48 protein-coding genes are annotated in these 53,342 nt (G+C 62.3%); 31 read left to right on the top strand and 17 right to left on the bottom strand.

Annotated elements, in window-relative coordinates:
* Window positions 1-188 (top strand): hypothetical protein (locus M6D32_RS24305; protein WP_298261093.1); only part of this gene is annotated, 188 nt, incomplete at its 5' end.
* Window positions 182-1,807 (top strand): L,D-transpeptidase, encoded by a 1,626-nt coding sequence (locus M6D32_RS24300; RefSeq protein ID WP_298261091.1) that lies wholly within the window; start codon window positions 182-184, stop codon window positions 1,805-1,807. The genes M6D32_RS24305 and M6D32_RS24300, both read left to right, overlap by 7 nt.
* Window positions 1,808-1,855: 48 nt before the next feature.
* Here M6D32_RS24300 and M6D32_RS24295 read toward each other — a convergent pair whose 3' ends face one another.
* The 5 genes from M6D32_RS24295 to M6D32_RS24275 all read right to left on the bottom strand — a co-directional run bounded on the left by M6D32_RS24295 (window position 1,856) and on the right by M6D32_RS24275 (window position 7,420).
* Window positions 1,856-2,920, bottom strand: coding sequence for a 2-dehydropantoate 2-reductase N-terminal domain-containing protein (locus tag M6D32_RS24295; protein WP_298261089.1), 1,065 nt, complete (start codon window positions 2,918-2,920; stop codon window positions 1,856-1,858).
* Between the two features lie 298 nt (window positions 2,921-3,218).
* Window positions 3,219-4,211, bottom strand: coding sequence for a lytic transglycosylase domain-containing protein (locus tag M6D32_RS24290; RefSeq protein WP_298261087.1), 993 nt, complete (start codon window positions 4,209-4,211; stop codon window positions 3,219-3,221).
* A 111-nt stretch (window positions 4,212-4,322) separates the two neighbouring features.
* Entirely contained in the window at window positions 4,323-5,741 is a 1,419-nt protein-coding gene (pyk, locus tag M6D32_RS24285; RefSeq protein WP_298261102.1) for a pyruvate kinase, read from the bottom strand.
* A gap of 157 nt (window positions 5,742-5,898) precedes the next feature.
* Window positions 5,899-6,975: a tartrate dehydrogenase gene (locus M6D32_RS24280; RefSeq protein ID WP_298261085.1), complete on the bottom strand. Its 1,077-nt coding sequence runs from the start codon at window positions 6,973-6,975 to the stop codon at window positions 5,899-5,901.
* Window positions 6,976-7,174: 199 nt separating this feature from the next.
* Window positions 7,175-7,420 carry an Lrp/AsnC family transcriptional regulator gene (locus M6D32_RS24275; RefSeq protein WP_298261083.1) on the bottom strand — a complete coding sequence of 82 codons (246 nt, stop codon included), beginning with the start codon at window positions 7,418-7,420 and terminating at the stop codon, window positions 7,175-7,177.
* Between the two features lie 130 nt (window positions 7,421-7,550).
* Here M6D32_RS24275 and thiD point away from each other — a divergent pair, with 130 nt between their 5' ends.
* The gene (gene thiD, locus M6D32_RS24270; protein ID WP_298261082.1) at window positions 7,551-8,351 is read left to right on the top strand and encodes a bifunctional hydroxymethylpyrimidine kinase/phosphomethylpyrimidine kinase; all 801 of its coding nucleotides are present in this window, start codon (window positions 7,551-7,553) and stop codon (window positions 8,349-8,351) included.
* Between the two features lie 15 nt (window positions 8,352-8,366).
* Here the strand turns inward: thiD and M6D32_RS24265 are convergent, their stop codons facing one another.
* Window positions 8,367-9,740 (bottom strand): cytochrome P450, encoded by a 1,374-nt coding sequence (locus tag M6D32_RS24265; protein ID WP_298261080.1) that lies wholly within the window; start codon window positions 9,738-9,740, stop codon window positions 8,367-8,369.
* 260 nt (window positions 9,741-10,000) lie between these two features.
* Between M6D32_RS24265 and M6D32_RS24260 the strand changes: the two genes are divergently transcribed.
* On the top strand, window positions 10,001-10,738 hold the full coding sequence (locus M6D32_RS24260; protein WP_298261078.1) for a hypothetical protein: 738 nt from the start codon (window positions 10,001-10,003) through the stop codon (window positions 10,736-10,738).
* A 23-nt stretch (window positions 10,739-10,761) separates the two neighbouring features.
* Here M6D32_RS24260 and rpsU read toward each other — a convergent pair whose 3' ends face one another.
* On the bottom strand, window positions 10,762-11,067 hold the full coding sequence (gene rpsU / locus M6D32_RS24255; protein WP_298261076.1) for a 30S ribosomal protein S21: 306 nt from the start codon (window positions 11,065-11,067) through the stop codon (window positions 10,762-10,764).
* Window positions 11,068-11,576: 509 nt separating this feature from the next.
* On the opposite strand from rpsU, the gene M6D32_RS24250 reads away from it, so the two are divergent.
* The 4 genes from M6D32_RS24250 to M6D32_RS24235 all read left to right on the top strand — a co-directional run bounded on the left by M6D32_RS24250 (window position 11,577) and on the right by M6D32_RS24235 (window position 13,485).
* Window positions 11,577-11,984 (top strand): response regulator, encoded by a 408-nt coding sequence (locus M6D32_RS24250; RefSeq protein ID WP_298261100.1) that lies wholly within the window; start codon window positions 11,577-11,579, stop codon window positions 11,982-11,984.
* Window positions 11,985-12,178: 194 nt separating this feature from the next.
* Window positions 12,179-12,391: a cold-shock protein gene (locus tag M6D32_RS24245; protein WP_298261074.1), complete on the top strand. Its 213-nt coding sequence runs from the start codon at window positions 12,179-12,181 to the stop codon at window positions 12,389-12,391.
* A gap of 351 nt (window positions 12,392-12,742) precedes the next feature.
* The gene (locus tag M6D32_RS26965) at window positions 12,743-12,895 is read left to right on the top strand and encodes a hypothetical protein (protein WP_366145859.1); all 153 of its coding nucleotides are present in this window, start codon (window positions 12,743-12,745) and stop codon (window positions 12,893-12,895) included.
* Between the two features lie 401 nt (window positions 12,896-13,296).
* Entirely contained in the window at window positions 13,297-13,485 is a 189-nt protein-coding gene (locus M6D32_RS24235; protein WP_298261072.1) for a hypothetical protein, read from the top strand.
* Between the two features lie 392 nt (window positions 13,486-13,877).
* Here the strand turns inward: M6D32_RS24235 and M6D32_RS24230 are convergent, their stop codons facing one another.
* Both M6D32_RS24230 and M6D32_RS24225 read right to left on the bottom strand, forming a co-directional pair.
* On the bottom strand, window positions 13,878-14,153 hold the full coding sequence (locus tag M6D32_RS24230; protein ID WP_298261070.1) for a hypothetical protein: 276 nt from the start codon (window positions 14,151-14,153) through the stop codon (window positions 13,878-13,880).
* Between the two features lie 802 nt (window positions 14,154-14,955).
* Window positions 14,956-15,573, bottom strand: a complete 618-nt coding sequence (locus M6D32_RS24225; RefSeq protein WP_298261068.1) for a hypothetical protein — start codon at window positions 15,571-15,573, stop codon at window positions 14,956-14,958.
* Between the two features lie 332 nt (window positions 15,574-15,905).
* On the opposite strand from M6D32_RS24225, the gene M6D32_RS24220 reads away from it, so the two are divergent.
* From M6D32_RS24220 to M6D32_RS24210, 3 genes are all read left to right on the top strand, one after another.
* Window positions 15,906-16,709, top strand: a complete 804-nt coding sequence (locus M6D32_RS24220) for a UDP-2,3-diacylglucosamine diphosphatase (RefSeq protein ID WP_298261066.1) — start codon at window positions 15,906-15,908, stop codon at window positions 16,707-16,709.
* Window positions 16,710-16,774: 65 nt separating this feature from the next.
* Window positions 16,775-17,764, top strand: coding sequence for a threonine/serine dehydratase (locus M6D32_RS24215; RefSeq protein ID WP_298261064.1), 990 nt, complete (start codon window positions 16,775-16,777; stop codon window positions 17,762-17,764).
* Between the two features lie 112 nt (window positions 17,765-17,876).
* Window positions 17,877-18,179 (top strand): EthD family reductase, encoded by a 303-nt coding sequence (locus M6D32_RS24210; protein WP_298261062.1) that lies wholly within the window; start codon window positions 17,877-17,879, stop codon window positions 18,177-18,179.
* Window positions 18,180-18,192: 13 nt separating this feature from the next.
* Here the strand turns inward: M6D32_RS24210 and M6D32_RS24205 are convergent, their stop codons facing one another.
* Entirely contained in the window at window positions 18,193-19,479 is a 1,287-nt protein-coding gene (locus tag M6D32_RS24205; RefSeq protein WP_298261060.1) for a hypothetical protein, read from the bottom strand.
* A 469-nt stretch (window positions 19,480-19,948) separates the two neighbouring features.
* On the opposite strand from M6D32_RS24205, the gene M6D32_RS24200 reads away from it, so the two are divergent.
* Window positions 19,949-21,145: an MFS transporter gene (locus tag M6D32_RS24200; protein WP_298261058.1), complete on the top strand. Its 1,197-nt coding sequence runs from the start codon at window positions 19,949-19,951 to the stop codon at window positions 21,143-21,145.
* Here M6D32_RS24200 and dgcA read toward each other — a convergent pair.
* Entirely contained in the window at window positions 21,115-22,110 is a 996-nt protein-coding gene (gene dgcA / locus M6D32_RS24195) for an N-acetyl-D-Glu racemase DgcA (protein ID WP_298261056.1), read from the bottom strand. The two genes, M6D32_RS24200 and dgcA, sit on opposite strands and share 31 nt — an antisense overlap.
* Before the next feature lie 125 nt (window positions 22,111-22,235).
* Here dgcA and M6D32_RS24190 point away from each other — a divergent pair, with 125 nt between their 5' ends.
* From M6D32_RS24190 to M6D32_RS24180, 3 genes are all read left to right on the top strand, one after another.
* The gene (locus M6D32_RS24190) at window positions 22,236-23,369 is read left to right on the top strand and encodes an ABC transporter permease (RefSeq protein WP_298261054.1); all 1,134 of its coding nucleotides are present in this window, start codon (window positions 22,236-22,238) and stop codon (window positions 23,367-23,369) included.
* A 2-nt stretch (window positions 23,370-23,371) separates the two neighbouring features.
* Window positions 23,372-24,178, top strand: a complete 807-nt coding sequence (locus tag M6D32_RS24185) for an ABC transporter ATP-binding protein (protein WP_298261052.1) — start codon at window positions 23,372-23,374, stop codon at window positions 24,176-24,178.
* A 66-nt stretch (window positions 24,179-24,244) separates the two neighbouring features.
* Window positions 24,245-25,099 (top strand): MlaD family protein, encoded by an 855-nt coding sequence (locus M6D32_RS24180; RefSeq protein ID WP_298261050.1) that lies wholly within the window; start codon window positions 24,245-24,247, stop codon window positions 25,097-25,099.
* Between the two features lie 411 nt (window positions 25,100-25,510).
* On the opposite strand, the gene M6D32_RS24175 is transcribed toward M6D32_RS24180, so the two are convergent.
* A complete protein-coding gene (locus tag M6D32_RS24175) occupies window positions 25,511-30,433 on the bottom strand; it encodes a methyl-accepting chemotaxis protein (RefSeq protein WP_298261048.1) in 4,923 nt (1,640 codons plus the stop codon).
* A gap of 433 nt (window positions 30,434-30,866) precedes the next feature.
* On the opposite strand from M6D32_RS24175, the gene M6D32_RS24170 reads away from it, so the two are divergent.
* Together M6D32_RS24170 and M6D32_RS24165 are read left to right on the top strand one after the other, a co-directional pair.
* Window positions 30,867-31,244: an Hpt domain-containing protein gene (locus tag M6D32_RS24170; protein ID WP_298261046.1), complete on the top strand. Its 378-nt coding sequence runs from the start codon at window positions 30,867-30,869 to the stop codon at window positions 31,242-31,244.
* A gap of 114 nt (window positions 31,245-31,358) precedes the next feature.
* Entirely contained in the window at window positions 31,359-31,679 is a 321-nt protein-coding gene (locus M6D32_RS24165; protein ID WP_298261044.1) for a 2Fe-2S iron-sulfur cluster-binding protein, read from the top strand.
* 42 nt (window positions 31,680-31,721) lie between these two features.
* Here the strand turns inward: M6D32_RS24165 and M6D32_RS24160 are convergent, their stop codons facing one another.
* Window positions 31,722-32,180: a thioesterase family protein gene (locus tag M6D32_RS24160; protein ID WP_298261042.1), complete on the bottom strand. Its 459-nt coding sequence runs from the start codon at window positions 32,178-32,180 to the stop codon at window positions 31,722-31,724.
* Between the two features lie 334 nt (window positions 32,181-32,514).
* Here M6D32_RS24160 and M6D32_RS24155 point away from each other — a divergent pair, with 334 nt between their 5' ends.
* Together M6D32_RS24155 and M6D32_RS24150 are read left to right on the top strand one after the other, a co-directional pair.
* Window positions 32,515-33,543 (top strand): NAD(P)/FAD-dependent oxidoreductase, encoded by a 1,029-nt coding sequence (locus M6D32_RS24155; protein WP_298261041.1) that lies wholly within the window; start codon window positions 32,515-32,517, stop codon window positions 33,541-33,543.
* A gap of 132 nt (window positions 33,544-33,675) precedes the next feature.
* On the top strand, window positions 33,676-34,263 hold the full coding sequence (locus M6D32_RS24150) for a DUF2147 domain-containing protein (RefSeq protein ID WP_298261095.1): 588 nt from the start codon (window positions 33,676-33,678) through the stop codon (window positions 34,261-34,263).
* A 175-nt stretch (window positions 34,264-34,438) separates the two neighbouring features.
* Here M6D32_RS24150 and M6D32_RS24145 read toward each other — a convergent pair whose 3' ends face one another.
* Window positions 34,439-35,539, bottom strand: a complete 1,101-nt coding sequence (locus M6D32_RS24145; RefSeq protein WP_298261039.1) for a YbhN family protein — start codon at window positions 35,537-35,539, stop codon at window positions 34,439-34,441.
* Window positions 35,540-35,928: 389 nt separating this feature from the next.
* On the opposite strand from M6D32_RS24145, the gene M6D32_RS24140 reads away from it, so the two are divergent.
* From M6D32_RS24140 to M6D32_RS24130, 3 genes are all read left to right on the top strand, one after another.
* Window positions 35,929-36,435 carry a ferritin-like domain-containing protein gene (locus M6D32_RS24140; protein WP_298261037.1) on the top strand — a complete coding sequence of 169 codons (507 nt, stop codon included), beginning with the start codon at window positions 35,929-35,931 and terminating at the stop codon, window positions 36,433-36,435.
* A gap of 260 nt (window positions 36,436-36,695) precedes the next feature.
* Window positions 36,696-37,643, top strand: coding sequence for a fatty acid desaturase (locus M6D32_RS24135; protein WP_298261035.1), 948 nt, complete (start codon window positions 36,696-36,698; stop codon window positions 37,641-37,643).
* Window positions 37,644-37,732: 89 nt separating this feature from the next.
* Complete coding sequence (locus M6D32_RS24130) at window positions 37,733-39,196, top strand: MFS transporter (RefSeq protein WP_298261033.1); 1,464 nt, start codon at window positions 37,733-37,735, stop codon at window positions 39,194-39,196.
* 9 nt (window positions 39,197-39,205) lie between these two features.
* Here M6D32_RS24130 and M6D32_RS24125 read toward each other — a convergent pair whose 3' ends face one another.
* Window positions 39,206-39,640, bottom strand: coding sequence for a hypothetical protein (locus M6D32_RS24125; RefSeq protein ID WP_298261031.1), 435 nt, complete (start codon window positions 39,638-39,640; stop codon window positions 39,206-39,208).
* Window positions 39,641-39,765: 125 nt separating this feature from the next.
* Between M6D32_RS24125 and M6D32_RS24120 the strand changes: the two genes are divergently transcribed.
* Together M6D32_RS24120 and M6D32_RS24115 are read left to right on the top strand one after the other, a co-directional pair.
* The gene (locus M6D32_RS24120) at window positions 39,766-40,200 is read left to right on the top strand and encodes a DUF1772 domain-containing protein (RefSeq protein WP_298261029.1); all 435 of its coding nucleotides are present in this window, start codon (window positions 39,766-39,768) and stop codon (window positions 40,198-40,200) included.
* A 26-nt stretch (window positions 40,201-40,226) separates the two neighbouring features.
* Window positions 40,227-40,814: a hypothetical protein gene (locus M6D32_RS24115; protein WP_298261027.1), complete on the top strand. Its 588-nt coding sequence runs from the start codon at window positions 40,227-40,229 to the stop codon at window positions 40,812-40,814.
* A gap of 23 nt (window positions 40,815-40,837) precedes the next feature.
* On the opposite strand, the gene M6D32_RS24110 is transcribed toward M6D32_RS24115, so the two are convergent.
* Together M6D32_RS24110 and M6D32_RS24105 are read right to left on the bottom strand one after the other, a co-directional pair.
* Window positions 40,838-41,263 (bottom strand): universal stress protein, encoded by a 426-nt coding sequence (locus M6D32_RS24110; RefSeq protein WP_298261025.1) that lies wholly within the window; start codon window positions 41,261-41,263, stop codon window positions 40,838-40,840.
* 177 nt (window positions 41,264-41,440) lie between these two features.
* The gene (locus M6D32_RS24105; RefSeq protein ID WP_298261023.1) at window positions 41,441-41,983 is read right to left on the bottom strand and encodes a histidine phosphatase family protein; all 543 of its coding nucleotides are present in this window, start codon (window positions 41,981-41,983) and stop codon (window positions 41,441-41,443) included.
* Window positions 41,984-42,161: 178 nt separating this feature from the next.
* Between M6D32_RS24105 and M6D32_RS24100 the strand changes: the two genes are divergently transcribed.
* From M6D32_RS24100 to M6D32_RS24070, 7 genes are all read left to right on the top strand, one after another.
* Window positions 42,162-43,628, top strand: a complete 1,467-nt coding sequence (locus M6D32_RS24100) for an FAD-binding oxidoreductase (RefSeq protein ID WP_298261021.1) — start codon at window positions 42,162-42,164, stop codon at window positions 43,626-43,628.
* Window positions 43,629-43,744: 116 nt separating this feature from the next.
* The gene (gene msrB, locus M6D32_RS24095; protein ID WP_298261019.1) at window positions 43,745-44,245 is read left to right on the top strand and encodes a peptide-methionine (R)-S-oxide reductase MsrB; all 501 of its coding nucleotides are present in this window, start codon (window positions 43,745-43,747) and stop codon (window positions 44,243-44,245) included.
* A 212-nt stretch (window positions 44,246-44,457) separates the two neighbouring features.
* Entirely contained in the window at window positions 44,458-46,299 is a 1,842-nt protein-coding gene (locus M6D32_RS24090; protein ID WP_298261017.1) for a flagellar hook-basal body complex protein, read from the top strand.
* Window positions 46,300-46,339: 40 nt separating this feature from the next.
* A complete protein-coding gene (flgK, locus tag M6D32_RS24085) occupies window positions 46,340-48,202 on the top strand; it encodes a flagellar hook-associated protein FlgK (RefSeq protein WP_298261015.1) in 1,863 nt (620 codons plus the stop codon).
* Window positions 48,203-48,212: 10 nt separating this feature from the next.
* A complete protein-coding gene (locus M6D32_RS24080; RefSeq protein ID WP_298261013.1) occupies window positions 48,213-50,192 on the top strand; it encodes a flagellar protein in 1,980 nt (659 codons plus the stop codon).
* Between the two features lie 159 nt (window positions 50,193-50,351).
* Window positions 50,352-51,968: a hypothetical protein gene (locus M6D32_RS24075; protein ID WP_298261011.1), complete on the top strand. Its 1,617-nt coding sequence runs from the start codon at window positions 50,352-50,354 to the stop codon at window positions 51,966-51,968.
* Entirely contained in the window at window positions 51,958-53,205 is a 1,248-nt protein-coding gene (locus M6D32_RS24070) for a hypothetical protein (RefSeq protein ID WP_298261009.1), read from the top strand. The genes M6D32_RS24075 and M6D32_RS24070 overlap by 11 nt, the downstream gene beginning before the upstream one ends.
* The last annotated feature ends 137 nt before the right edge of the window (window positions 53,206-53,342 follow it).

The following is a 53,342-nucleotide window of genomic DNA, read 5'->3' as shown; positions in this document are numbered from 1 at the left end:
CCTCTGATGCGAACTTCGGAATCAAAGGAGCTCTAGCAGCCTATCGTTTCCAGTGCGGGTTTGAATTTGAAGTTGCTATGACAAACTCGCGGCGAAAACTGATAGGAACTTCAAATTCACCGCACTGGGCCGGTGCTTTGGCCGACCCAAGCGCGGGACAGGCATTCAATCGGGGCGTGGCATGTTGAACAGGTTCGTGACGGCGCAACCCGCCGTGATGCGGCGGTGGGGAGCAGGCGCAATCGTGGCGCTCGCGGCGGTCACCGCGACGACAGCGCTGCCCGCCGGCGCCGCGGCGAGAGCGGGTCGTCCCGCGCCAACCGTCGAGGCGACGGCGCCGCGCGTGGCAGGCGAGCCGATCATGGCGATCGTGTCGATCAGTGCGCAAAAGGTCACTTTCTACGACGCCGATGGCTGGATCCTGCGCGCGCCGGTGTCGAGCGGAACCACGGGACGGGAGACGCCGGCCGGGGTCTTCGCCGTCGTCGAGAAGGACAAGGACCACCACTCGACCATGTATGACGATGCCTGGATGCCGAACATGCAGCGCATCACCTGGAACGGCATCGCGCTGCATGGCGGCCCGCTGCCGGGTTATGCGGCATCGCACGGCTGCGTGCGAATGCCTTACGAATTTGCCGAGGACCTGTTCGAGAAGACGTGGATCGGAATGCGGGTGATCATCTCGCCGGATGATGAGGCTCCGGCGGACTTTTCGCATCCGGTGCTGGCGCTGTTCAAGCCGAAGCCGGAAGCTCTCGCGGCCGCTCCGGCGCGCGCCGTCGCGGCAAATCGTGAGGTCGAGGGGGCCACCCAGGCCGCCGATGAGGCAAAGAGAGCCGCCGCGACGGCGGCGCACGAGACGATTTCGCTTAACGCGTCGCTGCGCAGAATGGAGCAACTCAAGACACATACCGCCGCCGAGCTGGCGTTCGCCGACAAGGCGCTCGCCAGCGCGAGGACGCAACAGGCGACGGTGAGGGCCGAATTGCTGAAGGAAAAGGTGGCTCCCAAGGCTGAAGAAGCGTCGGCGCGGCTCGATGCCGCCAAAGCCGACGCGAAATCGAAGATTGAGGCCGCCGCCACGACAAAGGACGCCGCCAAGGCTGCCGCGGCCAGGAAAGCCGACACCGTGAAAGCCGCGACCGATGCCAAGCTCGCTGTCGAGCCGTTCTCGATCTACATCAGCCGTGCCACGCAGAAGCTTTACGTGCGGCGGAACACGCACAAGCCGGCGCCGGACGGCGGCGGCGAAGTGTTCGATTCGAGCATTGAGGTTCCGGTCACGATCCGCGATCCGGACAAGCCGATCGGCACGCATATTTTCACCGCGGTGGCGCGCTCCGACACGGGGCTGCGCTGGACCGAGGTCACGATCGACAAGGGCGACGATGCCAAGGACGCGCTCGATCGCGTCACGATTCCGCAGGATGTGCTCGATCGCATCGCGCCGACCACCTTGCCGCGATCCTCGATCATCATCTCGGACGAGCCGTTGAGCGCAGAGACCAACTACCGTACCGAATTCGTCGCAGTCTTGAGCGACCAGCCCCAGGGCGGCTTTATCACGCGCAAGCCGTCGACGCCTTCGGCCGACGTCGCCGTTGCGAGCGATGGTGGCTGGGGCGACAGCGGCGACGGCTTCTTGTCGTTTTTCCAGCGCAGTCCGGAACCGCAGCGCAACCTGATCCCCCAAGGGACCAATTCGGCACGGCGGGGCGGCCAGATCTATTATCCGGGGCAGCAGGCCTATCCGTCCCAGCGCGTCTATCCGGCCCAGCAGGGCTGGGGACAATCGGGCTGGTGAAAAAGCGCGGCCCGTCGCGGCGTCACTCGTCCGCCGCGACGGAGCGCGTCAGAGCCCGCCGGAGCCGCCTTCGACGATTTTCTCGTTGAGCTTTTGATCGACGGTTTGCACGGTTCTATCGATCTCCGCGTTCGGCACGCCGAGCTGATGCGAGATCAGTTTCACGAGCAGGTCCACGCGCTCGATGAAAGGCGCGCCGGCGGCCACCGCCCGCGCCGCCGATGACGGCTTGAGAAGACTCTCGGCAGCCCTGGCGTATTTCTCGAACGGCACCTGGTCCTTTTCGTCGGCGCCGAGACGGCGGGCAACCGCATCGACATGCTCGTAGATCGATTTCGAGAGCTTGAGATCTCCGTGCACGGCATCGCGGATCGACTGCGGTTCGTTCAGCGTGATGCAGCGGTAGTTTCCTGTCAGCAGCATCGACCATTTGGCCAGCGGCACGAACGGCGAATCGAACACCTTCAGCTTCACCGGCACATCGTGGCCGTCGAGCGTCACCGCATCGATGTCGGCTTCGAGCTCGCGCAGTATCTTGGTGTGAGCTTCGTCGGCAAAGGCAGCGGCCTTGAAATTTGTCGCAAGACCAACGTGCAGGACATTCGCCGCCTCTTCCGGCGGACGGAAAGCCTGCGGGTCCGGCGAGCAGAGCGACACCAGTTCAGGCTTGAAGCGCTCCCAGACCTGCGCGTTGGTATAGGCTTCCTCCATATCCATGTCCGCCAGCGACGGAATCCGTTTGAGATAGGGCAAAGGCGGCATGTTCATGATCGACAGGCACGGCAGCTTCGCCTCGGCGATTTTGATCATGAGCACGCGGATCGTGTGATTGGTGTATTGCGGTTCCTGCATCGCAAGGCCCACCAGGTCGTAGCGGGAGACGTCCACTTCCTGGGGCGTCAACGCATTCAGCTTCCCGGGAAGATCGCGCGAAAGGATCGCGCGGTGCGAAGGCTCGTCGCGCAGCTTGATGCGAACTTGCGTGCCCTCGCGGTTGATGAGGTCGGCGGTCTTCCTCCGGCAAACCAGGGTCACATTGTGCCCGGCCATGAGCAGCTTGGTTCCCAACAGGGATCCATAGGATGCTCCCAGAATCAGAATATTGCGGGCCATGTCGTCTCCTTCGGATTGGGTCGCGGTGCCCTGGGCTGGCTTGGGTCCGATGCCAGCATTTGCTGGCATACCAGAGGATGACGTTTTTACACGTCCTTGGTCCTCCACAACCTCTGCCTGCAGCGTGGAAAATGGCATTTTGTCAATTTATGACTCGTATATTCAGACAAATTTACAGACTTTTATAAACAAACGCGGCGCGCGGAACTTGATCGCCGTCGAGGATGATGCCGCCATCGCCGGCTTGGCCCGGGGCGGGTCAGGTGGCCATTTCCGCCGCAGGATCTTGCGGGGGCGTTCAGTTGCGCATCACGTCGCAATAGGCGCCGGCCGCTTTCAGCGAGGCGCACAGTTTTTGCGCCCCGGCGCGCGTGTCATCGCCAATCCGCACCCGTGCGGCCCCCGACTGGCCGATGATCCCGCGTATGACCACTTGCGGCTCGCGGCCGGCAACGATTGCCGCAAACTTCGGCTCCCACCATTCGCGGTAACGAACTAGGGCGTTTGCTCGCGTCGTGCCGCCAACGACTTCGACGCCCCAAGGTTTGATAGGCTCGGCTTTCGGCTCGGACTCTGCCGGGCTCGGCGAAATCAAAGCGGTAGCCGGCAAGTCGCAGGGGACCTGGACCGGAGGCAGCGCAGCCGATTTGGTTTCGGCGCCACTCGCCCATTCATCGGCTGACCGTCCCGTCACGATCCGCACATAGGCCCGCGTTTCCTGCGGAAGCGACCTGCGGCCTCCGAGCCAATCGTGAACGCGTCCGGATCCGGCGTTGTAGGCGGCCGCCGCCAGGCCGAGATTTCCAAATTCCTGGCGCAGGTCGCGCAACAACTGTCCGGACTTCGTGATTGCCTCGAGCGGATCGAAGGGGTTTTCCAGACCGCTTGCGCGTGCCGTAGCCGGCATGAATTGCGCGATACCTTCCGCGCCTTTGCGGCTGACCGCGTCCGGCTTGAAGCGGCTTTCCTGCCAGATCAGGCGGATGAAGAAATCGACCGGCAATTCATTGGCCGCGGCCGCCGTGCCGAGCGCATCGCAAAGGTTCGGTGTTTTCGGCGGAGCGGCGGACCCTTCGTTTTGTTCGGGTTCGCTGGTTTGTTTGGCGCCGTGATTTTGCTCGTTCCCAGTGTTGTCGCTCGCCGGCGCTTGCTGCGCCGATTTCGCATCATCGACTGCAAAAGCAGAACGGCCGCTCACTGCCAATGTCGCGAACAGAAGCAGGGCGAGCAGGACGCCGGAAACCCGGCTGCCCCCGCCGGGCGAGGGTACTTTACTCGGCGCAACACGCATCACGATCAGGATCAGAACTTCCGGGAAGACGAAGCAAGGATCTTCGCAACGCAACGTCGGAACACAAAATGCGTTCCGATATCGAACATGATCCGAGGTTGCCCGGTCGAGCTACCGGTCGAGCTTCAGCACGCGAATGTTGTTGGTGGTTCCGGCCTGGGCAAAGGGTATCCCGGCCACGACGACCAGCAGGTCGCCGGCTGACGCAAATCCCTGCTCGCTGGCGAGCTTGCTGGCGCGGTCGACCATCTCCTCGTAGCTCTGGACGTCTTCCGAGAACATGCTGTGCGCGCCCCACAGCAGGCAGAGCCGGCGCGAGGTCGCAAGACTCGGTGTAATTGCCAGGATCGGCTGGCTCGGCCGCTTGCGTGCGACGCGCGCGGCGGTCGTTCCGCTCGAGGTGTAGGCGACGATCGCCTTCGAATGGATCACGGTGGCAAGATCGCCGGCCGCGGTCGCAACCGCATGGGGCGCAGTCTGTTCCTCGCCCGGCTCCGTCGCTTCGATCAGCGAGCGGTACATCTTGTGCTGCTCCGTGCTTGTGATGATGCGGTCCATCATCTCGACGGTTTCGCAGGGGTAGCTGCCGGTCGCCGATTCCGCCGACAGCATCACCGCATCCGCGCCGTCATAGACGGCGGTCGCGACGTCGGAGGCTTCCGCGCGTGTCGGCGTCGGCGCCGCCACCATCGAATCCAGCATCTGGGTTGCGACGATCACCGGCTTCACCGCCAACCGGCAGGCCCGCACCAACTCTTTCTGGCGGCCGGGAACGGCCTCGGGCGGAATTTCAACGCCGAGATCGCCGCGGGCGACCATCACCGCATCGGACAGCTGGATGATGTCGTCGATGCGATCGAGCGCGGCCGGCTTTTCGATCTTCACCATGACGCCGGCGCGATCGCCGATCAGGGCGCGCGCCTCGATCACGTCGGAGGGCCGCTGCACAAACGACAGCGCAACCCAGTCGACGCCGAGTTGCAGGCCGAATTCGAGGTCGGACCTGTCCTTGGGCGTCAGCGGCGACAGGTTGAGGACGGTCCCCGGCAGATTGACTCCCTTGTGGTTCGAGATCGTGCCACCGACGATGACCTTGGCGTCGATCGTGTCGTCGCCGATGCCGGTGACGCGGACACGAACCCGGCCATCGTCGATGAGTAGATCGTGATCCGGTGCGATCGCTGCGAAGATTTCCGGGTGCGGCAATGGAATGGCCGAGCGATCGCCGTCCGCTCCCGATTTGACGAAGCGAATGGAATCGCCTGACTTGACGGTGATCTTGCCGTCCCGCAGCGTGCCGACACGAATCTTGGGTCCTTGCAGATCCATCAGGATGCCGATCGGCCGTCCGGCCTCCCGTTCCAGCGCGCGAATGGCGGCGTGGACCTTGGCGTGACCGTCCTGCGTGCCATGGCTGAAGTTCAGGCGGAACGTATCGACGCCAGCCAGAAACAGCGTCTTCAACATCTCGGGAGAGGAACTGGCGGGACCGACTGTGGCGACGATCTTGGCTCGCCGGTGACGATGCATGGTCATTTCGTCTTTCCTTTCCGCGTTCCTAAGAGAACGGCTCCGATGTCATTGACGTTGGTGAGGGTGGGGCCCGTGCGCAAGGGCGTCGCCGAGAATAAGGGACGTCAATCCTTCCTTCCGCGCGCCGTTCCACTCGCGGGACATCCGAACCACTTTATGCGTTGTCGGCGCGGATCGCGCCGATCACCGCGTCGGTCACCTTGCGCGTATTCGCGGTTCCGCCGAGGTCCGGCGTATGCAGCGCGGGGTCGGCGGTGACGCGCTCGACCGCCCTCATCAGGCGCTGCGCGGCAGCTTTCTCGCCGAGATGTTCCAGCATCATCACCGCCGACCAGAAAGTGCCGACGGGATTGGCGACGCCTTTGCCCGTGATGTCGAAGGCCGAGCCATGGATCGGCTCGAACATCGAGGGAAAATTGCGCTCCGGATTGAGGTTGGCGGTCGGCGCAATGCCGAGCGAACCGGCGAGCGCCGCGGCGAGGTCGGAAAGGATATCGGCATGAAGGTTGGTGGCGACGATGGTGTCGAGCGTCTGCGGCCGCATCACCATGCGCATGGTCATGGCGTCGACCAGCATCTTGTCCCAGGTGACATCCGCGAATTCCCGCGCCACCTGCACCGCGATCTCGTCCCACATCACCATCGCGTGGCGCTGCGCGTTCGACTTGGTGACGACGGTGAGCAGCTTGCGCGGGCGGGAGCGGGCAAGGCCGAAGGCAAAGCGCATGATACGCTCGACGCCGGCGCGGGTGAACATCGATACATCCGTCGCTGCTTCGAGCGGCGATCCCTGGTGGACGCGTCCGCCGACGCCGGCATATTCGCCCTCGGAATTCTCGCGGACGATGACCCAGTCGAGTTCCTTGTCCTTGACGCCGCGAAGCGGCGAGGTGATGCCCGGCAGGATGCGCGTCGGCCGCACGTTGGCGTACTGGTCGAATGGCTGGCAGATGGCGAGCCGTAACCCCCACAGCGTGATGTGATCCGGAATTTCGGGATGCCCGGCCGAGCCGAACAGGACGGCGTCGTGGTGGCGGATCTGATCGCGGCCATTCTCGGGCATCATGCGCCCGTGCTTCTTGTAATACTCGCCGCCCCAATCGAAATGATCGAAATGGAAATCGAACGTGCCTTCGCGCTTGGCCAGCGCTGTCAGGGCTTCCACGCCGGCGTTCACGACTTCGGTGCCGATTCCGTCGCCGGGAATCGCTGCGATCTTGTAGGTCTTCATGGAAAACTCCTGTTGTTGATTCCTGATCGGTTCGTATTGGCGATCGTCGTCGGTCGATTCTGGGCGCGCGAGAGCGCCACGCGACCGCGCGCGCGATGCCGTCCTTGCGGTGCTTGAAAGACAATTGCGGGTTTATGCAAAAGAGGCCTGAACGGCTGCCTGTGCTCTTTGTCTGCTCCGGCTGGAACGAGCGCGGTCGTCAGGAGCCGCCGAATGCCTTGAAGGTGATGAGGGTGTGGGTGTCCTGGATGCCGGGAATGATCTGCACCTTCTCGTTCACGAAATGGCCGATATCGGTTCCTTCACTGACGTAGAATTTGACGAGAAGGTCGTAATGGCCGGCGGTCGAATAGATCTCCGAGGCGATCTCCGCTTCCGCAAGCGCATTGGCGACCTTATAGGACTGACCGAGCTTGCATTTGATCTGGACGAAAAAGGGGACCATCGCGGTCGTCTCCAGGGCTATCTCTTAAAAAGAGGCTACTTCTTAAGCCCAATATATAGCGTGGCCAAACTTGCTGGCAACAACACGCCGCGTTAGCGTGCCCATCCAACGCCCGCTATAACATAGCAGAATGACCGTACCAATCGCGCTCACCATTGCAGGCTCGGATTCCTCCGGCGGCGCCGGCATCCAGGCGGACCTGAAGACCTTTGCCGCTTTCGGCGTCTATGGCGCCTCCGCGATCACGGCGCTCACCGCGCAGAACACGCGCGGGGTGCGCGGCATTCATGCGGTGCCTGCGGCCTTTGTCACCGCGCAGTGTGAGGCCGTATTCGACGATCTCGACGTCAAGGCCGTCAAGATCGGCATGGCGGTGGAGCTTTCCATCATCGAGGCAATCGCGTCGTCGCTCTCGCGCTGGAAACCAAAGCATGTCGTGCTCGATCCGGTGATGGTGGCGAGTTCCGGCGATCGGCTGTTGCCGGCGGAGGCGGTGGCGAGCTTGCGCAACCATCTCATTCCCAAGGCGACCTTGCTCACGCCGAATTTGCCGGAGGCGGCCGCGCTCCTGGACGAGCCGATTGCATCGGATGAAGCCGCGATCCGAAGCCAGGGCCAGCGACTGCGCGCCATGGGCGCGCGCGCCGTGTTGATCAAGGGGGGGCACGGGCAGGGGAGTGAGAGCATCGACTACTTCTTCAGTGGCGACGACGTCATCGCCTTGCCGGCGCCGCGCATCGCAACCGCCAACACCCATGGCACCGGCTGCTCGCTGTCATCGGCGATCGCCGCTAGCCTCGCCAAGGGCGAGACGCTGGAGACAGCGGTGCGCCACGCGAAGACATGGATCACGGCGGCGATCGCCGCCGCCGATCGCCTCCGCGTAGGCAAGGGCCACGGCCCGATCCATCACTTTCACAGGTTTGATTGATACCGGCGCGCGGGATCACGAGGGCGCTCTTTCGACCCTGAACATCGGAGCATAGCTCGGCAGAATGGTAAGCCGGCCAACAGGCATCACGGGCCGCTTGCTCTCGGTCGCGATCGTGTAGCGTTGGAGCAGCGTTGCCAGCATGATCTGGGCCTCGGCGAGCGCGAAGACGGCGCCGATGCAGATGCGAGGTCCGGCGCCGAAAGGCAAATAAGCGCCGCCGGCTGTCCACGGCGAGGGCTTCCCTGCAAATCTGTCCGGCATGAAGGCGGTCGGGTGCTGCCAGTGTTTCCTGTGGCGATGAAGTACCCACGGTGCAACATAAACTTGAGTGCCACGCCGTACCGGTTCACCCATGATCACGTCATCTTCGACCGGCTCGCGTATCATGATGGGAACTGGCGGATAGAGCCGCAGAGCTTCCAGGAGCACGAGGCGGAGCCGGGGCCAATGGCCGAGATCGTCAAGGGTTGTGACGCGCTCCGGCGGGAACGATGCGATCTCGTCTCGCAGCCGCGCTTGCTCGCCGGGATCAAGCGTCAGCAGATAGGAAGCCCAGAACAGCAGGCGCGAGGTGGTCTCAAATCCGGCAAAGATCATGGTTGCGCATTGATCGCGTATCTCATCTGCGGAAAGCTGTTCACCGGTATCTGGATCACGAGCTGCCATCAACAGATCGAGCAGGTCGCGATGATTCGTATCATGCGTCGCGCCGCGTCGGGCCGCGACGACGGCGTCGACAGCCGCGAACCAGCGTTTCTGGAAGGCGCGCCGTCCTCCCAGGGCGAAGGCAAAGGACGTTTCGGAGGCCGCAAAAGCATCGAATATCTGCGGGCGTCCCGGCCCGGTCATATATCGGCGGACGAGGTTGCCGAGCCGATCTCGCTCTTCTTGGCTGGGCATTGAGAAAAGCGAGCGGAGCACGGCGTTCAGCGCGGCCGTTTGATATGCAGCGGAAAGATCGACGCTTGACTGCCGCTCGAATTGGCGAACGAGATCGGCCGCCGCCGCGATGAAATGGGGAAGCAGGATGCTTACATGATGCGGGGTGAAGGAAGGTGACAGCAGGCGGCGCTGCCGGCGCCATTCGCTTGCTTCCGCGAGGAACACGCCTTTGCCGATCAGCGGGCGCAAGATGCGGGGCAACATTGCCGGGCGGACATAATTTGCCGCGTTCGTCGTCATCATATGCCGAACGCCGCCAGGGTCGTTTACCAGCGCGCTTTCGACGCCGAATAGCGTGTGGCGGTTGAACGCTATATCGAATGAGTAATCCGGCCAGATCGCGAGGCTGTTGCGGATGCTGCCGAATAGAAATCGGAGGGCTGGCAGGTCCTTCGGATGGACGGGTGGAGCCGGAGGGATGACCGAGGAGGCTTTATTCAGCATAGAGACCTTGCGCGAGTTAAATTCCCGGTTGCTTTCAATATGGCAGCAGCCGACTCTCGATGTATTGAACGGACCGGACATCGTCCGAAGCTGTCGCCCGACGTAAAGATGCGCCGATGACTTCAACCATTTCCCAAATCATCTGGCCAAAGCCTGCGGCGGTAGGGTGCATCGTCTGTACGATGGTTCGGGATACGCGAGGCGTTCCACTCGATCACGCCCAAAGGTTCAATTTCTTCCCTGCCTCGCCATTTTGCACGGTGACCTGGACGTTCGCAGGCGATTGCCATTGGATCGATCAGACCGATCAGATCGAACATCCGCGGACGGGCGCAAAATTACCGGGCCTCGCTTTTTGCGGGGCGCAGCTCGGCCCGGTCGTTAGCTGGAATCCCGGCGAAACCCGCTCGGTTGCGACGGCATTCTATCCAGACGCATTTTCGGCGATGACCGGGCTTGATCTGAGCCCGTTCACCGGGCGCATGGTGCCAGCGGAAGACGTTCTGCCGCAGCCGATTTTGCAACCTTGCCGCAACCTCTTCGCTTCCGTTGAACGCAACGGGGTCGAAAGCGGTTTGTCTGCATTCGAAGAGCAGATTGGGACGCTGTGGGCTGGCGTGCGCCCTGACGGTTTCAGGCCGATAAGATGGGTGAAGGACTGGGGCCGAAGCATCGCGCTCAAGGCCACGCTCTCCGGGTCTGGGCGCAGCGCCCGGCAAGTCGCGCGACGGATCAAATCATGGACGGGCGTCAGCGAGAGAGATTTGCGCGGCATTGGCCACTCGGAGCAGCTTTACGCCACGCTGCACGAGGCCATTCAGAGCGGCGATGTTGATTGGGCCGAACTTGCCGCCGCTGCCGGGTTTGCCGACCAGCCGCACATGATCAGGCAAATGCGGCGGAGCAGCGGCTTCACGCCGGAGCAGTTGCGCCAACGCGCAAGAGACGACGAAGCCTTCTGGGGTTACCGGCTCCTCGGAGAATATTTCGAGAAGTGATAACCGGAAACCACGGCACCGGGTCACGGCGCCTTCTGAGGCGTTGCCGGTCCGCTCGTGCCCCGCTGAGGAGCGAACGGCAAGGGCAGTTTGCGCGGTGGGAACTCTTTTTTCGGTGGCGCGGGGATCAGTCCTTCCCGAATAGCCTGCTTGCGGGCAAGCTTGCGGGCTCGCCGGATGGCCTCGGACCTTTCTCGCGTTTTTCTTTCCGATGGCTTTTCGTAAGAACGCCGCTGCTTCATTTCTCGAAAGACGCCTTCGCGTTGCATTTTCTTTTTGAGAATGCGGAGAGCCTGATCGACGTTGTTATCGCGGACGAATACCTGCAATTTTGCGTGCTCCAATCGTTGACTCGAAACCGAGCCGTGCGTCGCCCGGCGCGGCTTTGGCAGCCGCCAGTCCATTCACAAACGGCAGTGTTGAGAAGGTACAAGCCCACTCAATCCGAAGCTTCGAAATTACTTTGCGATACCGCTACGCTTTCGCCAAAGCGACCTTCTCCGTCGCGCGAAAAGCACGGCTGCATTCAGCTTCAATCTGACGATGTCTTTGAAAAAACGGTCGCTGGGACCGATCTGCAAGGCCCAAGGCCAATCGAACGAATAGAGACTATAGCTCCGATTCCGAAGTTCGCAAGCTATTGCGGCCCCTCCGATGCGAACTTCGGAATCAAAGGAGCTCTAGCAACTTATTGCTTTGAGTGCGGCTTTGAATTTGAAGTTCCTATGACGAACTCACGGCGAAACTGATAGGAACTTCAAATTCGCCGCACTAAACATTAATTCGGGAAACGCAAGGTTCCAGCGCCGAGCTTGTGGTTACCGGCAAGCGGGTTGGGGTGAATCATTTCGGGAACCTATGTCGCTGGGGGTGCTTAATCTATTCGTCGCCCTGGAGAGCGCTCGTGAGAATATTGACGGTCGATGACGAGCCCCTGATCCTCATGGACATCGAATCCCGGCTTAAAGAAGCGGGACATGAAGTTGTTTCAGTCCACAACGCGGAGAGGGCGATCGCTGTACTGGCCAGCCGTTCGATCGACCTGATCCTGACCGATATCGATATGCCGGGCTCCATGGATGGACTTATGCTTGCCGAGGCCGTGCGGGAGCGCTGGCCGCCCATCAAGATCGTCGTCATGTCAGGCAAGAAACGACCGGGTCGCGGCCAGCTTCCATCGGATGCTCGATTTGTCGAGAAGCCGTTTCGGGCGCACAAGCTGTTGGAGGCGGTCGGCATCTGGTGAATGCCAATAGCGTCCGGTTCGGTGGTACGAGTTTTGCTTTCTTACTTGCTTTATTGCGGCTGAAGCTATATATGGACGATATTCGATTGGCCGCTGTGCTTTTTTGAACGCGCCTGCGGGCCCTTTCCCGAAGACATCGACAAGTTGGATTGGAATCGCGTGATCCTCACGCGAGATGTCTTTGGAGAAGATAAATGCCGGTAGGTACTGTTAAGTGGTTCAATAGCGTAAAGGGGTTTGGTTTCATCCAGCCCCAGGACGGCAGCAATGACGTTTTCGTGCACGTCAGCGCCGTCGAGCGGGCAGGTTTGCCAGGCCTGAACGAAGGTCAGAAAGTTTCGTTCGAGCTCAAGTCCGACAAGATGCGGGGCAAGGTAAGCGCGGAAAATCTTTCGCTAGCCGACTGAGCCCATTACGTCATTTCACGGATGTACTGAAATGACCGCGTACCCGCTCAGTCGATCGATTGAGCGGGTTTCATCGTTTTCTGTTCGGAAAGGCAGAGATGGCGGGCAGTGCGGCGAATTTGAAGTTCCTATCAGTTTTTCCGTGCGTTCGTTATAGGAACTTCAAATTCAAAAGCCGCACTGAAGACCTATGTTTGCTAGAGCTCCTTTGATTCCGAAGTTCGCATCAGAGGGGCCGCAATAGCTTGCGAACTTCGGAATCGGAGCTCTAGAAAATCCACTGAACCATCCGCCGAAACCCTTGCGCGCGCCAACCGCCGGCACCTGGCGCAGGAAGAAGGCGTGCGAGCGATGGCTGACATCGAACAAAAAGGCATTGCTGTCCGCAAGAACATGGCGCGCCTGCGGGCGCTCAGGGAAGCTAGTGCGGCGCAGGCGGCGAGTGTCCCCTCGACATTACCCGGCGCTGCGACGCGGAAACGCAAGAAGGCAATTCGCTCATAATTTCGGTTCAGCCAGCGGGTTGAGGGTCGTCAGTTAACGGCGTCTCAATAGACCCAACCCTGGAACGGAATGCGCGCGGTCAGATTGTTTCTTCATATTGTCAGTGGCGGTCCATAGCAGCCGCCCGGATGCCGCTCCAATAGCGTGATCAACGAAGGTGTCGCAGTTTTGCTGCGTGAGAGATCAATCCCGGATCGCGTGGGGCAGGCTAGTGCGGCGACTTTGAAGTTCCGATCAGTCGTGCCGCACACTCGCCATCGGAACTTCAAAGTCAAAGCCGCACTAGAATCAAAGATTTGCTAGTGCTCCTCTGATTCCGAAGTTCGCAAACGAGGACGCCGCGAAATGGTGCGAACTTCGGAATCGGAGCACTAGGAATTGTCATCCGCAAGGAGGAACAAATGCGTCAGCATGCGTCATCGACCCGGCTGGAGCTCGAAGCCAACCGGGTGTTCAAGCCGGCAGAGGTAGAATTGAGCGAATATGCCAAATTGCAAAAGGCATTCGACGACAATCGTGAACGGCTAAAGTCGGAGCGGCTGGCGCGAGAGGCCGCCGAATCCGAACGGCGCCGCAAGAAGCGGCGATAGCCCGCACGCCCCGCGTTCGCATCGATGGAGCGGCAACAATCCGCCTCGTGGATGCGGCTCGGCTGAGGAACGGTCTCGAGACATTTCGCCGATCACATGCGACGGTTCGACCTTTGCGGGCGCGCAGTCGCAGCCACTCGTCCGATATCATTGCGAACTTCGACCGCGAAATGCTGTCCGGTCGAGCCTTCCATGACGGCACCACCCGTCGATACCGACGATCGGCCGTCAATCCTTGCGCGGAAGATCACGCCATCACTCGCTGAGCCACCGAAACAGGAAAACGGCTCCGGCGCTGGAGTGCCGGAGCCGCTACCCAAGCCTGCCAAAGGAGGGGACACCGCAGGCCCGTGCCTCTCATACTGGCTAAATCTTTCGTTCAGGCGACAGGACTACATCTTCTTGTCGTTTTTCATCATGCCGTTGTTGTTCATCATTCCGTGGTTCATGTCGTTGCCCATACCATTTTTCATCGTGTTCGTTTTCGTCATGTGATGCTTCATTTTATGGTGCCGCATCATCTCGTTATGGTGCCGCATCATCTCGGCATTTGAGTTCATGGAGTTGGACATTCCGGCTCTATTCATTCCGCCCGCATTCGTGTTCTGGGCGAGTGCCGAGCCGCACATGAGCGCGGTTATCGCGGTCGCAATCAAGAATTTACGCATCGTCTACCTCCAAAAATTGGGTTGGCTAAATCTACTAGAGCTCCGATTCCGAAGCTCGCAAGCTATTGCGGGCGCCGCACTAGTGGTCCAATTCTAACATTCGCATCCCTTCTCAGCGGCCGCTTTTGCGAATGTTAGAATTAGAAGGACCACTAGCAGATATAAGTTTCTAGTGGAGTTTTGGATTTGACATTCGTATTCGGGACTTGCGGCCAGGTGGATAGCGAATGTCAAATCCACTCCACTAGGAGACAAGATGACGAACAGCCAGCGGTTCCAAAAATTCAGCCGCGAAAAACAAATAAGCCACGTCGAAACTTCGCAGATCGCAGCTCGTACATGAGAGCTTCAACGACTGATGCGTCTCGAAGGATCAGGTTTGGAGCCTGTCTTCCCGGCAGCGCGGGTGCTGTCCGGCCATCAGGCTACGGGCGGAAGCCATCTTGTGACTTCATCCTGAGCGACGGAACTTACTTAGAGACGGGCAGTTCCCTTTGGAAGTCATGATCACCCATGGAGATTTCTTATGGAATTGATCCTCATTATCATCGTTTTGGTGTTGTTGTTTGGCGGCGGCGGATACTGGGGTCGTCGTAGAGGCCATTGGTAGGAAATTTGCCGAGACGTCAGGATTGACCGAAAGCCAAACCTGATTTTGCGGTTTGAATCAAAACGGACCCGCACGGCGCTTCGAGCAGGACCGGCTCGTGAAGCGCGTGCGCATCAGATTTCCCGCTCGACGGCCTCAGGCAATTTCATGAGTTCGATTGAACGTGCATTCCGATCGGAGTGATTGTCACGTTTATCGTCGGCCTCCCTGGAGATGCAAAAAGGCGACACGGAATTGACGCCGGCTAGTCAGGTGATCCCACAGTCGTTTGAACCATGATCCATGGCCCATCGCCACACCGGCGCGATGTATCGCTGCAATATGGCGTGGAGGCAATGCGGGAGTCTTTGCATCGGCGGGAGCAAGCTCCTTGATTGCAATGCTCACATGTCCGGAAGAACCATTCTCGACGTCCTTTGGGCGGATCGGGTCTTGAATCCCCGTCGCTTGATCGACCTGCTCGGGGGCGGCGTGCTGACCTTGATCGGGTACGGCATGCAGCGTGTCCTGACCTGAATCGGATTTGGCTGGTTCGTGCCGGTCGCGCTCCTGCTCAGTTACAGGGGCAGGCACTTGGGACTTCGCAGCCAAGCTTGCAGTCTCGATATGCAGACAATGACGTGCCGTTTCGATTTCGCTATCGCTGGCCCCGTGACTTCGTGCCCACTTTTCTGCCGCTACTGCTGAGTACCGGGCAACATAGAAGCGAACCATGGCGCAGGAGACATGACCAAACAACGGCACGCCTGCTGTGGCCGCCTGGCTGAACGCAATCAATATTGCAAAGGCTAGGATTGCTGGTCTCGTCATCACGATGCGCCATGAAGGAAATAACAGAGCAACTTCGGACGCATCTCGCTCCGCCGTCCAGCCCTTGATGAAACGCGCACCGACAATTCACGTCGGAACGTTTACAAGTTATCTACACAATGCCGCGAAACACGCGTTAACCACTTAACGTTCCTGCCCTGGAACTTTGCTGGCGGAAAATGATGTCGCCGGATTGTCGCAGGCGGCTGTTATCGCGGGTCGTAACAGGCGGCGTTCGATTCGTGACGTAAGCGCGGGTGCGCCAGTCATGGAAGTGTCATCGGAATCTGCTAGCCGCGCATGGGAAGTGACTCGATGAGTGAAGTGACTCGATGAGTGAAGAGCAGCCGGAGCGGCGTTTTCGCACCCTGTTTATCTCCGACGTGCATCTCGGGGCGCGAGGCTCGCAAGCCGATAAGCTGCTCGATTTTCTCCGTGTCCATGACGCCGATACGATCTATCTCGTCGGCGACATCGTCGACGGCTGGGCGCTGAAGTCGAGCTGGCACTGGCCGCAATCGCATAACGACTTCGTGCAAAAGATGCTGCGCAAGGCGCGCAAGGGCGCCAAGGTCATCTATATCCCCGGCAATCACGACGAATTCCTGCGGAACTATTACGGCACGCATTTCGGCGGCATCGATGTGGTCGAGAATGCGCTTCACGCCGGGGTCGATGGGAAGCGCTATCTCGTCATCCACGGCGACATTTTCGATCTCGTGGTGCAGAACGCGCGCTGGCTCGCCCATCTCGGCGATCGCGCCTATGATTTTGCGATTCAAATGAATCGCTTGGTCAATTTCTTCCGACGTGCGTTCGGCGTTCCCTATTGGTCGCTGTCGCAGTGGGCGAAGCAGAAGGTCAAGAACGCGGTGAACTATATCGGGGCGTTCGAGACGGCGCTCGCCGCCGAAGCACGGCGTCACGGCGCCGATGGCGTGATCTGTGGCCATATCCACTATGCCCTCATCCGCGAGAGCTACCACGGCATTCGCTACATGAATTGCGGCGACTGGGTGGAAAGCTGCACCGCGCTCGTCGAGCACGAAGACGGCCGCTTCGAAATCATCAACTGGAGCGATCCCGCGCTTCGGGTCGCTCCTGTTCCCGCGGTCACGGCCCGCGCAGCGGCGTAACGCGGTCTGAGAGAAGGCCCGCCGCGCCCTTGCCGTCCTGGCGCGAGAGGCGTTTAATCCCGCTCATGAACGAGCCTCTCTCCCACATGCCCGTGAGTTCCGCCGACGTCGATGCCGCCGCAAACGTGATTGCGCCGTTTGCGGTTCGCACGCCGCTGTGGTCGCCGCCCGTTCTTTGCGATCGCATCGGCGCCAAAGTTTTTCTCAAGCCCGAAGTCCTGCAACGCACGGGCTCGTTCAAATTCCGCGGCGCCTTCAACAAACTGTCGTCGATCCCGCAAAACGCCCGCCAGGGCGGCGTGGTGGCGTTTTCCTCCGGCAATCACGCGCAGGGCGTGGCCGCGGCGGCCAGGATTCTCAACATGCCCGCCACCATCGTGATGCCGGCCGACTCGCCACAGTCGAAACGCGAACGCACCAAATCCTACGGCGCCGAAGTCGTGCTTTACGATCGCGACCGCGACGATCGCGAAGCGATTGCGCGGGAGATTGCCGGCAAGCGCGGCGCGACGCTGGTGCCGCCTTACGACGATCCCAAGGTGATCGCGGGGCAGGGCACGGTGGGGCGGGAAATCTGCGAGGATCTCGCGGCACTCGGCATCGCGCCCGACATCGTGGTGGCGCCGGTTTCCGGCGGCGGCCTCATTGCTGGTGTGGCGACAGCCGTCAAGGCGCGTTTTCCGCAAGCCATGGTGATGTCGGCCGAGCCCGAATATTTCGACGATCATGCCCGCTCGCTGCGCGCCGGCAGGCGCGAGGCCCACAAGGCGGAAGGCCGCAGCATCTGCGATGCGCTGATGGCGGCGATCCCCGGCGAGATCACCTTTGCCATCAATGGCAAATTGCTCGCCAGGGGCGTCACGGCATCGGACGCCGAAGTCGCTGCCGCCGTGGCCTTTGCCTACCGCGAGCTCAAGCTCGTGGTCGAGCCTGGCGGGGTGGTTGGCCTTGCCGCTCTTCTCGCCGGCCGTATCGACGCGCGCGGCAAAAATGTGGTCATTGTGCTGTCCGGCGGCAATGTGGACGCGGACCTGTATGCGCGCCTGATCGCCTGAAGGGCGGCTGCCCACCGGCAATAGGCTGCCCGAACGGCAATCGATCTGCTATCGTTGCAGCCTTCGCCTTGAAGAGAAGCGAAAGAACCAAAACAGATCGGGAGGAATTTTCATGCACAGGCTGCTCGTGCTCTACAACGAACCCAAGGACCCCGCGCATTTCAAGAAGTACTACGTTGAGACGCACGTGCCGCTCGCGAACAAGATCCCCGGCATCAAGAACGCGCGTTATTCCTTCGATGTGAAGGCGCTTGGTCCCGGCAAGGCGCCGTATTTCTGCATCTTCGAGGCCGACTTCGACAGCGAGGCGGCGTTGATGAACGGACTCGGCTCGAAGGAAGGCCAGGCGGTCGCAGGCGACGTGCCCAACTATGCCTCCGGCGGTGTCACCATGGCGCACTTCGCTGTGAAGTGACGCGCACCCAAACCTAAGAGAAGAACGCGATCTTCTCGTTCTGGCTCATGCGCCGGATCGGTGCCAGCGGGTCGGGCCCCGAGGTCCGGGGGCGCGACACGATGCCGTTGGCGATCAGGCTCGAGCCAAGGGACGGCGGGAGTGACGGTGTGGGCGTGTGTGCAGGCTCCCGCTGCGGTTCAGCTTCTGGCTGAAGCGGTGTGGCCGCGGGCTGTGCCGTGGCCACGGCGGGCTCCCCCGCCGCGTTGCCGGCGTCCGATCCAAAGGAGACGTCGATCTCCCAGGACGCCGCGCCTTCGCGGACCATTTCGGCTTCGGGCTTTTCGGCTGGAGGTTCCCCGACCTGAAGCGCTTGAACCTCACGTTCATGGACCTGAAGCGCGGCTTCCTCATCAGTCCTGAGATCTTCGAGCTTGGGCTCGTAGGCCTCGTCGGTGTCGGGCGCGGCCATTTCAAGCGCCACCATATCGAGCAGGGCTTCATCGCCGGCGTCGAAGGCGTCGTTCGGTTCGTGCGCCGCTTCAGACACTGTTTCGATATCGGTCTCAGTTTTGGCTTCGGTCTCGCCTGGCGCGTCGCCCGCGACGGCAGCGGCCTTAATCGTCGCATCGGGTTCGGCCGGTTGCGCGACCTTCATCACGGCCGGTGCTTGAGCCTCGGCCTGCGCCGCAGTTTCGGCCTCGGTCTCGGCGACCGGTTCGACTTCCGTCTCTTCCGGCGCCGGCGCTCCGGCCATGGGCGCGCTTGCAGCAGGCGCGGCGTCGCTGGCGTCGAACGAGGCGATCTTGCCCTCGATCCGATCGAAGGCCTCGACCAGCGTATCCGCAAGGCCGGAAGGGTTTAGCTTGGCGGCCGCATCCTCAATGGCTGCAACCTGGGAGTCGATCAGGTCGCAAATCCGTCCGTCGGCGCCGATTTCACGCAAGCGCCAGGCAATTTCCCGGATAACGCGGGCGCCCTTGCGCACCGGGACCAGATTTTGCTCGATCCCCAGGCCGTCAACGGCCGCATTGGCAGCGTCTCGCGCCTCTGCGAGCGCCACGCGGAACGATGCCAGCGCCTCGTCCAGCAGGGGATCGCGCACCGGCTTTTTCTGCGCCGCGATCGTGTCCTCGATCCGCGCCACGGCGTCGAGCACCATTTTGGTGTCGGCGTTGCGGTTGCGCTTGGCGTATTCGCCGAGAAACCAGCGCCCCCGCGATGTCTCCATGAACGCCTCTTTGATGGCGTCATAATCCTGCTCGCTCGGCTGGACCGGACGAGCGGCGATGGGAGAGAGGGCGAAGATTTCGTCGGCCATGGCTAACTCATCCGCGCCTGTCGTAGCGCGTCGAGCGTGATCCGGAAAATTGGGAATCGGTTTTCCGAAAAGATCATGTTCAGGCAACAATCCCGGGCGCGACAGTGATTCGACTTAAACCATCGCTTTAACTCTAACGATCACCACGATATCGCGCGAATCGCAATTGAATTGATGCCACTCCCGCCACAAATCCCCACCGCAAGCGGCGAATCCGTTCAGGAACTTCAAATAGTAAGCGGCACTAGTGGTCCGATTCTAGCATTCGCATCCCTTTGCAGCAGGCGCTTTTGCGAATGTTAGAATCAAGGGACCACTAGCAAATATATGTTTCTAGTGGAGTTTGGGATTTGACATTCGCTTTTCGAATTTGCGGCTAGGTGGGTAGCGAATGTCAAATCCACTCCACTAGAATCATGAATTTGCCAGCGCCCTTGACTTTTCGAAGTTCGTAAAAGGGGGTGCTGCGATGGAGTACGAACTTCGAAAAGTGGGCACTGTGCGCCTGTCCCGGCGGTTTGCCGCGCGCCTGGCGATGTTTTACGCCGCGATCTTCGCGCTCGGCGGCTGCCATCTGCCGTTCTTTCCGGTGTGGCTCAAGGCGGTGGGGATCGATGCGGGCTGGATTGGCGTCATCTCGGCGGTTCCGGCCCTGACGCGCTTTACCGTCCTGCCTGTCGTGACGAGCCTTGCCGAACGCCATGCCGCCCTGCGTGGCGCCATGATCGCAACCGCCGCCATCACGACGATTGGTTTTGTGGCGATCAGCACCCAGCATTGGCCGCTCGCGGTGTTCCTTGTCTACGCCGCGACCGCGGCGGCCTGGACGCCGACGGTGCCGTTGACGGACGCCTATGCCTTGCGCGGCGTCGTGCAACATGGCCTCGACTACGGACCGGTGCGGTTATGGGGCTCGGCCGCGTTCATCGCCGGCGCGCTCGGCTGCGGGTGGTTCGCCGACCTGATCCCGGCGAAGCACCTGATCTGGATCATCGCCGCCGTCGCGGCGCTGGCCGCCTTGGTCAGCCTCGGTTTGCAGCCGCTGGAGGGTCGCAAGACGCAGATTCCGGTGCAACACAATTCACGCGCGCTGCTGCGCGACCCCGGCTTTCTGGCGATCATCGCTGCGTCGGCGCTCATTCAAGGCAGCCACTCGACCTACTACGTCTTCAGCGCCATCACCTGGCAGTTCGCCGGCCTCAACGGCCTGACGATTGCGGCGCTCTGGGCGATCGGGGTCGTGGCCGAAATCGTGGTCTTTGCGCTGTCGCCGCGTTTTACGCTGCAACCTTCGACGCTCGTGACGATCGGCGGGCTTGCGGCCCTGGCGCGCTGGCTGATCACGGCGCAAGCGCCGCCGGTTGGGGTTCTGGCCGTTGTCCAGCTTGCGCATGGCTTGAGCTTCGGGCTGACGCAGCTCGGCACCATGGGGCTGATGGTGCGTCATGTGCCGATGCCGGTGGTGACGCGCGCGCAGGGCTATCTTGCCGCCTGCAGCGGCATCGTCTCCTCCGGCGCCTCGATCGTCTCAGGCATGATCTATGCGCGCTACGGCGAGAGCGCCTATTACGCGATGGCCGCGATGGCGCTTTCGGGCGCCGTCATCATGTGGTCTGCGCGGAAATATCTCGCGGCTCACCCCCAGAAGGTGACATCCGGCGGATAGACCGTGCTGTCGTCGTAGCGCAGGCCGCCGTCGCGGTCGCGCGACAGGAGCAGCGGGCCGTCGAGATCGACAAAACGGGCCTGTTGCGCGATCAGCATGGCGGGCGCTATCGCAAGCGACGTCGCCACCATGCAGCCGATCATGATGTCGAAACCTTGCGCGGCGGCCGCGTCTGCCATGGCGATGGCTTCGGTCAAGCCGCCGGTCTTGTCGAGCTTGATGTTGACCGCATCGTAGCGTCCGCGAAGGCCGTTGAGCGAGGCGCGGTCATGCACGCTCTCATCGGCGCATACCGCGATCGGCCGCTTGATCCGCCCCAGCGCCGCGTCGTGGCCGGCCGGCAGCGGTTGCTCGACCAGCGTGACGCCCGCTTGCGCGCAGGCGGCGAGGTTTTGTTCCAGGTTGGCTTCCGTCCAGGCCTCGTTGGCGTCGACGATCAGTTCGGAATCGGGCGCAGCCTTGCGCACGGCGGCAATCCGCGCCTCGTCGCCATCGCCGGCGAGCTTGATCTTGAGAAGCGGCCGGTGCGCGGCCATGGCGGCGGCTGCCGCCATCGTTTCCGGAGAGCCCAGCGAGATGGTGTAGGCCGTCACGCGAGGGAGAGGAGCGGTTCGGCCAAGCCGGTCCCAGATCCGCTGGCCGCTTTGCTTGGCCTCAACGTCGAGCAGGGCGCAGTCTAGCGCGTTGCGGGCGGCCGACGGCGGCATCGCCGATTGCAGCGCCTGCCGATCGAGCCCACCGCCGATGGCGTCCTTCATGCCAAGGATTGACGCAAGCGTTGCCTCGGGCGTCTCGTTGTAACGCGGATAGGGTACACATTCGCCGCGGCCGGTCACCTCGCCGTGACGCACTTCGGCCACGACGACAACCGCTTCGGTCTTGGCGCCGCGGCTGATGGTGAAGCTGCCTTCGATCGGCCAGCGTTCGATTCTCGCCTCAACTATTGGTGCTTTGCTCGAAGTCATTTCAACATCTAGCCATTTTCTGGGCGCGCGCAGATCGCCCGCCCTATGGTAGACATATTATCAGGGCGTATCCGGATTCTCCCCTTCAACTAGCATCTGAACATGAGGCTCAAGGAGTTGGAATCGTGAGCAGCGACCCGACATTGGAGCAAATCGCCAAAGGGAACGGACTGGCGCTGTGCGCGGCCGGCCCGTGGACGGCACGCTTTGCCCCCGAACTCGAGCAAATCGTGTCGGCTGCCGAGCGGCTGACCGGTAGCCGGCCAAACATCTTCATCGACGTGTCGCAGGTCTCCAAGCTCGACACGTTCGGCGCCTGGCTGATCGAGCGGCTCCGCCGCAGCCTGACCGAGGGTGGCGTTGAGGCCAGGATTGCCGGACTGTCGGCGGACTATTCCACCCTCGTCGAGGAGGTCCGTCGCGTGAAGGCGAGCCCGGCCGCCGATCTCACCAATGTGACCATTTCGGGCATTCTCGAACAGATCGGCCGCACCATGGCCGGCGTCGGCGGTACGCTCGTCAGCCTCGTCGACATGCTGGGCGCGGTCCTGGCCGCGAGCGGCCGGGTTCTCAGGCATCCCCGGACCTTCCGCCTGACCTCCACGGTGCATCACCTGGAGCAGGTGTGCTGGCGCGCGGTGCCGATCGTCGTCCTGATCACCTTCCTGATCGGCTGCATCATCTCCCAGCAGGGCATCTTTCACTTCCGCAAATTCGGCGCCGATATCTTCGTGGTCGACATGCTCGGCGTTCTGGTGCTGCGCGAGATCGGCGTGCTGCTGGTCGCCATCATGGTCGCGGGCCGTTCGGGCAGCGCTTACACCGCCGAACTCGGTTCCATGAAGATGCGCGAGGAGATCGATGCGCTGCGTACCATGGGCTTCGATCCGATCGAGGTTCTGGTGCTGCCGCGAATGCTCGCGCTGGTGCTGGCGCTGCCGATCCTGGCCTTTCTCGGCGCGATGGCCGCACTTTACGGCGGCGGACTCGTGGCCTGGCTTTATGGCGGGGTTGATCCCGAGGCCTTTCTGCTGCGTTTGCGCGATGCGATCTCGATCGATCACTTCACGGTCGGCCTGATCAAGGCGCCGGTCATGGCGGCGGTGATCGGGATCGTCGCCTGTGTCGAGGGGCTGGCGGTGCAGGGCAGCGCGGAATCTCTCGGGCGGCACACGACGGCGTCGGTCGTGAAGGGTATTTTCTTCGTGATCGTGATGGACGGCGTGTTTGCGATCTTCTTTGCCTCGATCGGGATGTGACGATGGTCGGCCAGACCCAAGCCCAGGCTCAAGTCCCGCTCCAGATTCCAGCCCAGGATGCGATCATCCGGGTGCGCGATATTTCCGTGCAATTCGGCAAGACCAAGGTGCTCGACGGGCTCGACCTTGACGTCAAACGCGGCGAGATCCTGGGCTTTGTCGGCCCATCCGGCGCCGGCAAGTCGGTCCTGACGCGCACCATCATCGGCCTCGTGCCGAAGGTTTCCGGGCGTATTGAAGTGTTCGGCGTCGATCTCGACGCAGCCAGCAACTCGGAGCGGCGCGCGGTCGAGCGGCGCTGGGGCATCCTGTTTCAGCAGGGGGCGCTGTTTTCCTCGTTGACCGTGCGGCAGAACATCCAGTTCCCGGTGCGCGAATATCTCGACGTCACCCAGCGCCTGCTCGACGAGATCACCATCGCCAAGCTCGGCATGGTCGGATTGCTTCCCGAAGTGGCCGATCGATTTCCTTCGGAACTGTCCGGCGGCATGATCAAGCGCGTGGCGCTGGCGCGCGCGCTGGCGCTCGATCCGGAACTCGTGTTCCTGGACGAGCCGACCTCGGGCCTCGATCCGATCGGGGCCGGCGACTTTGACGAGTTGGTCCGGACCCTGCAGCGCACTTTGGGTCTGACCGTTTTCATGGTAACTCACGATCTCGACAGCCTTTACACGGCGTGTGACCGGATTGCCGTTTTAGGGAACGGTAAGGTCATTGCCGCAGGATCGATGGCCGACATGCAGGCCTCGCAGCATCCCTGGTTGAGGGCCTACTTCCACGGCAAACGCGCCCGCGCGGTCATGGCATAGTCCACGAATTCATTAGCTGCTTATTGTGGTTCTCAGGCTCATTTTGGTCGGTTTCGGAGTTGGGTAATGGAAACGCGGGCGAACTATGTGCTGATCGGATCGTTCACGCTTGCCGTGATCGCCGCCGCATTTGGCTTCGTGCTGTGGTTCCAGAGCCTCCACACCACCAAGTTGCGCAGCCCGTTGCGCATCATCTTTGAAGGTCCGGCCGCGGGCCTGCGGAACGGCGGCAGCGTCAATTTCAATGGTATTCGAGTAGGTGAAGTCGTCTCGGTGAAGCTCGATAATCCGCGCCGTGTCGTGGCGCTGGCCATGGTCGAAAACAACGCGCCGGTCCGCAAGGACACCCTGGTCGGGCTCGAATTTCAGGGCCTGACGGGCGTGGCCGCCATCTCGCTCAAGGGCGGAGACGAGAACGCGCCGCCGGTGCCGCTCGGCGCGGACGGCGTTCCGGTGCTGACCGCCGATCCGAACGGGCTGCAGGACGTGACCGAAGCGATCCGCGGCACGCTTCAGAACATCAATCGCGTGGTCGCCGACAACCAGGAAGCGGTGAAGAACTCGCTGCATAACCTCGAGACCTTCACCGGGGCGCTGTCGCGCAACGCTCAGAAGATCGACGACGTCATGGCCAAGGTCGACGGCGTGATGGGCAAGGCGGACAATCTGATGGTCGGGCTCAACAGGCTCGCCGGCGGCAAGGATGGCGGCGAATTGTTCCTGACCGTGCAATCGATCCGCGAACTGGCGGAAGATTTCGACAAGCGTTCCGGCGCGCTGATGACCGACGGCCGGCGGACGCTCGGCGATATCAGCCGCGCGGTGAACAATCTCGACCGCAACCCGACGCGGCTTCTGTTCGGCGCGAGCGGCTCGACCTCGCCGGCGGCGGCCCAGGCCTCGACGCCGCCGCGGCGGTAGCGAATAGCGAATAGCGAATAGCCACCACCAAACTCGGCTGTCATCGTCCGCGAATGCGGACGATCTAGTGCGGCGAATTTGAAGTTCCTATCAGTTTCGCTGTAACCTCGTCATAGGAACTTCAAATTCCAAACCGCACTAAAATCATATAATTGGCTAGTGCTCCTTTGATTCCGAAGTTCGTAAACGAGGAGCCGCGATATGATACGAACTTCGGAATCGGAGCACTAGTATTCCAGATATTGGCGTCTTACCCGAGAAGCCGCAGCGTACTGGATGCCCCGCCTGCGCGGGGCATGACGGCGTTAGGGCACAAACAAAAAACGGAGGCCGTGAGCCTCCGTTTTGTTTCCGTCGCAGCAAGCGGAGCAGCGCAATTGTTCTATTCGCTACTCGCTACTCGCCATTCGCTTAACCTAATCGGCCCGCCGCATGCGCGAGCAGGGTGTAGACGAGCCCCGTCTCCGAGGTGAGGTGGGCGCGCAGCGCCTGCGGCCCGCGGTCTTCGCGCGCGACCTCGTCGAGCAGACGCTCGAACTCGGCGATATAGCGGTCCACTGTCTGCTTGAAGTTGCGCTCGCCGCGATATTTGCGGGCGACCTCATCGAAAGCCTTCTGGCCCGCTGGCGTGTAAAGCCGCTTCGAGAACGCCTTGCTCTCGCCGCGCTGATAACGATCCCACATCTCGGCGGCGAGGTTGCGGTCCATCAGGCGGCCGATATCGAGCGACAGTGACTCCAGCGGATTGCCGCCAGCGCCGCCTTGCTGTGCGGCGCGGCTGCGCGGAGGCTGGGGAGTGCCGGCGCTGCCGTCGGTGCGGCTGAGCAGATCCGAAAGCCATCCGTCACGTCCCTGATCCGATCCCGAAGGCGCGACCGGCGGCGCCTCGGCGCGCCGTGAGACCGGCGTGCCGAGATCCGGCGGCGGCAGATTGGATGCGCTGGCGCGCGGCGGCGCAGGCCGCGGCGAAGGAGGCGGCGGCTCTGCGCGTCCGCCGACGGCGGCCAGCATCGGTTCTTCTTCGCGGAAAGAGCTTGGGCGGCTGGTCGGCGCGACGTCGAGGCCCCGGCCGTGATGGGCGACGATGCGGTTGAGCTCCGCCAGCGCCTCGATCTGGTCGACGATGACTTTCCGCATCTGCGCGGTCGAGTCGGCAGCCTCCTGCGGCATTTCGAGCACGCCGCGCCGCAGCTCGTTGCGGGTTGCCTCGAGTTCGCGCTGCATCTCGGCGGCCATCTGCTTCATGCTCACGACCATGTTGCCGAACTTCTCGGCGGACTGCTTGAACATCGCATCCGCTTCGTCCGTGCTCTGCCGATAGATATCGGCCATTGCGTCCGCGGTCTGGCGACGTTCTTCCTCGGCCGCCGAGCGCACGGCTTCGAACTGCCGGCTGATCGCGGCCGACCCGGCGCCGGCTGTTTCCGCCACCACGCGCGCGATATCGCGGGCGCGCTCTTCGGCCGCAGCGAGCGATTCATCGAGCAGGCCCGTGAAACGCGACAGCCGCTGATCGAGATCGGTAGTGCGCAGGTCGATGGTGGTGACGAGCGATTCAAGCGCCGATTTGCGCTCGGCAAGGGAAGTGGAGGTCGAACGGTTGCTCTGCTCGACGACGGCGGCCGCCGCGACCAGCGCCTTGCCGTGAGTGTCGAACTGGCCGGACAACGAGTTCAGATCCTCCAGCGCTTTCGTGGTCTTGGTATTGAAAACGCTGAGCTGATCTTCAAGTGCCTGTGTCGCTGCGCCGTTGCGCGTCGTTACGTCGTTCATGGCCGAGACGAAATCGGCCACGCGGGTAACGAGCGCGCGCTCCAGCGAGTTGAGGTTGTCGTGAGCGCCGGTCAGCACTTCCTGGAGCAGGATGTTGCCTTCGCGCAGCCGCTCGAACAGAGCGACGGTGTCGGTGCGCAGGATCTTGCTGGTCTCCTGCATTTCGGTGACGGCGGCGACCGATACCTGGCGCGACTGGTCGATCGCATTGCGCGACGCCATTTCCAGGTCCTTGATCGATTTATTGACGGAGCTGGTGGCGAGGTCGCCGGCCGAGGTGATATTGCGCGCCACCTCGGTGCTGTTGCCGAGCATGGCCTGAGAGAAGCCTTGCGCGCGGGTCTCGATCGAACGCAGCGCCTCCGCCGTGACGCGGTCGACTTCGGAAGTGAGCTGGCTCGTCTTGGTGCCGATGGCCTCGACGAGGGAGCCGCGCTTCGCGTCGATGACCAGCGACAGACGTTCGGTCTGCTGCGCCACGTAGGAGACGATTTCATCGGTCTTGCCGGTCATGGCCGAGCCGAACGAGCCGCTCGCCGCCAGGACCGAGCGCTCGACGTCGCCCGAGGTCGACTTGACCTTGGCGCTCGCTTCGTTGGAGGCCGTGACAAGCGCCTGCTGTGCGGTTTGCGCGGTGGCCGTGATCCGGTCCGTGGTGTTGGTGGTCACCGTCGCGAGCGCGCGTTCGAGATCGGTCGAGATCGCCCGGATCTGGGTTGCGGCATCCGCGGAAGTCGCGGTGAGCGAGCTCTGGGCCTCGCGCGCGCTGCTGAGGATCGAGGCGGCGGTATCGGCGCCGGCCGCCGTGAGCGTGCGCTGGACGTCGGTGGCCAGCGTCTTGACGTGGTCGGACGCCTCGGTCGAGGCGCCGACGAGCGTGGTCTGCGCCTCGCGCGCGCCGGCGACAATCGAGGCAGCGGTGGCGCTGCCGGCGGCCGCAAGCGTGCGTTCGACATCGGCGGAGAGCGACTTGACCTGGTTGGCCGCATCGGCCGATGCACTGACGAGCGTGGTCTGCGCCTCGCGGGCGCCGGTGACGATCGCGTTCGTGGTCGACGAGGTTGCAGCCGACAGCAGGCGTTCCATATCGGCCGCGAGTTCCTTGACCTGATTGGCCGCATCAGACGATGCGGATACCAGCGTGGTCTGTGCCTCGCGGGCGCTGGTCACAATGGAGTTGGCGGCGCTGCCGCCGACGGCGGTGAGGGCGCGTTCGACTTCCGAGGACACGCCGAGCAGCGACTGCTGGGCCGCGCGGGCGCCGGTCTGAATGGTCTCGCTGGTGTTGACGACGAGATTGGTGATCGAACGTTCCGCATCCTCGACGTGGGACTTGATGCCGCCCGACAATTCCTCGGCGCGCGCCATCAAGCTCTCGCTGGCATGGCGGCCGCTGCTCTCGATGCGGCCGGCGACGGCTTCGATGCGGGAATCCAGCAGATCCTCGAACTGCGACACGCGGCTGCCGATGTCGCTCGCGACCGTGCCGATGCGGGTCTCGATTCCCTGGTGAATTTCCTGGAACCTCGCCGCGATCGTGTCGGTGAGCTGGGTCGCGCGGCCTTCGATGGTCTGGGTGAGCTGGGTTGCCCGTCCGTCGATCGCATCCGTCGCACTGGCGATGCGCTGATCGACGGCGGCGACCGCCTGCGCGGTACCGTCGGTGAGCGAAGCGGTGAGGGTGCCGAGCCGGGCCTCGATCGTCGCGGTGACCGACTGGGCGCGGGTGTCGAAGGTCTGTTCGAGCGATTGCAGGCGCCCGTTGATCGATTGGTCGAACGACTTGATCGTGCCGTCGAGCGACGTGTCGAGATGGTTGACGCGGTCGTGCAGCGTCGTCTCGAACTGTTGCAGGCGCTGATCGAGCGAAGCGGTGATCTGGCCGCCGTTCGAGGTCAGGCGCGTATCGAAATTCTCGACATAGGTCTTCAGCGTGTCGGAGATGTCCTGCGTGCGCTGGCCCATCTTCTCGACGATCTCGCCGCCGAACGTTTTGACGGTGCGGTCGAATTCGGAGATATGGCGGGTGATCAGCGCGCCGAGCGTGCCAGAGTCGCGGGCAAATCTTTCCGCCAGTTCGCCGCCCTGGTTCTTCACCAACTCGTCGAAGGCACTCAGTTGCAGGGCGAGCGCGTCGTGGGCGCTCTCGGTCTGTCCGAGCACCTTGGCCACCAGCGAGTTCGCGGTGACGTCGAGCGCGTCGCCGGCCTTCTCGCTGGAGGAGAGGATCTTCGAGGCGAGGCGGTTGCCGGATTCGTCGATCTTGCTGACGAGATCGCCGGAGCGAAGCTCGAGCTCGAGCAGCAGCGAGTCGCTGGAAGTCTTCAGGGAGTCGTGAACCTGCTCGGTGCGGTCGGAAATGCCGTCCACGATGGTCGCGGAGCGCTGCTCGAATTCGCCCGTGATGCGGTCGAGGCGCTCGTTGAGCATTTCGTGCACGCGGTCGGCGAGTTCCACGAACTCGTCGTGGACGTGGCCGGTCTTGAAATTCAGGCTCGTGGTCAGCCGCTCCGATGCGTCGAGCACGGCGCGGGTGGTTTCGGCGCTGGCTTCCTCGAGCCGGTCGAGCAGGTCGCCGCCGCGCTCGCCGAGCGCCAGGATCATGTTGTCGCCGGCATTGGAGAGCGCGCTCGTGATGTGGGCGCCGCGCTCTTCCAGCGCGCCGGTGATGCTTTTTGCGACTTCGTCGACGCGGGAGGCGATCGCGTCCGAAATCAGCGCAATGTCGTGACGCAAATCGATCTGGACGCCGGAGATGGCGCTGCGCACCTGTTCGGCCTGGCCGACCAGATTGTCGCGTTGATGCGCAATATCCTGGAGCAGGGCGCGAATGCGCACTTCGTTGTCGCTGTAGGCGCGCTCAAGCGCTGCGACCTCGTTGGCAACCAGGGTTTCGAGTTCGCCCGCGCGCGCAATGGCACGCTCGATGCCATCGCCCATCGCCGCGACTTCGCGGCGGATCGCCTGGCCGACCGTCACCATGGAATCGCTGGCAGTACCCTCGGGTTCCGAGAAACGGACCGCTACTTGCGCGAGCGACTGCGCAATCAGCTGCAAATGCTGGCCGCGCCAGGAAAGGTTCGCCATGAAAAGGATCATGAGAATAGGCGCGGAGAACAGCGCGAGCAGTCCTGCCATCGCCAGCACACCGCCGGCGCCAGATCCCATCGACGCCCGCAATGAGGGCCAGAAGCTGATAGCCAAAAAGATCGCGGCGATGACCCACACGGCAGAGGCGAGGATCGCAAGCGTACGCGCTGTGTGCGCGGGCCGGCCCTTCTGAATCGCCTGCAAAAGCTGGCCGATGGTTTCGCGGTCGTCATTGGCGGCGCGGCGGGCGACGCGTGATTCTTCGATAGCGTTGCGAGTGGGGCGGTCGTTGATCGGACGGGCGTCGAACGAGGGCCCGTCAGAAGGAGGCGTGACGGTCATTTCAGGCGCTGCATTATCGCGCACCGAACTCCTGCTATCGTCGGCCGGGCCGTCGATGTTCAAGGCTTCCTGAATGGCAGAAAGTGCAACTTCCGTCGGGTCTTTGACCTTTTTGGGGGTGTTCGCCATGTTCAGTCCGAGCCCTCTTAACTTTTACGCAACCCGGGAAAGTCTTGCGAATGCCCCCGCAAGCCAAAAGCCGGTGTCATGTACGAATGCCACGCCGAAGCCGGCCCCAAAGAAGGCCTGCCGGTTCGCCCATGTCCGAGCGAACATCCTATTGGGTAGGCGTTGCGAATGAAATGGTGTGCTTAATACAATCTTAATCATCGTTAATAGCGTTGTGCCGTAAGGCCTTACAAACCTTCGAAATTCTCCGTGGTCGGGTTGATTGCGGCGGCAGTTCGCCGAAAACAAGGCGAAGATGCGGCGCAAAGGAGATGGAAGCGCGAGTTCGGGAGCCGTTGTCCACAGCGCCGAACGTTCCGTTAACCAATTCCATGATTGGCTCGCGAGGAGCGCGGCTTGCTGGAGCAGGTTCGCGTGTGAGTCGGAAGGGCCAATGTCGCTTCACCTGGATCGGATTGAATGGATGCCCTCGCCACCGCTCGCTCCCGATGACGGCCCGATCGATATCGCGCATCTCAGGCGAATGACGCTGGGCGACGCAGCGCTGGAGCGGGAAGTGCTCACCATGTTTTCGACGCAGGCCTCGCGCCTGGCCCGAACTCTGGCGGCGATGCCACCCGATGCACCGGCTCTGGCGCACACGCTCAAGGGATCGGCGCGGGCGATCGGTGCCTTCGCGGTCGCAGACGCCGCAGCCCAGTTCGAGACGCTGATCAAGAGTGGCAGCAATCCGGTCGCCGCGCTGAGCCGGCTTCACGACGCCATCGCCGAGGCCCGCGACGCGATCGAAGCCCTTTTGGGGCAGGCTTAATGCGGCGAATTTGAAGTCCCTGTCGGCTTGCGAACTTCGGAACCGGAGCCCTAGCGCTGACCGGATCGACCCGTTATAGGACTGCCTGACCTTTTTTTCGGCAGTACGAGCAACATGGCCAAAATTCACTTTGTCGACCATTCCGGCGAAACCCGCACCATCGATGTCGAAAACGGCGCGACCGTCATGGAAGCGGCGATCCGCAATGCGGTCCCGGGCATCGAGGCGGAATGCGGCGGGGCCTGCGCCTGTGCAACCTGCCACGTCTATGTCGACGAAGCCTGGCGCGAGAAGGTCGGTCCGCCTTCGCCGATGGAAGAGGACATGCTGGACTTCGGCTTCGACGTGCGGCCCAATTCGCGCCTGTCCTGCCAGATCAAGGTTTCCGACGAACTCGACGGTCTCAAGGTCTCGACGCCGGAGCGGCAGGCCTGACGACGGCCTTTCAGCAAACCGGCATTATCCCGACAAATCCGGTCAGCTTGAGTGCACGACGCCGCCGCGAAGCCACGGCTGAAACTTCGCGATGATTTCCGGCGTCAGCGGCGTCGGCTTGCGCGTTGCCTGATCGATCAACACCGTCACCGACTGCGCCGACGCGACGCAACGGCCCTGCGAAAAAACCACCTGGTCGAAGGTTACCGAGGTGCGGCCAAATTTCGCGACCCCAAGACCCATCTCGATCGTGCCCGGCCAGTGCAACTCGGCGCGGAAATGGGTGTCGAGGCGCACCATGATCCAGGTCAGGCCCTCGGGCAGCTGCCAGTAGCTGCGATCCTTCATCAGCGTGACGCGGCCGGTTTCGAAATAGGTCGCATAGACCGCATTGTTGACGTGACCGTTGGGATCGAGATCCGCGAAGCGGACGTTGTCGGTCAGGCGGTAGGGGAAATCTTCCAGTCGCGGCGTCTGGTCGGATGGGGCAGGGGCGTTCACGGAAAGGGTCCTTCCAAATCAAAGGCCCTTACAGCGCAGTTGTCCAGCCGCGGCAAGGGGTTGTCGCGGTGTCCGCAAGCCGTATTATGGCTTTCCTCCCGCTTGTCTGTTGGCTAGACAGGCGCGGTCCCCGGCGCTAGTGGAGCGGATTTGACATTCGCTACCCCTCCGCCGGGAATGCGCAAAGCGAATGTCAAATCCAAAGCTCCACTGGAAACCTATGTCTGCTAGTGGTCCCTGGATTCTAACATTTGCAAAAGTGCCTGCCACACCAGGGTGCAAATGTTAGAATCGGACCACTAGCCAGCGCCCGTCCAACGGAACAGATAGCGACATGAGCGAAGCGATCAAAACCGACGTGCTGATCATTGGTGCGGGCCCGTGCGGGCTGTTTTCCGTGTTCGAACTCGGCCTGCTAGACATGAAGGCCCATCTGGTCGACATCCTCGACAAGGTCGGCGGCCAATGCGCCGAACTCTATCCGGAAAAACCGATCTACGACATTCCCGGCATTCCCTTCGTCACCGGCCAGGGTCTGACCGAAGCGCTGATGGAGCAGATCAAGCCGTTCAATCCGACCTTCCATCTGGGCGAAATGGTCGAGAAGATTGAGAAGATTGGCGATCCCGCGTTTCGGGTCACGACCGATGCCGGCAAGGTGTTCGAATGCAAGGTGGTAGCGATTTCGGCCGGTGGCGGCTCGTTCCAGCCGAAGCGCCCGCCGGTGCCGGGCATCGAGGCCTATGAAGGCAGCTCGGTATTTTACGCGGTACGCAAGATGGAGCAGTTCCGCGGCAAGGACATCCTGATCGTCGGCGGCGGCGATTCCGCGCTCGACTGGACGCTCAACCTGCACCCGGTCGCCAAGAGCGTCACGCTGTTGCACCGGCGCGACGACTTCCGCGCCGCGCCGCACAGCGTCGAGCAGATGCGCGCGTTGGTCTCGAGCGGCAAGCTCGATCTGAAGATCGGTCAGGTCACGTCGCTGGAAGGCGAGGGTGGCAATCTTACCGGTGCGCACGTCAAGGGCAACGACAACGCCATGTCCAAGGTCGTCTGCAACACCATGCTGCCGTTCTTCGGTCTCACCATGAAGCTCGGCCCGGTGGCGAACTGGGGTATTGAGCTCGAGAACCATCTCATTCCGGTCGAGACCTCGGCGTTCGAGACCAGCGTTCCCGGAATCTTTGCGGTCGGCGACATCAACACTTATCCGGGCAAGGTCAAGCTCATTCTCTGCGGCTTCCACGAGGGATCGCTGATGGCGCAGAAGGCGCACCGTTATGTCTATCCGGACAAGCGCCTCGTCTTCCAGTACACGACGTCGTCATCGAGCCTGCAAAAGAAACTCGGCGTCAATTGAGCGCGCATGGTTCCAATGCGTTGGTAGCGCAGGCAAACCTGACACGTGAAGGGCGCGCTCTCGCGAAACACTGGCTGCCTCGCGCCAATGGTCGTAATCTCGCCGCATCATTCGATTGAACCTGAGCCGGTGATGATCATGTGGAACGCGATAACCAACATGCAGCGGTGCCTTGCGATCGCGGGTAGCCTTGCGATTGCGTTTGCGGTTTCTGTTCCGGCACATGCCGCCGAACTGACGGCAGCGGGCCTCTGGCAAAAGACCGAGGATGGCAAGCCGGTGGTGTGGGTTCTCATGGTCGATCACCATGACGGGACCTTTGAAGGCGTGATCGCCAAGACGTTCCCAAAGCCGGGTTCGCCGCCACATTTGACCTGCTCGAAATGCACCGACGACCGCAAGGATGCACCGGTGCTTGGCATCTCCTTCATCCGCGACATGACGCGCAATGGCCTCGAATATGAAGGCGGCAACATTCTAGATCCCCGTGACGGGGAGGTTTGGCACGCCAAGATGACCTTGAGCGCAGATGGGCAGCAACTCACCCTGCGCGGCTACGTGCTGACGCCGCTTCTAGGCAAGGATGAATACTGGGAGCGTTTGCCGGATTCCGATCTGGCGGAGCTGGACCCCGCGATCATCGCCAAATACCTGCCGGAGCAGGCGGCCGCCGCCAAGCCGCCGGCCAAGGGCAAGAAATCAACTTCACACCGGCAATAGGCTCGGACCAGCTAGTGGTCCGATTCTAACATTCGCATCCCTTCTCAGCAGCCACTTTTGCGAATGTTAGAATCAAAGGACCACTAGCAAATACAAGTTTCTAGTGGAGTTCTTGATTTGACATTCGCCTGACGAGCCCGCGGCCAAGTGGGTAGCGAATGTCAAATCCACTCCACTAGCGGCGGGAGCCGGCGCGTGAGCGCTGCCGGAACGGCACCGTTCTCGCCCCGACCTCGACAGCTTCAGCCGTTTCGCTGTTGATCTCGGCGCAAGCCTCGGCCTGTCGGCGGCGCAGCTGCCAGGGCAGCACCACGTTGAGCCAGAGTTCGCGCGTTCCCATGATCGAGATCGCGATCCCGAACGGGATCATGAAATACAGGATGCGGAATACTACGATCGTCGCCGCCAATTGCTCCTTGCCGAATTGCGGCAGCGCGACCAGCATCGCGGCGTCAAACACACCGAGCGAGCCTGGCGCGTGGCTGGCAAAGCCGAGCAGCGTCGCCAGAATGAAAACCACCGCCAGCGACATGAAGTCGATGTGCGGCTGCGCTGGCATCAGAAGATACATCGCCATGGCGCAGAACCCGAGATCGACCACGCCGATCAGGATTTGCACCAGCGTCAGCGGCGCCGAAGGCAGCCGGACCATCCAGCCGTTCTGCCCAAGCTCGCGCCGCTCGTGGCCGAGGATGAGCCAGACCAGGTAGGAGATGATGGCGCCGATCACGCCGAAGGCGATCAGCCGGTTGATCGCTGCCGGCAACTGATCCATCGCGGAGGCGGCCGAAGGGTGCCAGGCCATGCCGATCCCGAGCACAAAGGTGTTGCCCAGCCAGAAGGTCAGGCCGGAAAGAAAGCAGATTTTGGCGACATCGATCGCGCTCAGGCCGTGATCCGAATAAATCCGGAAACGGATCGCGCCGCCGGTAAAAACCGTCGCGCCGATATTGTGGCCGATCGAGTAGCTGGTGAAGCTCGACAGCGCCGCGATACGGTAAGGCACGTGCTTCTTGCCAAGGGTTCGCAGCGCAAAAAAATCATAGAACGTAAGCGTGCAGAAAGCGCCTACCACGCATAGCGCGGCCAGCGCGATCTGATGGATCGAGATATTGGTCAGCGCCACCAGCATCGCGCCGGTGTCGAAATTCTTCAGCGTGCGCACGAGCGTCGTGATCGCGAAGGCGATGATGACAAGGCTGGCGGCAACCCCGACCCGCTTCCAGCCTATCCGCTCCTTGAAACCACGCCGCAGCGTGGTCAACAACCGAACCATTCGTCCTCCCGGCAGGGCCGCCTCTCGAAACGATCGCGGCCGTTTCGGCCCTGATCACCCTGGAAACGAGTCCCATACGGCAAAAACCGTCATTTGTGCAGTACTTGACAAAGCGACCGACTGTCGCGCACGGGCACCCGTCACGTCCTTAGATAGGCCGTGTAGTCCGGGAGTCGAGGCGGAATTATGAGCGGACCTCCCCAATCCCTGCATGACTGCGCTTCTTTTCGTTGAAAGGGTGAACGTTCCCGAGATGCGGCGTTTCGCTTGGCCGGGGAACGTCGGCCGCGCCCACCGGTTAGCGCGATATCGGAAAATCGGACGTGTCGGCGCAGGCTGCGGGGAGACTGCGCACGATGATGTTCCAAAGAACAAAAAGGAACGCTGCGATGGGAATGTTCACCCGCGACATCAAGACCATGAACGATCTGTTCGTGCATCAATTGCAGGACATCTATTACGCCGAGAAACAACTCGTGAAGGCGCTGCCACAGATGGCCGACAAGGCGGCGGACAAGCAGCTCAAGGATGGCTTCCTGACCCATCTTGAGGAAACCAAGACGCATGTTCAGCGCCTCGAGGAGGTGTTCCGGATGTGTGGCGCCGAGATCAAGGCGGTCGATTGCCCGGCGATCGACGGCATCATCGAGGAAGCAGATGAGGTCGCCGGCGAAATCGCGGATAAATCGGTGCTGGATGCGGCTCTGATCAATGCCGCTCAGGCCGCCGAGCATTACGAGATCGTCCGCTATGGCAGCTTGATCGCCTGGGCGCGACAGCTCGGCCGTAACGATTGCGCGAGCATCCTCCAGAAGACGCTGGATGAGGAGAAGATCACCGACAAGAAGCTGACGTCGCTTGCGGAGGGCAAGGTCAATCTCCGCGCGGCCGGTTGATCCGCCTGGCAAAACCAACGCGCTGCGCCGGTCAATTCCGGCGCGGCGTTGTTCTTTTCTGGAACCCGCAAGTTCCCAGAATCCCGCTCATTCCGGCAAATTTGCCCAACTTCCATCTCGCGGTCGAATGCAGATCGTGTAGAAGGTGATGGAGTTACGGAGCTCTAGATTCAAAGCTTGTCAGTGCCCATGACTTTCCGAAGTTCGTGAAGGTGGGCGCTGCCATGGGGCACGAACTTCGGAAAGCGGGCGCTGGGAACTTGAAGAAGGAAATTGATACCGTCGTTACAGGTCTGATCGCGGAACAGGCGCCCGCGCTGCCGCTTCCGCTCGGCGCTGGCGAACGCCTGATCAATTGGCGATATGTCGGAACCGTCGGTTCCTATCACCTGCTGGCGCTGCTGGCGTTCATGCCCTGGTTTTACAGCAAGGCCGGCGTCGTGCTGACGGTCGTGGGCGTTTACGTCTACGGCGCTTTCGGCATGAACCTCTGCTACCACCGGCTGCTCACGCACCGCAGTTTCAAGTGCCCGCTCTGGCTGGAACATGCCTTCGCGCTGCTTGCGGTGTGGTGCGTGGAGGATACGCCGGCGCGATGGGTCGCGACGCACCGCATGCATCATCATCGCTCCGACGAGCGGCCCGATCCGCACAGTCCGCTGGTCAACTTCTTCTGGTCGCACATGGGATGGCTGTTTCTGGAAAACACCGACCTCGGCCGTCAGGTCGCTTACGATCGTTATGCGCGCGACATCCTGCGCGACAGCTTCTATCGCTTCATCGAGCGCCATATCGTCTGGGTGACGATTGCGCAGCCGGTGTTGTATTTCGCTGTGGCCTTTCTGATTGCGGTTATGCTCGGCAATGCACCGATGGCAGCCATACACTTCGCCGCCAGCATCCTGGTGTGGGGCGTGGTGGTGCGGACCGTCGTCGTCTGGCACATTACCTGGAGCGTCAATTCGCTGGCGCATGTGGCCGGCTACCAGAATTACGATACCGGCGACCACAGCCGTAACAACATACTGGTGGCGATCCTGACTAGCGGCGAAGGCTGGCACAACAACCACCATTCCGAACCGGGTTGCGCCTGCAATCAGCGCCACTGGTGGGAGATCGATCTCATCTATTATCTGCTGCGGCTGCTGGTTCTGGTCGGACTGGCCTGGGACGTTCAGATGCCGACGCGTTCCCCGCGTTCCCGGTGAACTTCACACTTCGATATCAATCGAAGTTTTAAAGTGCAACAAGAGGCTATCTTTGGCGTTGGGGCCTGAAGCTACCGACGGAGATAGTTATGCGAACTGAAGTCATCGAACGACGGCGGGTTCCGGCCACAACCGACGCCGCTTTGCGCGACAAGCCGAATCACGGGCGATCCCCGACCGAACGGTTCCCCGAACAACAACCGCAGCGAGGATGGTCGGTATCGCTCACGCTCTTTGCGATGAGCCTCGGCTACGGCGTGGTTCAGCTTGACGTCACCATCGTCAACACGGCGCTCGACCGGATCGGCACCGCGCTCGGCGGCGGCGTGTCGGAACTGCAATGGGTCGTCAATGCCTACACCATTGGCTTCGCGGCCTTTATTTTAACGGCCGGCGCGCTCGGCGACCGCATCGGCGCCAAGCGGGTGTTCATCGCAGGCTTTGCGATCTTCACGTCGGCTTCGCTCGCCTGCGCACTCGCGCCGAACTCGCTTACGCTGATCGTGGCGCGCGCCGTGCAAGGATTGGGCGCTGCCGTTCTCGTTCCCAATTCGCTGGCGCTGCTCAACCACGCTTATCCCGATCAACGGACGCGCGGCCGCGCGGTCGGAATCTGGGCCGCGGGCGCCAGCCTCGCGCTGACGGCGGGACCGCTCGCCGGCGGCGCACTGATCGCGCTAGTCGGCTGGCGATCGATCTTTCTGGTCAATCTGCCGATCGGCATTGCGGGGCTTTGGCTGAGCTGGCGCTTTGCGACGGAGACCACGCGCAACCGGCAACGCGAAGTCGATCTGCCGGGCCAGGTGCTGGCGATTGCAGCACTCGGGTGTCTCGCCGGCACCATCATCGAGGCCGGCACGCTCGGCTTGCGCAATCCATGGGTAATCGCGGGCTTCGTGGGCGCGGCGCTGCTTGCCGCCTTGTTCATCGCGCAGGAGCGGCGCTCGTCACACCCGATGCTGCCCTTGTCGTTGTTTGGGCATCGTCTGTTCGCGCTGACGTCGCTGGTCGGTCTGCTCGTCAACGTTGCCTTCTACGGTCTGATCTTTGTGCTGAGCCTGTACTTCCAGCGGGTCAACGGCCTGTCGCCGCTCGCGACCGGCCTCGCGTTCGTTCCGATGATGGGCATGGTGCTGCCGGCCAACCTGGTCGCGGCGCGCATCACTGAGCGTATCGGCGCGCCTGCTGCCATCGCCGCCGGCGCTGTGGCGTCCGCGCTGGGGTGTCTGATGTTGTTCGGGATCGCACGGGAAACCTCTTACCTCAAGACCGTTGCGCAGCTCGTGATCATCGGCGGCGGGCTTGGTTTGCTGGTGCCGCCGCTCACCACGGCGCTGCTCGGCAGCGTGGAGAAGTCGCGTTCGGGGATCGCGGCCGGCGTCCTCAACGCGACGCGGCAGACCGGAAGCGTGCTGGGGGTTGCGCTGTTCGGCTCGCTGATTGGTCAGCCGGACGGTTTCATGCGCGGCGCGCACCAGGCGCTGACGATCTCGGTGGTGATGCTTGTGACTGCCGGCGCGGTGATCTGGTTCGGTGCGTCAAGGCGTGACTGATTTCACGGTTCATGCCTTGCGCAATGCGAAGTGGGCGCCGCAGAACGCCATCAAGGCGCCGAGCCCAAGCGCCGCAAGTCCGGTGAGGAAGCCGGCGAATGTGGGAACGGAGCTCGGGCCGGAAGCGGCCTGGCCTGCGCCCACGAGTACGAGCACGCCGACCGCAATCAGGAAATGCTGCATCCGCCGTGGAAGCTGCCCAGAGGCTGCGCTGTGCATCAGCGAGGCCGTGAAGTAGCCGCCGGAGAAGCCGACGGTTGCGATCAGCCACCAGGCGAGCGCGCTGCCTGCCGGCATGAAGGTGGTGGCGTCGGATCGCCACAGCCCGCCGAGATCGAGCCCGAACCTCGCGCCGAGCATGTGCATGGCGAGCGCGAGCAGCACGCCCGAAATCGCAGCGGCGGCAAGGATCAGGCGGCTGGGGAAGGGAGTCGTCTCAGGCATGTCCTAGAGCTCCGATTCCGAAGTTCGCATCGGAGGGGCCGCAATAGCTTGCGAACTTCGGAATCGGAGCTCTAATTGTAGGATAGGGGCTGTGATCGGCGCAAGCGTTTGAGGAGGAATTCGTCATGGCGTTCGGCCTTCTTGCAATGATCGCCGCCGCGATCTTTGCCGGCGCCGCGTTTTACGTGAACTTCGCCGAGCAACCTGCGCGGCTGAGGCTCGATGATCGCGCGCTGCTCACCGAATGGAAGCCGGCCTATCAGCGCGGCGCTGCGATGCAGGCGCCGCTCGCGGTGATCAGTTTCCTGCTCGGCATGCTGGCGTGGTGGCAGATCGGAGCTATCGGCTTTTTGATTGGCGCGCTTTTGATCATTGCGCCTTGGCCATGGACGCTGATTGTCATCAAACCGGTCAACGACGCCTTGCTGGCGACGGAGCTTGACAAGGCCGGACCCCAATCGCGCTCCCTCGTTGTCAAATGGGGCGCCGTCCATGCCGCGCGAACCGCGATGGGTTCGCTGGCGACTGCAGCATTTTTCTGGGCAAGCGTGTCGTATTAGGCGCGGGGAAGGTCAGTTCATTGCTCATGCCGTCAAATTTGCCTGATCCCGATCCTGGCCTCCGCTACGCCTACAAGGCCTCGCTGATCGGCTCGGCGCATCGGTTCGAACTGACGGAGCAGGGGCTGTCGTGGCGCGTTGGCGGCCGCTCGGGCGTCTGGGCCTATGCGGACATGGCGAGCGTGCGCCTGTCCTATCGTCCGGTGTCGATGCAGGCGCGCAGGTTTCGCGCCGATCTCAGCAAGGCGGGCGGTGGATGGTTCCCCATCTTCTCGACGACCTGGCAGACGGCGGCGTTGATGGCGCCGCAGGACAACGACTACCGCGCTTTCATCGTCGAATTGCACCGCCGGATGGCGCAAGCAGGAAGCCAAGCAGTGTTGACCGGCGGTCTTCACCCGCGCCTCTATGCCGCGGCGATTTTGTGCGTGGTAGCGCTCGCCGTCGCGATGGCGGGGCTGTTGCTGCGGTCGCTGGCGACGGGGCAGTGGGGCGGCGCGTTGTTTCTGGTCGGCTTTGCCGCGCTGTTCGTGTGGCAGGTCGGCGGCTTTATCCGGCGCAACCGGCCGCTCACCTACACCTTCGATGATCTGCCGAAAGCCTTGCTGCCTTAAGGATTCAAAGGCCGACACGTAATTCAATGTCGTACCACCAGCACCGAACACTTGGCGTAGCGAACGACGTGGCCCGCATTGGAGCCGAGAAAATAGGTGCGCATGGCGGGGCGATGCGAGGTCATCACGATCAGGTCGGCCTTGACCGCGGCGGCTTCCTCCAGGATCTCGTGATAGATGCCGCCCTGGCGCACGGCGGTTGAGATGCGGCCTGCCTCGATCCCGGATTCGCGCGCCACTATGGCAAGCGCCTCTTCCGAGGTTTCCCGCTGCTGAACGTCGAAATCGGCCGGCACATATTCCGCCAGCATCACCGGCGTCATGGGCATGACGTTGAGAAGCCGCACCCTGCCGTTCCAGGTCTGCGAGAGGGTTGCTGCGGTTGCGAGTGCGGGCCGCGCCAGATCGGTGTCGGCGAGATCAAGCGGCACGAGAATGGAACTGAACATCTGCGCCTCCCAGTACGGATGCCGGAACCTGCCTCGGATCGGCTCCGAAGGCACGCTAGCATAAACTGAACCTGGGTCTTGGACGAAGGCCGACGTTTGGCACACGACCGCACCGCACAAGCGAGTCGCAAGCTTCAGGAGCCAAGCCCTTCGAAGCCAAGCGTTCGAAACCGGGCCTCACTCTCCCGACGTCTGCTTGATCAGCTTGGGACTGATGAACAGCTCCAGCCGGCCACGCTTGATCCGGACATCGCTCCAGTCGTCGATGTCGAAATCGATAATGGCAAGCCCCGCCGTCGGCAGGTTGTCCGCGAGCGCGCTGCGCCTGTCGGCATCGCCGTGGCCGGCCAGCGCGGCCGCAACCTCGTGCATGCCGGGATTGTGCCCGACCAGCATCAGCCGCTTCGGGTCGCCGACGGAGGCATTGCGGACGGTCTCGAGCAGTTGCGAGACGTCCGCGCCGTACAGTTCCGGCGCCAGTTCCACCTCGGGCGCCGGGACGGCGTCTTTCATCGCTTCCCAGGCGATCTCCCAGGTCTGCACCGCCCGCGCCGCGTGTGAGACCAGAACGTGGTTGGGAAACGGCGGATGGCGGCCGATCCAGCGGCCGATCTCGGCAGCGTCATGGCGGCCGCGATGGTCGAGCCGGCGGTCCTGGTCGTGGCCACTCGGTGCATCAATCTCGGTCTTGGCGTGCCGCAACAGCATCAAACGCCGCATGACGGATTCCGATTCGATTCTAGTGGTTTTAGGTAATCCGATTCTAACATTCGCATCCCTTCTCAGCGGGCACTTTTCGCGAATGTTCCGCCTCACTTAAGCGTCGGATCCAAATACAAAGTAGAACCCGAGACAAGACAAGGTGACAACCACCTTATCGATCCCGTAAGTAGACGGCATGAGCGAGATACTGACTGGGGACGGCGGCGGGCTTGATGGCAGCCGCGCGCGGCTGACCTTTGACGTGGATGCCGACATTTGCGTGATCGGCGGAGGGCTCGCCGGTCTAACGGTCGCGCTCGAGGGCGCGCGCCTTGGCGCCAGCGTCGTCGTGCTGGAAGGCCGTCACATCGGTTGGGGCGCCTCCGGGGGCCTGCTGGGCACCGTGATGCCGCGCTATGGCCTCGCCATCAAGGACCTGATTGCGCGCGTTGGCCTCGATGACGCCAGGGAGCTCTGGCAATTGTCGAAAGAGGGCGCCGAATACGTCCGCGCGCAAGCCACCGAAGAATTGATCCCGGGCATCGGCGTCGGCGAGGGTGCGCTCGAGGTTTCCAATGTCGACGTCGGCGACCGCCTGATCAGCGAATTGCAAATGCTGAGCGAGGACTTCGCGACCGAAGTTGAGGGATGGCAGGTCGATCAGGTTCGCGCGCAGCTGAAGACCGGCCGCTATTTTCATGGCGTCTATTTCCCGAAAGCGTTCCAGGTCGATGGCCGCAAATATATCCACGGTCTGGCGGCGCTGGCCAAGCGAGCAGGGGCGCGGATTTTCGAGGACACGCCGGTGGTCGGCATCGACGCGTCCGGTATCCGCAAGCGCATCGTCACGCCGTCGGCGCGGTTGCGTGCCTCGCACATCGTTCTTGCCGGCAATGTTCATCTGGGGGCTCCGTCGCGGCGCCTGTCGGAGACGCTGCTGCCAGTGTGGCGTTATGCGGGAATTACCGAGCCGCTGGGCGAGCGCCTCAACGAGGTGATCGCGTTCAAGGGATCGGTGATCGACACCGATGGCGTCGATCAGTTCCGGATCGTCGACGGCGACCGCTTGATGTGGGCGAGCCCGGAGACCACCTGGGATGCCCGCCCTCAACGGTTCGCGTCCGCGATTGCGCGCCGCATCGGCACGATTTTTCCGCAGCTCGGCCGGACCCACGTCTGCGACGTGTGGGGCGGCGCCATCGGCCAAACCGTGCACGGCATGCCGCAGATCGGCCAGCTGCGCAAAGGCCTCTGGGTGGCGAGCGGATTCGGCCGGCACGGAATGAGCACGACGGCGATGGCGGGACAGCTGATTGCCCGCAGCATTCTCCGGGGCGACGAACGCTGGCGGCTGTTTTCACCTTTCGAACTGGTGTGGGCGGGCGGCATGACCGGTCGCGCCGTCGGACATCTGATCGGCATGTGGTCGCGCGGCAGTTCAGCGGCGGTGGGCGCGTTCGCCCGCTACCGCGAGGGGGTGCGCGAGAAGGAGCGTATCCGCGAGGCGCGGTTGGCCAAGGCCAATCGCCTCGCCGGAACAAGGTCGCCGCGGCCGCGCACCCCACCGGGCCGGGCCGATCCGGGCTCGCAACGCCCGGACCGTCCGCCGCCCGAACGCTTGCCGGACCCGGTCGGGGCCGAGCCTGGCGAAGGGGGCTCCTGATAGCCGGTTGCGGGTCGCAGGAAAGTGAGCAATCGAGAGCCGAAGGGATGTAACTTTCACGGCCGGCTTCCGTATCTGCAAAGGTACAACCTCCCGTTTCGCACGGAGACGCCACCATGATTGATCGCCGTATTCTGCTTGCGACCACTGCCGGTCTGTTCGGTTTTGCCGCGCTGCGCTGGCTGCGTGGCGAGCCCGCGAACGCCGCACAGAAGTTCGAGGTTGAAAAGACCGACGCGGAATGGCGCGCCCAGCTCACCCCGCAGCAATACGAAATCCTGCGCAGGGAGGGCACGGAGCGCCCGTGGACCAGCCCGCTCTTGAAGGAACATCGCAAGGGCACCTTTGCCTGCGCCGGCTGCGACCTGCCGTTGTTTGCTTCGGAGACAAAATTCGAAAGCGGTACCGGCTGGCCGAGCTTCTACCAGCCGCTGGAGAATGCGGTGGGCAAGCGAAGTGACCGTACCCTCGGCATGCTGCGCACCGAAATTCACTGCCGCCGTTGCGGCGGTCATCTCGGCCACGTCTTCGACGACGGTCCGAAGCCGACCGGCCTGCGCTACTGCATGGACGGTTACGCGCTCGTTTTCCACCCGGCGACGCCGACCGCGAGTTGAGCATCTGTTTCGCCGTCCGCGGAACTTTACTCCCGGCAATTGTTGCCCGCCCGGCAAATGTGCCCCGGTCCCTGGACCGGGGATTTTTCGTTTAAGTGCCTGAAATAACTTGTATCTCGCTTTTGGCACGGCGATTGCGACGTCTGCTTCGATGATGGCCATGCGCGGGCACACCGCGCCACGGCCTTAGGATCGGATGTGGAGACAAAGTTATGGGTATCTTCGACGCACTTAATACGTCCGTGGGCGGCCTTCAGGCGCAATCCTTCGCATTGCAGAACATATCGGGCAACATCGCGAACGCCTCCACCATCGGCTACAAGGGCATCAATACCAGCTTTGAGGACCTGATCCCGGACTCGCTGACGCCCGACAAACAGGTGGCCGGCGGCGTTACCGCACATGCACAGCAGACCATCACCACGCAAGGCACGGTCTCTGGCTCGACGGTTGCGACCAACATCGCGATCAATGGCGACGGCTTCTTCAACGTGCAGAAGCCGGCCGGCCTTGTCGATAACGTGCCGACTTTCAACGGCGTCACCGACTACACGCGCCGCGGCGATTTCCAGGTCAATGCCAACGGCAATCTGGTGAACGGAGCCGGCTACTACCTGATGGGTGTCGCCGTCGACCCCAAGACCGGCAACCCGCTCGGCAACGTGCCGCAGGTTTTGCAATTCCAGAACAACTTCGTTCCGGCGCAGGCGACGACAGCCATTCAATATGCCGCGAACCTGCCGACCCAGCCGCAGACCCAGGCGAGCGCTACGGCACTTGCCGGCACGATTACCGCTGCGGGCGGCCTCAATCCTTCCGATTTTGCGCAGAATCCCTTACCGGTTGGCTCGCCAGCCCCGCCGATCAACAATTCCGTCACGGGAGCTGTCGTCAATAACCAGTTGGCCGTGCCGGCCCCGATCACGGCTGCCACGGCATTGTCCGGCGCGGCGGGAACCGACTCGCTCGCCGCCGGCTTCCAGGCCGGCGATGCCATTACGGTCGACGGCACGACGATCGATTTCGTTGCTTCGGGCGCTACCGGCAACCAGCTCAATGTCACGGACAATATCGGTGCCCTGCTCAACAAGATTTCCGCGATCACCGGAGCTACGGAGACGGTCTCGGGTGGCAAGATCACCTTGAACACGGGTACTGTCCAGGATTTGAATATCTCCGTCGCCACCGGACTCTCGGGCCCTCTTACCACCTCCACCACAAACGCTCTCGGAGGACTCGGCCTGGGCGCGCCGCCGATCACGCTGGCGCGAGCGCCCGGCGCCAATGTCGGCACCGGCGCCGTCTCGGCCAACGACGTGCAGACTTTCACCAATGAATCCATCAGCGGCGGCGCGGTGACGGCTTTCAACACCGCGGGCACGCCGGTGAACCTGCAACTGCGCTGGGCCAAGACCGACAGCGCTTCGCTTGGTGCCGGCCACCAGGACACCTGGAACCTGTTTTACCAAAACAGTACAACCGCGTCCGGAAGCCAGACGGAATGGGTCAATACCGGCACCAATTTCATCTTCAACGCCAACGGCGCATTGGCGTCGCCTACCGGCTCATCGATCGCCATTCCCAATGTGACCGTTAACGGGCAGGCGCTGGGCGCGCTGTCTTTCAACGTTTCCACCGGCGCGCTGACGCAGTTCGCAAGCTCGAGCGGGGCGGCGACCATCGGCCAGATCACGCAGAACGGCTTTGCCGCCGGTCAACTTCAGTCGGTTGCGATCAACAACTCTGGCCTTGTGGTCGGCACGTTCTCCAACGGCCAGAACATCGATCTCGCTTCGATCACGCTGTCGCACTTCAACGGCACGAACTTCCTGAAAGCGCTCGACGGCGCGGCCTACGCAGCCACGGACCTATCCGGCCCAGCCATTATCGGGGCGTCGGGAACGATCTCGGGTTCGTCGATCGAAGGTTCCAACACCGACATCGCAGACGAGTTCACCAAGCTGATCGTGACCCAACAGGCGTATTCGGCCAACACCAAGGTGATCACCACGGCCAATGATATGGTTCGAGATTTGCTGAACGTGCTGCGTTGATCGGCGCTGGCTGGCGTGACCTAATTCAAGGCAGGTAAAGATGGGTTTGAGTTCTGCCCTTGCCACTGCGATGAGCGGCCTGCGCGCCAACCAGGCCGCGCTGGCGATTACGTCCGGCAATGTCGCCAACGCCAAGACGCCCGGCTACATCGCCGAGACGCCGAACCAGATCGAAGTGTCCTCCGGCACCGGCGGCGCAACCGTCCAGGTCAACGGCGTCACGCGCGAACTCGATGTGTTCATCCAGAACCAGCTGCGCACCGAGACCGGCGGAGCCGGTTTCGCCGACCAGATGTCGAACATTCTCGGGCAACTGCAAAGCGTCTACGGCACGCCGGGAGGCACCGGCACGCTGGAAACCGCGTTCAACAATTTCACCACCGCGTTGCAGGGGCTGTCGACCAATCCCGGCGGCCTGTCCGCGCAGACCACGGCGCTGGGAGCAGGCCAGACACTGGCGCAGCAGCTCAACACGACGTCGCAGGGCATCCAGGCCCTTCGCTCTAACGCCGAGCAGGATATCGGAACGTCGGTCAATCAGGCGAATTCGGATCTGAACCAGATCGCGGCCATCAATACCCAGTTGCAGGGCCTGGCATCGAACGATCCATCGCTTGCGACGCTTGAGGATCAACGCGACAACGCCATCAACGACCTGTCGAATCTGGTCGACGTCAAGGTCACCAATTCCGGCAACAACCAGGTTAGCGTTTTCACCAATACCGGCATTCAGCTCGTTGGCGGCAGCCAGGCGTCGAAGTTTTCGTTCACCTCGGCGGGGACGCTGAGCCCTGCCTCGCTCTACAATGCAAACCCGGCCAAATCCGGCGTCGGGGCGTTGACCATCCAGCTTCCCAACGGCGCCAATCTCGATGTCGTCGCAAACCAGGTGATCTCCTCGGGGCGGATCGCGGCCGATCTGCAATTGCGCGACCAGACCCTGGTTCAGGCGCAGACCCAGATCGACCAGCTGGCCGCGACGCTTTCAAGTTCGCTTTCCGATCAGACCACGCCAGGCACTGCGGTGACTTCCGGCTCTCAGGCCGGCTTCAATCTTGATCTCAGCAATTTGCAGCCTGGCAACACTATTAGCCTGACCTACACGAACAACGGCACGAAGCAGCAGGTCCAGATCGTTCGCGTTGACGATCCGACCGCGCTGCCGTTGAAAAATGTGCCGAATGCCAATCCGCAGGTCATCGGGGTCAATTTCTCCGGCGGCCTGGCTTCGGTCGTGACACAGCTCAACGCGGCGCTCGGCCCAAACAACCTCCAATTCTCCAATCCCTCCGGCAATACTCTCCAGGTGCTCAACACGACTGGAGGAACAACCGTCAATGCGGCGTCAGCGACGACAACGGTGACGTCGCTGACCAGCGGCAACCCGCAGCTAGCGGTGTTCACCGACGCCGGCTCGCCCTATACCGGCGCGATCACCGGCAGCGGCTCGGAACTGACCGGTTTTGCCGGACGTATTAGCATCAATCAGGCGCTGCTCGCCAATCCGGCGGACCTGACTGTCTTCAACAACTCGCCGCAAACGCCGGCCGGCGACAACACCCGCTCCAATTTCCTGTTTTCGCAATTGACTTCGGCCACCTTCACCTTCTCGCCGCAAACCGGCCTCGGGTCGGCGAGCGCGCCATTCAACGGCACGATCGGCAATTACTTGCAGCAGTTCCTGAGCCTCCAGGCCAACGCAGCCTCGTCGGCGACGAGCTTGCAGCAGGGCCAGGCCGTCGTCGTCAGTACGTTGCAGCAAAAATTCAATTCGACCTCCCAGGTCAGCATCGACAGCGAGATGTCGAATCTGATCGCGCTGCAAAATTCCTATGCGGCCAATGCGCATTGCATGTCGGTCGTTCAGTCGATGATGGCAACTCTGATGCAAATCCAGCTGTAGGGCGATCAATATGAGTATCAATAGCATCGGTTTTGGTGGTTCGCTGTTCGGCCAGGCGGTGCTGAACCTCAACAACCAGCTCACCAACCTGTCGACCCAGCTCGCGACCGGCGAAAAATCGACCACCTATGCCGGCATGGGCATCAATGAAGGCTTCGCGGTCGCGGCGCGGTCGCAGCTTTCGAATATCTCCGCGTTTGGCGACACCATCACCAACGTGAATACGATCATCGGCGCCGCCAACACCGCGTTACAGTCGCTGACCAGCATCGCCACCACGGTGCAGGGCGACGCGTCCACCACGTCGCAGGATATCAACAGCACCGGACAGACCATCGGGCAGGCAAATGCGCAGAGCCAGCTCATCTCGATGGTGGGCATTCTCAATACCCAGGTCGGCAACCGCTACATCTTCTCCGGCAGCGCGATCAACACGCCGGCGGTTGCTTCCGCCGACGCTATCCTCAACGGCAGCGGCACCCAGGCAGGATTGAAGCAGCTGATTGCCGAACGCGCGCAGGCCGACGGTACCACCGGGCTCGGCCGCCTGCTGATCTCGTCGACGACCGTCACGGGAACGGCACCCACGAGCACCGGCTCGTTTTCGGTCTCCGAAGATGCCGCCGGCTCGCCGTTCGGCCTGAAGCTGAGTTCAGTGTCGTCGAACCTGACCGGCGCTTCGGTGACCGGGCCATCCGGTTCGCCCGCCTCGGTGGCGCTCAGCCTTCCGGCCAACCCCAATCCTGGCGATCAGGTGACGCTCAACTTCAATCTTCCCGACGGCACGACTTCGTCGGTTACGTTGACGGCGACCACCCAGAATCCGCCGCCAACCGGCAGTTTTTTGATCGCGACGGCGGCCGGCGTGCCCGATCCGGGCACGACGGCCCAGAATTTGAACACCGCACTGAACACGGCGATCGGAAAGCTCGCCAACACGACGCTGGTCGCGGCTTCCGCCGTGGCCGCCGGCAATGACTTCTTCAATCCGTCAAGCAGCGCGACCGGAGCAGTCGCCAAGGACCAGCAAGCGACGCCGCAGCCGATTACGAGCGCGACGTTGCTCTCGGGCGCTGCAGGAACGGCCTCGCTTTCGGCCGGCTTTCAGAACGGCGACGCGATCGCGATCAACGGCACGACCATCACGTTTTCGACCTCTTCGGCCACGTCGTTGACCGGGCCGACCTACAATATCAACCCGACCACAGGCACTGTCGGCAACCTGCTGTCGGCAATCGACTCGATCACCGGCACCACGACGCCATCGTCGATCGACGGCGGCGCCGTCACGATCAACACCCCAAATGCCGCCAATTTCTCGATCTCGGCCTCGTCCTCGGACCCGAACGCGCAAGCAGCACTTGGCGCCTTGGGCTTCTCACAGGCCGCGGGTACCGCGACCAACACCGCGTCCGGCACGACCGTCAGTGCGCTCCAGCCGCCGCTGCGCGTCTCGGGGTCGCCGCTGAGTAGCGCCACCAAACTCGTGAACGGCTTGGCCAACACGGTCGCCTGGTACACCGGAAACAACTCGCCGGACCCGCGCGCCTCGTCCACCACGCTGATCGACTCCGGGATTTCGGTCGAATATGGGCTTCAGGCCAATGAGCAGGCTATCCGCCAGCAGCTAGAGGGCACGGCGGTCTATGCCGCCCTGACGGAATCGCCGACCGGTACCAATTCGGCCGGGCAGGCGGCGGCGCTCAGCACCCGCATTGCGACCAACCTGACGTCTCGGCCCGGGCAACAGCAGATCTCGGATATCCAGACCGATCTGGCCAATGCCCAGACCTCGATGAAGGCGGCCAGCGCCCGGCAAACCCAGACCAAGACCCAATTGCAGAACATGATCGATTCCACAGAAAACGTCTCGACGGAGCAGGTGGCAAGCCAGATTCTGGCGATTCAGAACGCCTTGAGCGCCTCCTATCAGACGACTTCCATCCTGTCCAAGTTGACGCTGACCAACTTCCTTCCGGCGGGCGGCTAATAGGGATCGTTTGGGGGGGCCGACGGCTGCACGCCATAAAGCTTTCGTTAACCATAGCTGTTTACTTCTCTTAACGCGGGTTAACGCGACGTTAGCTGCCGCGGGGCTCTCTTTATTGTATCGCCCGCGGCAAGCTGCTGGGGGCTTGAGGTCTGGGCGATGCTGCACGGTAGCGTTCGATTGCAGGTGGTGGAGAAAGCCGGCGCGGCGGCGCGGTCGCGATCGACTTCCGCAATGGCTGAACTGTTCGTTCCGCTCGAGCGGCTGTTGGCGGCCGGCGGCGATTCCCGCCTGACGGTGAGCGCAGCGAGCGGTTTGAACGAATATGGTTGCCAGCCAACGCCTTGCACCGATCGCCTGAGCTTTTCCTCAAGCACCGCAACATCGATTTCGGAACGCGCTTACGACCGCGCGCAAGCCGCGCGCGAAGACCTGATGCGTTCGGCGATCGACATCGGGATCGAAGCAGCATTCGACGAGCGCGTCGAAGAGATGCGCGACGAACTGCGGACCCATTTTGGTCTTCCGCCCGCGCTTGCCGACGTCGTCTTTTCTCCCTCCGGTACCGACTCCCAGCTTCAGGCGCTCTTTCTCGCCCGCAAGCTGCTCGGCCCAGAACTCGTCACGGTGGTCGTCGCGGCCGACCAGACCGGCAGCGGAACCGTCAACACAGCGCGCGGCTGCCATTTCAGCGCCGCGACCGCCAATGGCGGCCAGGTCCAGAAGGGCGAGCCGATTGCCGGGCTTGCGCAGGCCGTGACGAGCGTCGCGCTGCCGCTGTTCGACGAAGCGGGCGAGGCGCGCTGCCATACCGCCAGCGACCTGAAAGTATTCGACACGGTCGAGCGCGCCGTCAGTGGCGGCGGCAGGGTGCTGCTTCAGGTGATGGACTCCTCGAAGTTCGGCTGGCGGGCGCCGAGCGACGCCTGCCTCGATGCGATCACGGCGCGCTGGCCTGCCGACGTCCAGATTGTCGTCGATGCCTGCCAGATGCGGCTCGGCCGCGGGCGGCTCAAGCGATATCTTCAGCGCGGCTTCATGGTGATTATCACCGGATCGAAGTTCTTCACCGGCCCACCCTTCAGCGGCGCGGTGCTGGTGCCAGGCAGCTTCGCCCGCCGTCTCGACGAGGCGAGCGCCGTTCCTCCTGGGTTCCTGGAATATTCGAACTGCAGCGACTGGCCGCAAAACTGGTCCAGCCTGCGCTCGTGCTTTCCGGTCAGGACGAATTTTGGCCAATGGCTGCGCTGGGAAGCCGCGATCGAGGAGATCGGCGCCTACTACCGCGTGCCGGATTCGTTTCGCAAGATAGCGCTCACCACTTTCGGCGAAGCGCTTGAGCGGCTGATCGCGGCGTCTGGCTCGCTCGTTCCTTTGCCCTGGCAGGACAGGCCGAAGGATGCCGCCGATGAAGAATTGGCGCAGCGAACGATTTTTTCCTTCATGATTCGGCGCGGCGGCCGCGTTCTGCCGCTTTCCGAATGCCGCAAACTCTACCGTGAATTGGCCGGTCATGCCGGCGAGTTGGACTCGACGGTACAAGCCTGTCTCATCGGCCAGCCGGTGGCCCTGGGCTGCGATCCGTCGCCGCCGGCAGCGGTGCGGATCAGCGCCAGCGCGCGCCTCGTCTCGGAGGCGTGGTCGCCGAACGCCGATGTGGCCCATCGCAACCTGCAGCGGGCCATCGGCGATGCCGGTACCGCAATTGCCGGTCTCGAAGCCCTGCTTGCGGACCCGCTCGCAATCAAACCGGTGGAAGTATCCCATGGATCGTGACATCGCCGCGGCCGGCCTCGCGCAGCATCCGAGCGCCGACCGGATCGGCTTTGCCCGGCTGACGAAAATGGCGTTTGACGGCACCGACCTTCGTCCGCTGCGGGACCAGTTGCTCGGACGATTGAACAGCGGGACGGCGGGCGCGGGCGAGGGTCTCGATCTGTCGCTGATCACCCAGTTGCTCGGCGACAAGCAGGGTGGCATGGCTATCCAGTCGGAAGTGCTCGGCTTTCATCAGCTCTACCGGTCGCCCTGCTCGTCGCAACAGCCGAAACTGCGGGTGCTGGCGCTGGCGGCCGCGATCGACATGGGCGGCAATACGCCGATCGAATTCCTGCTGGAAAATTCGGGCATCGAACTGCAGACGCTCTACGTCGTCTCCGGCGTCGATCTGCCGACGCCACTTCCCGAACACGACGTGGCGATCGTGATTGCCTCCGATTCCGAGGAATGCGTGGACGCGTTGCGCAAGATTGACGCGATGGCCTCGCGCTGGCCGCGGCCGCTGCTCAATCCGCCGCGGCTAATCCGTCACCTCGATCGCGACAAGCTGCACGGCCTTTTGCGCGGCGTGGCTGGTCTCGAAATTCCCGCGACGCTCGCCGTGACGCGCGAACAGCTGTCTCTGGTCACGCAATCGCGAATCGGTCTTTCTTCGATCGCCGATGAACTGAAATTCCCCATCATTGCGCGGCCTCGCGGATCGCATGCCGGGGTAGGCCTGGTCCGGCTCGACGATGCCGCGGCTCTCGCGCAATACCTGAACGAACGTTCCGAGCAGGTCTTCTTCGTTTCCCGCTTTGTCGATTACTCCAACCTGGATGGCTTGTTCCGCAAGTACCGCGTCGTGCTGATCGGCGGCAAGCCCTACGCGTGCCACATGGCCATCGCCGACCGCTGGGACATCTGGTACCTCAACGCGGGCATGACGTTCAGCGCGGATAAACGCCGCGAAGAGGAACGCTTCATGGGCGACTTCGATCATGATTTTGCGCGGCGTCACAAGGGCGCCTTGACCGAGATCACGAGCCGCATGGGCCTGGATTATTTCACGATCGATTGTGCCGAGAACAAGAATGGCGAGCTCTTGATCTTCGAGGCCGACAATACGGCTGTGGTCCACAACATGGATTCACCCGAGATATTTCCCTACAAGCCGCCGCAGATGCGCAAGATCTTCGATGCGTTCGCCGCGATGCTCCTTCGCGCGGGCAAAGACCGCGATCAAGCGGCCTAGTGCGGTGAATTTGAAGTTCCTATCAGTTTCGCGGTGACCTCGTCATAGGAACTTCAAATTCTAAACCGCACTAGAATCATATAATTGGCTAGTGCTCCTTTGATTCCGAAGTTCGTAAACGTGGAGCCGCAATATGA

The sequence above is a fragment of the Bradyrhizobium sp. genome, assembly GCF_027307225.1.
In the GTDB taxonomy this organism is placed as follows: Bacteria; Pseudomonadota; Alphaproteobacteria; order Rhizobiales; family Xanthobacteraceae; genus Bradyrhizobium.
Note: the sequence above shows the minus strand (reverse complement) of the source record. Positions and strands in the feature narration are given on the sequence as shown.

Bases quoted from the DNA above. Each gene is read 5' to 3' on its own strand.
- M6D32_RS24300 (WP_298261091.1), top strand. From the start codon at position 182: ATGTTGAACAGGTTCGTGACGGCGCAACCCGCCGTGATGCGGCGGTGG.
- M6D32_RS24295 (WP_298261089.1), bottom strand. From the start codon at position 2,920: ATGGCCCGCAATATTCTGATTCTGGGAGCATCCTATGGATCCCTGTTG.
- M6D32_RS24290 (WP_298261087.1), bottom strand. From the start codon at position 4,211: ATGCGTGTTGCGCCGAGTAAAGTACCCTCGCCCGGCGGGGGCAGCCGG.
- pyk (WP_298261102.1), bottom strand. From the start codon at position 5,741: ATGCATCGTCACCGGCGAGCCAAGATCGTCGCCACAGTCGGTCCCGCC.
- M6D32_RS24280 (WP_298261085.1), bottom strand. From the start codon at position 6,975: ATGAAGACCTACAAGATCGCAGCGATTCCCGGCGACGGAATCGGCACC.
- M6D32_RS24275 (WP_298261083.1), bottom strand. From the start codon at position 7,420: ATGGTCCCCTTTTTCGTCCAGATCAAATGCAAGCTCGGTCAGTCCTAT.
- thiD (WP_298261082.1), top strand. From the start codon at position 7,551: ATGACCGTACCAATCGCGCTCACCATTGCAGGCTCGGATTCCTCCGGC.
- M6D32_RS24265 (WP_298261080.1), bottom strand. From the start codon at position 9,740: ATGCTGAATAAAGCCTCCTCGGTCATCCCTCCGGCTCCACCCGTCCAT.
- M6D32_RS24245 (WP_298261074.1), top strand. From the start codon at position 12,179: ATGCCGGTAGGTACTGTTAAGTGGTTCAATAGCGTAAAGGGGTTTGGT.
- M6D32_RS26965 (WP_366145859.1), top strand. From the start codon at position 12,743: ATGGCTGACATCGAACAAAAAGGCATTGCTGTCCGCAAGAACATGGCG.
- M6D32_RS24235 (WP_298261072.1), top strand. From the start codon at position 13,297: ATGCGTCAGCATGCGTCATCGACCCGGCTGGAGCTCGAAGCCAACCGG.
- M6D32_RS24230 (WP_298261070.1), bottom strand. From the start codon at position 14,153: ATGCGTAAATTCTTGATTGCGACCGCGATAACCGCGCTCATGTGCGGC.
- M6D32_RS24225 (WP_298261068.1), bottom strand. From the start codon at position 15,573: ATGACGAGACCAGCAATCCTAGCCTTTGCAATATTGATTGCGTTCAGC.
- M6D32_RS24220 (WP_298261066.1), top strand. From the start codon at position 15,906: ATGAGTGAAGAGCAGCCGGAGCGGCGTTTTCGCACCCTGTTTATCTCC.
- M6D32_RS24215 (WP_298261064.1), top strand. From the start codon at position 16,775: ATGAACGAGCCTCTCTCCCACATGCCCGTGAGTTCCGCCGACGTCGAT.
- M6D32_RS24210 (WP_298261062.1), top strand. From the start codon at position 17,877: ATGCACAGGCTGCTCGTGCTCTACAACGAACCCAAGGACCCCGCGCAT.
- M6D32_RS24205 (WP_298261060.1), bottom strand. From the start codon at position 19,479: ATGGCCGACGAAATCTTCGCCCTCTCTCCCATCGCCGCTCGTCCGGTC.
- M6D32_RS24200 (WP_298261058.1), top strand. From the start codon at position 19,949: ATGGAGTACGAACTTCGAAAAGTGGGCACTGTGCGCCTGTCCCGGCGG.
- dgcA (WP_298261056.1), bottom strand. From the start codon at position 22,110: ATGACTTCGAGCAAAGCACCAATAGTTGAGGCGAGAATCGAACGCTGG.
- M6D32_RS24185 (WP_298261052.1), top strand. From the start codon at position 23,372: ATGGTCGGCCAGACCCAAGCCCAGGCTCAAGTCCCGCTCCAGATTCCA.
- M6D32_RS24180 (WP_298261050.1), top strand. From the start codon at position 24,245: ATGGAAACGCGGGCGAACTATGTGCTGATCGGATCGTTCACGCTTGCC.
- M6D32_RS24175 (WP_298261048.1), bottom strand. From the start codon at position 30,433: ATGGCGAACACCCCCAAAAAGGTCAAAGACCCGACGGAAGTTGCACTT.
- M6D32_RS24170 (WP_298261046.1), top strand. From the start codon at position 30,867: ATGTCGCTTCACCTGGATCGGATTGAATGGATGCCCTCGCCACCGCTC.
- M6D32_RS24165 (WP_298261044.1), top strand. From the start codon at position 31,359: ATGGCCAAAATTCACTTTGTCGACCATTCCGGCGAAACCCGCACCATC.
- M6D32_RS24155 (WP_298261041.1), top strand. From the start codon at position 32,515: ATGAGCGAAGCGATCAAAACCGACGTGCTGATCATTGGTGCGGGCCCG.
- M6D32_RS24150 (WP_298261095.1), top strand. From the start codon at position 33,676: ATGATCATGTGGAACGCGATAACCAACATGCAGCGGTGCCTTGCGATC.
- M6D32_RS24145 (WP_298261039.1), bottom strand. From the start codon at position 35,539: ATGGTTCGGTTGTTGACCACGCTGCGGCGTGGTTTCAAGGAGCGGATA.
- M6D32_RS24140 (WP_298261037.1), top strand. From the start codon at position 35,929: ATGGGAATGTTCACCCGCGACATCAAGACCATGAACGATCTGTTCGTG.
- M6D32_RS24130 (WP_298261033.1), top strand. From the start codon at position 37,733: ATGCGAACTGAAGTCATCGAACGACGGCGGGTTCCGGCCACAACCGAC.
- M6D32_RS24125 (WP_298261031.1), bottom strand. From the start codon at position 39,640: ATGCCTGAGACGACTCCCTTCCCCAGCCGCCTGATCCTTGCCGCCGCT.
- M6D32_RS24120 (WP_298261029.1), top strand. From the start codon at position 39,766: ATGGCGTTCGGCCTTCTTGCAATGATCGCCGCCGCGATCTTTGCCGGC.
- M6D32_RS24115 (WP_298261027.1), top strand. From the start codon at position 40,227: ATGCCGTCAAATTTGCCTGATCCCGATCCTGGCCTCCGCTACGCCTAC.
- M6D32_RS24110 (WP_298261025.1), bottom strand. From the start codon at position 41,263: ATGTTCAGTTCCATTCTCGTGCCGCTTGATCTCGCCGACACCGATCTG.
- M6D32_RS24105 (WP_298261023.1), bottom strand. From the start codon at position 41,983: ATGCGGCGTTTGATGCTGTTGCGGCACGCCAAGACCGAGATTGATGCA.
- M6D32_RS24100 (WP_298261021.1), top strand. From the start codon at position 42,162: ATGAGCGAGATACTGACTGGGGACGGCGGCGGGCTTGATGGCAGCCGC.
- msrB (WP_298261019.1), top strand. From the start codon at position 43,745: ATGATTGATCGCCGTATTCTGCTTGCGACCACTGCCGGTCTGTTCGGT.
- M6D32_RS24090 (WP_298261017.1), top strand. From the start codon at position 44,458: ATGGGTATCTTCGACGCACTTAATACGTCCGTGGGCGGCCTTCAGGCG.
- flgK (WP_298261015.1), top strand. From the start codon at position 46,340: ATGGGTTTGAGTTCTGCCCTTGCCACTGCGATGAGCGGCCTGCGCGCC.
- M6D32_RS24080 (WP_298261013.1), top strand. From the start codon at position 48,213: ATGAGTATCAATAGCATCGGTTTTGGTGGTTCGCTGTTCGGCCAGGCG.
- M6D32_RS24075 (WP_298261011.1), top strand. From the start codon at position 50,352: ATGCTGCACGGTAGCGTTCGATTGCAGGTGGTGGAGAAAGCCGGCGCG.
- M6D32_RS24070 (WP_298261009.1), top strand. From the start codon at position 51,958: ATGGATCGTGACATCGCCGCGGCCGGCCTCGCGCAGCATCCGAGCGCC.